This is a genomic window from Micromonospora sp. WMMD1102, from assembly GCF_029626265.1.
Lineage (GTDB): Bacteria > Actinomycetota > Actinomycetes > Mycobacteriales > Micromonosporaceae > Plantactinospora.
The window spans coordinates 3,845,276-3,902,946 of the sequence record NZ_JARUBN010000001.1 but is presented as its reverse complement, the minus strand read 5'-3'; the positions used below and the strand labels follow the sequence as shown (position 1 = coordinate 3,902,946).

The following is a 57,671-nucleotide window of genomic DNA, read 5'->3' as shown; positions in this document are numbered from 1 at the left end:
GTGCCGCCGGGCGAGAGGCGGAGGAACAGGAACGCGATCCGCTCCGGCACGTCGAACAGGTACGGGTGCAACTCGGTGTGCTGGGCGGCGGTCAGGTGCAGGCGCACGTTAGTTCAACTCCCGGAGCCGGCCTGTGAACGAGCGCACGAAGTCGACCAGGCTGGTTCCCTCTCCTGGCCGGGCGCCGGGCGCCCACGGGTTCAGGTTCCAGGAGAACTTGCCCCACTGCCCGCCCCATGGGGTGCTATCGGCCGGGAAGACATAGTTCGTGATCTGCGCGCCGGTGGCCAGTGCCAGGCCGCCGGAGACCCAGAAGGCGTACGGCTCCTGTCCCGGTAGGGCCTCGGGGATCTGGAACGCGATGTCCACGTTCGACCGGTTCCATCCGGCCGGCAGCGCGAAGTCCGGGATTTTGCACCAGTTCGTGCCCTCGGCGTGGACCAGCGCCGGCCAGCAGTGGTGCAGGAGCCGAAGCTCCTGCACCCCCCAGTCGTTCACCGATCACCCCGCTTGAACCCGATCTTCTTGCCAAATCCGTGGCCCGGCTTGACCCCCACGACCTCGCCCTCGGCCAGCGTCCGTTCGGTGTTGTCGCGGAAGTTGATCTCGATGACCGGCTGGTCGGCCGGAAGCCCGCCGAGTTCGCGGATCTGGGCAGGCGTGATTGTGCGCTCGTGCCATACGTAGATCTGGCCCTCGATGTTGATCTCGAAGGTCGGTCGGTCCGTCCGATCGTCGTCGGTGCCGGGCGTGTCGTGCGTCGCGGTGGTAGTCACCTCGACCCCCTCATCTGAACTCGTAGTTTGAAGTGCAAGGTGGTGGCGCCGCCTCGCACGATGTGCTTGTCCTAGCCCCGTTCCGTGACGCTGGTGCGCGGGTGGCGCGCGGCAGCGGCGCCGGTGATGTAGCGGCCGGTGATGGCGCTGCGGTGGTGCGTGCCCGAGCTGGCGTTGCGCCTGCTCTCGGTCACGCTCATGCGCGGGTGCCGCGTGGCGGCGGCCCGGGAAATGAAGCGCCCGGTGATGGCGCTGCGGCCACGTGTCATGACAGACTCCTCTCGCCGACTTCCATGCAACGTGGTTGCACTGGTGAGACGATAGATCCACAGGGGGCCCTGTTGCAAGCACGAGACGAGGTTGCATGAAAGAAACCTTCCGAGAGAGGGAGCCGGCGGGCGGCTCCCCACTGCGGATCGCCGAACTCGCCGCCCTGGTAGACAACCGGCTGGCTCGCGACGGCCTCAAGCTGCGGGAGGCAGCGGCCCAGGCCGGCGTGAGCGCGGCCACGCTGTCACGGGTGCTCAACGGCAAGGTGCCCGACACGGCCACCTTCGCCGCGCTGGTCCGATGGCTGGGCGTTTCGGCCGACCTGTTCATCGACCGCGACAGGGAAGTCAGCGGCGCTGAAGCGATCGAGGCGCATTTGCGGGCAGATCGGACGCTGCCGCCAGCGACCGCCAAGGCCCTCGCCGCACTCGTCCGGGCCGCCTACGCCGACTTCGGCAACTTCACCCCGAACAAGGAGTAACCCTGTGGCGACAGCGACGTCCGCGCTGGTGCGCGGCTTCAAAGCGCGGTCGCAGCGCATCGCCGCCGACCAGCGCGCCCTGTTGTCCCTCGCGCCGCACCAGCCGCTCGACCCCAGAGCATTGGCCGCCCATCACGGCGTAATCATCCGCACTCCGGCAGACCCAGGGCTATTGCGTGTTTGGTCGAGTGGCCGTTGAACTGGGGATTCCCGGGGTGGGCGGACCCTTGCGGGGTTGAGGAAGGCGGGTGAGGCCTGTAGGTGATCATGGAGTTCTCGACGCTCCCGGACACCTTGAGGACCTCACCCGCGATGTCAGCATGCCCGATTCAGGTACTGTCCGCAGTTCGCACCCCCACCGACTCGCCACCGCGCCTTGTCACCGAGGGTGAAGAAGCTGGGCTCCAGCACTCGTTGGCCACCATCGCGGACCCCCGGTCCCCGCGTGGGGCGCGTTACCCGCTCGTCGGGCTACTGACCGTCGCGGTGTGCGCCGTGACCGCCGGCGCATCATCGTTCGCGGCCATCGCGGACTGGCTGCACGACCTCGATGACCTCGCCAGGGCCCGGCTCGGGTTCATCCGCGCCGTCCCGGCCGCGACCACGATCTGGCGGCTGCTGACCAGGTTGGACGCTGACCTGCTGGCCACCGTGCTCGCCGACTGGCTGCGTACCCGCGTCCCGCCTCCGGTCACGCCCCGACCTCGGCGGTACCGGATCGTCATCGCCATCGACGGCAAGACCATGCGCGGCGCCCGCCGCGCCGATGGCAGCCGGGTCCACCTGCTGTCCGCGCTGGACACCAGCACCGGCATCGTGCTCGCTCAGGTCACCGTGGCCGCGAAAAGCAACGAAATCCCCGCGTTCACCCCACTGCTGGACGCGGTCGAACAGGTTCTGGGTAGCCTGGACGGCCTCATCTTCGTGGCCGACGCCCTCCATACACAGACCAGCCACGCGACCGAGGTCGCCGCTCGCGGCGCCGACCTGCTCATCCCGGTCAAAGGTAACCAGCCGACCGTGTTTGCCCAGCTCAAGGCCTTGCCCTGGGCCCAGGTCCCGGTGGGTGACCGACGCCGCGAAACCGGTCACGGCCGGCGGGAGACCCGCACGGTCAAGGCGCTCACCGTAGCCACCCCCGGCGGTCTGCTGTTCCCTCACGCCGAGCAGGCCGTCCGGATCACCCGCACCCGCACCCTCAAGGGCAAGACCACCAGGGAAACCGCCTACTACACCATCTCCCTCCCCGCCGAGCACGCCCAACCCGCGGACCTGCAGTCCTGGGCCCGAAACGAGTGGCTGATCGAGAATCAGGTCCATCATGTCCGCGACGTCACGTTCCGTGAAGACCTCCACCAAGCCAGAACCGGCACCGGCCCCGCAATCATGGCGACGCTACGTAACACCGCGGCCAGTTACCACCGCACCAACGGCGATACCAACATCGCCCGCGCCACCAGACGCGCCGACCGTCGCCCGCACGACCTCATCACTGCAATGACCAGCAGCTACCCCAGAACGCAATGACCCTGCGGCAGACCTGCCCTCGCTCGGCCCTGCCGACCGCGAGGAACTGCTGATCCACAATCCACGGGAGTGGTCGGCCGTCACCGTCACGCTGCCGACCGGCACGCTGGTCGTAACCAACCCCACGCATGACGAAGCCCGCACCAACAACTCGATATGTCACGAGCTGAGTCACCTGATCTTGAAGCATCGGCATGGCCGCATGATCACGTTCGGCGATTGCGTCATGCGGGAATTCGACAACCAACAGGAAGGGGAAGCCGACTGGCTCGCCGGTTCCCTACTCGCGCCCGAGGCCGCGCTCAAACAGGCCAAGTTCGCCCGCATGGACCACGCCCAAACGGCGCGGCACCTGGGCGCCTCGGAAGAACTCGTCCGGTGGCGCTGGAATGCCAGCGGCATCGACCGATACCTGAGCGGCCCGCGCCGCGCGGGCGCGCTGAGGCCCCAGTGACTGCACGGGCGTTGCTGGTCGGCTTCCAGCACCCACCGGGCTGGGTTCGGCACTGATGACCTCTCGCATCACCCGCCCGGGTGCCCCGGCCGGTCCGGCCCGGGGGTTGACGGACGGCGGCGGGCGTGGTCGCTCGGCCAGGCTCCGCGACAGCGGTATGTATCGCAGCAGAAGGACCTTCGCGATGCCGATGTTCTCGGCCGGACGGCGCGGGACAGGGGCAACGCGGACACAGTACCGCGTTGCCGGACCAGTTACGGCGGTCTGGAACGAGGTGCAATGCGGTTGGTCCAGAGGCTCGTATTCGAGCAGCGCCACGCCAATGACCGTGCGGCGTTGTACGAGAGGGGGTCACCCAGCCACGTAAAAGTTGAAGGTGAGGAGATCCGATCTCTTCCATACCGAACGGATGTTCGACAAGATGTGATCTCAGGGGGTGAGTTCGATGGCGGATCGAAGCAGGATCGAGTGGACTGAGGCGACGTGGAATCCGACGACCGGCTGTGACCGCATTTCCCCTGGCTGCGACAACTGCTACGCCCTGGCACTGTCTCGACGGCTCAAGGCCATGGGCTCGGCGAAGTATCAGACCGACGGTGATCCGCGGACCTCTGGGCCTGGGTTCGGCGTGTCACTGCATGAGGACGCGCTGAACGTTCCTCGGCGCTGGCGAGATCCGCGGGTCGTGTTCGTCAACTCCATGTCCGACCTGTTCCACGCCCGAGTACCGGTGAACTATGTGCAGCAAGTCTTCGAGGTCATGCGAGAAACACCGCGACACACCTATCAGGTGCTGACCAAACGCGCCACCAGGCTTGCGAAACTCGCCCCGCTGATCGACTGGCCACCGAACGTGTGGATGGGTGTCAGCGTCGAAAGCGCCGACCATCTGGGCCGCATCGACGAACTGCGACGCGTTCCCGCCGCCGTCCGGTTCGTCTCGGCAGAACCTCTGCTCGGCCCCTTGGCCGACATGAACCTCTCCGAGATCCACTGGCTCATCGCAGGCGGCGAGTCTGGGCCGAACAGCCGACCTGTCCAGCCCGGCTGGGTCCGGGCGGTACGGGACCAGTGCGACGAGGCGGGCACGGCGTTCTTCTTCAAGCAGTGGGGCGGCCGCACACCGAAGTCCGGCGGACGCCAATTGGACGGACGCGAGTACTCATCCATGCCCGACTTGTCCACTGGGGATAAAGGGGCTGACGCGCGACTGCTCCTCACGCGCTAGTCCGCACGATCCTCGGCGGAGGATTCCCCGCGTGCCTTTGCCGTGCGACACTGCTGTGGACGCCGAGTAGCCAGGGGGATCAATGCCCGTCGACGGCGATGTGCCATGGCCGTGCGCGCCTCACACGGAGGCCAAGCACAACATCTACCGTCGTTACCTGGAGCGATGGTTCCCGATTCTCCTGGCCTACGAGAGCTCGTATCCGTCGGTCACCTATGCCGAGGGCTTCGCTGGCCCCGGCATCTACAGTGGAGGTGAACCCGGCTCGCCGGTCATCGCCATGCGGGCATTGACGGTCAAGGTTCCTCCCACCAAAGGCGTCGCCCGGTTCCTGTTCGTTGACGACGACGAGCGCTGCATCAGCATGCTCAAGACGACTCTGCGGGAAGCCTTCCCCGAACGCCCGCGAAGCCACCACGCGATGCCGGTCGACATCGTCCTCGGCACCTGCGCGACCCATCTTGAACCCGCGCTAGACAAGATGGACGCGTGGGGCCAGCCGATCTTCGCCAACCTCGACTCCTGGGGCAACGCCCCCGTGCCCTATCGCCTGCTGCAACGCCTCGCCGCGAACGTCTCCAGCGAAGTCATCGTTACTCTGCAACCACAGCACTTCGTCCGCTTCGTCACCCGGATGGGTCCAGCAGCCGATGAGGTCTTCGGCGGAGATTCGACCTGGCGCTCGGTTACCGAGCTCGCGGCGGAGGCGAAGAGTCGACACATCCTTACCTGCTACCGACAAGCCCTGCATACCGCCGGCTTCGAGTACCTGTTGGACTTCGAGCTGGTGCCCCGGCACGGGCAGCCGCTATACCTCGTCTTCGGCACCGGCCATCCGCTCGGCGTGAAGAAGATGAAGGACTCCCTCTGGGAGGTCGACCGCACCCAAGGCGTCGGCTTCCGCGACCCTCGCGACGAACAAGCCGAGACGCTCTTCGACATCGCCGAACCGCAACTCGGCCCATTGACCCGGCTACTGGTACAGAAACTCCGTGACAACGGGCCGACCAGGATCGAGGATCTCCGCAAGTTCGCGCTCTTCGAAACCGTGTACCGCGAGGAGCACGTCATCAGAGCACTCAAGCCGCTGGCGGACCAGGGCGCCATCACCAACGACCGTCGCGGCAGCCTGCGCCGGTCCTCCATCGTTGCTCTTGCGCCGTAACTAATCAGGTCGGTCGGTTCGGGCCGGTTTGATCTTGGCGGGGTTGTTGGGCAGGATGTCCGGGTGCCGGAGATGCCGTCCATCGTGGAGTTGCTGGAGCGGCTCGTCGCGTTGGAGAAGGCCGTCGCGGAGCGGGATGCCCGGATCGCGGTCCTGGAAGCGGAGAATGCCGAGTTGCGGCGTCGTCTGGGTCAGTCTCCGCGGAACTCGAACATGCCGCCCTCGGCGCAGGGGTTGGACAAGCCCGCGCCGAAGTCGTTGCGGGGCCGGTCCGGGCGCCGCTCGGGTGGCCAGGACGGCCATCCGGGTCGTACGTTGCGGCAGGTCGAGAGCCCGGACGAGACCGTTGTTCATGAGCCGGTCGCGTGTGGCGGGTGCGGCGGCGGGCTGGCCGGCGCGCCGCTGGCCGCGGTGACCCGCCGTCAGGTGTTCGAGATTCCCTCGGTCGTAGCCCGGGTCACCGAGCACCGGCTGAACATTCGCCGGTGCGGGTGTGGTGCGGTGACCTGCGCGGACGGCCCGGCCGGGGTGGACGCGCCGGTGCAGTACGGGCCGAGGCTGGCCGCGATCGTGGTGTATCTGCTGGTCGCGCAGTTCGGGGCGCAGAAACGCGTCGCCCAGGCCGTCGGGGATCTGTTCGGGGTGCCGATCTCGCAGGGCAGCGTCGCGGCGTTGACCGCCCGCGCCGCCCGCCGGCTCGAGGGTGACTTTCTGGCCGCGATCCGCACCGCGCTGACGGCGGCACCGCTGGTGCATTTCGACGAGACCGGGTTCCGGGTCGCAGGCAAACTGCACTGGGTTCACTCCGCATCGACAGGTAAGTACAGCCTGCTCTACGTGCACCCGAAACGCGGCCGGGACGCCATCGACGCCGGCGGGGTCCTGCCCGCTTTCACCGGGATCGCCGTGCACGACGCCTGGGCACCTTATGACTGCTACCCACAGGCCACCCACGCCCTGTGCTGCGCCCATCTGCTGCGGGAACTGGTAGCCGCCGCCGAGCTCGACCCGTCGGCAACCTGGGCCGCGCAAGGCATCGACGCCCTGCTGGCCCTCAAGAAGGCCACGGACGATGCTGTGGCAGCCGGCCACGATCGCATCGATCCCGAGATTCTGGCCGCGGGGGTCGCCTCGTTCCGCCACGCCGCTCTGGTCGGGGTCAAGGACCACACCGGCCAAACCACAGCGATCGGCAAGAAACTGGCCGCGCTGGCCCGCCGGATGACCGAACGCATCGACGACTACCTCCGATTCGCGCACCAGCCAGGACACTGCCCGTTCGACAACAACGCCGCCGAACGGGAAGTCCGCATGGTCAAAATCCGGCAGAAAATCTCCGGCGCGATGCGCACCCTGACCGGCGCGGAGCAGTTCTGCCACCTGCGCTCATATCTCGCCACCGCCGCCAAACACGGCATCAATCTCTACGACGCCCTCGTCCAGCTAACATCGGGCCGACCCTGGATCCCCGCAATCAACTGATGACCTGAGTAGTCACCTTGCGCCTACCTCGGCCCGGTAACGCCAAACGTTGGCCGACAGAAACAATAGAGGACCCCGCGCATCGCAGGATCAGTGATACGATGCCACTTTTCGCACGCCATCGAACCGCATAGCGGGCGACACCCGAGTTGACCGCGATCACAGCTGGTCGAAGTCCGTGACGACAGTGAAGTCTCTCACCGCACAACCGTCGTCTCCTTCATCGACCACAAGATTCATTTTCTGGACAATCCCCGACGGACCACCAAGCCACGTCGCAATATCCTTGACCTTCGGGGGAAGATCCGTGTTCACCGAAAAGAAGAGTCTCGCAATCGAACTCGACGCAGGATGCGGTGCGAGGATCGACAAGATTTCACCTAGACACCCGGCAGCGAGATCAGGTATAGCCGCCAAGTCCTCGATTAGCAGATCACCATTATCCGATGCCGTAGTTCCGAACCGGAAATGACCCATGTTCCCGCTCAAGTAAGAACTCAAAAAATGGCCCAACAACTTCGTCGCTTCGGTGTGCTTGTGCACATTGGGCGCAATCTCATCCTCATCGGTGATCCAGACGAGGTTCTGCCCTTCGTGGCGGACCCCTTCGAGCAGAATGCCAGCCAGATGACCAACTCTGGTAAGCTTGCGGAATGAGCGCTGCGCCCACGGACCCAACCGGCCCACCGCCGTATCCGACTGATACTCCTCATCAAAACGGCCGAGCGCTCTCTTATCGATCGCAAAATTGACCAGTAAGCCCTGTAGAAGATTCGCCGTCCCTAAAAAGGCGCCTAAGTTCCGCATGCGGACCTTGTCATTGAGCGACTTATAGGCCATACGTCGCTTAGCCCCCAGCCCTCCCGCGCGGAGGAGACGACGCTCAGTATCGAACTCGCGTATGCCCAGAACAGTCGTTAACAGGAATGAGAGGACCTCGTAGTGTGCCTCTTTATGGGCCCCTCCGTAGTCACTGAAAAGCAGCAGCGTGTCAGCACCGCGCAACTCACGGAGACAATTTTTGTGGACATAGCCGGATTCGGCGATAGTATCGCTGATGATGTCGGCAAGGCCGAACTCGGGCCGTGAAAGTCTCCGCCACTCTCCGGGCGCCCCCCTGCTCGCCGTCATCGCTAATCCTTCCCGATACGCCCGCATGTTCCGCCTGCCGCCGCGTCTGCGCGCCAGCAGACAACAGAGAATATCGCCATAAGTAGTCAGGGAGCTACAGATGTCGAGGCGCGACGGAGCTGGGCTGCATGCTTCGGTGTCGGCTGGATCGTGCGGCTCGGCACGCGCCGGCCGACGCCGACTTGGTTGCTCCCGTGCCTGGCCTATGGCCTGGTGACGTAGGCGGTCTGGGCTGCGGACGCCGTCTACCTGTCCACCGGCGGGGACCCAGGCCCAGTCCCGCGACCTGGTCGACGAGGCCGAGTTCCTCGCCAGCCTGCTGCACCAGCCCATGCCCACCGAACCCGAAGTACTTGGACTACTGGCCCTCATCCGACTCCACCAGGCCCGAGCCGCCGCCCGCTTCGACCCCGACGGCCGCATCGTCCAGCTCCAGCATCAGGACCGGACCCGCTGGGACCACGAGACGATCGAGGAAGCCAACCGCCTGATCGCCCGCGCCGCCGCCATGCGCCGGCCCGGCCCGTACCAACTCCAAGCCGCGATCATCGCCTGCCGCGCCGAACCCAAACGATGGGAAGACACCGACTGGCCCCAGATCGCCGTCCTCTACGACATGCTGCTCCACTTCTCCCCGTCGCCCGTGACCCGCCTGTGCCGAGCCATTGCCCTGCGCTACGTCACCGCACCGGCCGCAGCGCTATCGGAAGTAGACAAGCTCGGCACCGACCTCTACGACTACCACCTGTTCCACGCCACCCGCGCCGAACTCCGCGAACTCGACCGGCCACGGAAGCGTCCGAGGCCGACCAACGCGCTCTCCCGTACCGCGAACCCCGCCGAACACAGCTGCTCCGGCAACGCCTGACCTGGACCTGACCCGGACATCCGGAGCCAGCCCGGCCCGCTCGAGCTGCGCGGTTGCGCTCCGGACTACGTTTAGAACCACCAACCTGCGCAGCCTTCCACGGCCGAATGAGCAGGCCAGCGCCTCGATAATCGCAGGTCATTGGCGTGTTCAGGGGTGAGCAGGCCACCCGGACGGGTTGCGGTCAGCCTGACGTTCCGTTGGTAGTTCGTCTTGTAATCAGGTAGTCACGCTGGCAAGCTGGGCTGGCATTCCGGCAAATCGGTCCGTCGGGTCGCCTCGTTCCGCAACGGAGGCCCGAGGCCCAGCGGGCCAGGGATGAGGGTGGCGCCGATCTTGCAGGACCATCCGTAAGGATCACAGCGAGTTTTCGACGGGCGGTGACGGGTTGGCACCGAAGTCGGGTGCGTCAGATGGCCCCAACACCCTGCTCAGTGACGCCCGCCGTCGACTTCTGTCCCCGAGCGGCTCAGGCCGACGGATGTCCCGGCAGGAGGTCGCTGAGGCGGTCAACAACTACCTGTGGGACACCTACGGCACGAGAACCAGCATGGACGCCAACCACGTCGGCAAGCTTGAGCGGGGAGAACACCGCTGGCCCAAACCCACGACCCGGGAGGCATTCCGGGCGGTGCTGAAGGCATCGCGGGACGCCGACCTGGGCTTCTACATCACCCGTGGCCAACGCCATTCTGATCCCGTTGCGCACCAGATGCCCCCTAGCGAGGCGCTCACCCCTGGTGATGATCGCGCTCGCGAGTCGCTGACCGGCAGGGAGATCACGGACACTGGCGACATGAACCGCCGCGAGTTGCTACGCCTGCTGAGCCTGACAGGTGCGCTGTTGGCTGCGCCCGTCCCGGGCAGCCAGCTCGACTGGGCGCGCATCGAGTCCTCCAGTGACGGGACCCAGCGACTAGACCCAGCGACCCTCGACGAGTACGAGGCGCTAAACGCCCAGCTGTGGGCGGCCTTCGGCGCGGCTGAGTCCAAGTCAGCAGTATCGCCGCTGGTCAACCGTCAGCTGACGACGCTCACGGCCAACCTACGCCGCTCCCACACGACACCCGTGCACCGTCGGCTCTGCGAGGTCACCGCCGACCTGCTCCAGCTCGCCGGCGAGGTTGCCTTCGACGCGAACGCGTACATCGAGGCCGCGCACTGCTACACCCTGGCAGCGACCGCCGCGCGAGAAGCCGCTGCCTACGACCTCTGGGCGTGCGCGATGATCCGTCACGCCTTCATCAGCGTCTACGAGCGCGACTTCCGGCACGCCGCACCGATGCTGGACGTTGCCGCTGACCTGGCCCAGAACGGGGACAGCGCGCTGTCGACCCGGCAGTGGGCACGAACTGTGCGGGCGCAGGCTCTCGCGGGCCTCGGTGACCTGGGCGGGTGCCGGCGGGCGCTCGACCAGGCCGAAGAGGTCAACTACCTGCACGGCCGAGTGCACAACGGCGGATGGTTGCGCTTCGACGGCTCCCGGCTCGCCGAGGAACGCGGAGCCTGCTACGTCGAGTTGAGGCGCCCAGACCTGGCCGAGCCGGTGCTGTCCGGCGCCCTGTCTCAGAACCTCTCCACGCGACGACGCGGAACCGTTCTGACGGACCTCGCCCTGGTCGGCGTCCAACGTAGCGACGTACACCAAATCGTGCACTATGGCAGCGCCGCCCTCGACACTGCCCGCCAAAGCGGCTCAGGCGTGGTCGGCTCCAAACTTAACCAACTACACCACCACTTGCAGCCGTTCCTCGCCGACACTCACGTGCGGCATCTCAACCGCCAGATCAGCGCCCTGGTAAGGGCCGGGAGCTGACACGACCAGAGGGAGGACCAGCGTGCAGGTCGAAGAACCGGGGCGTGTGTTCCGCGAGGCATGGATCGCGGGAGTCCGCAAGTACTATCCCGGCGAACCGAAGCCGGGCTACGTCACGCCCTGGGAAGATACGCCCGAATGGGAACGGGAAAGTGCCGCCGCAGTGTATGAGCAGGTCCGCCAGTTCATCGAGGCAGCCGACGGCGCAACCGCGAAGCTGACCCGTGAACAAAAAGGACGCTTCGTCGCCCTGTGCTGGATCGCGCAGATATTTAAGCACTTTCCCAACCCGAAGGCTTCCTACGTGGCCGACTGGCCAGACATGCCGGAGTGGCAGCAAGAGACAGACTCGGACATCTTCGAACACATCGAGCAGACGCTCGTCTCGACGCGCTAAGGCACTACGCCGACCAGCATGAACCGTGCCTGCAAGCGGTGCCACTCACGTCGGCCAAGGTCTGCGCGGCGCGCCCTGGAAGCCGGGCGCGCCGACGAGACAGTAGCTCAGTGTGCGTCAAACTCGCCGTCGCGGATGCCGTCAGTGAACGCCGTCCACTCACCTCGGGTGAACCCCAGCACTGGTCCCGTCCGGTCCTTCGAGTCCCGCATGCCCACGGTGCCGTCGAGCGCGAAGGCGACCTCGATGCGGTTGTCGCCACCGCCGGAGCGGCTCGACTTCCGCCAGTTGGTGAACTTCTCGGGGTGCATGGTCATCTCCTGGTGTAGTCGGGCAGTTCCTCCGCCACGCTGGCGAGGAAGTCGAGGCTGTCGGCGGGGCTGAGAGCCGCGGAGCGCAGGCGCTCGTACAGGGAGGCATAGTTGGCGACCTCGTCCGGGTCGGTGAGGACGAGGTCGCTGGTGATGGTGTCGACCGCGACGACCACTGGATCGCTCGGATCGGGGTATCGGTAGCTGAAGTACGACGACCGGGGTACCGCGTTGCCAGCGATTCGCGCGGTCAGCCGCAGTACCCGGATGGTGGTCTTCTGCTTCTCGTGACCGACGTTGATCAGGTGGTCAAGCTGCGCGCGGACGACCTCCGGCGGTGCGGCGTGCCGACGGATCGCGAGCTCATCGATAATCACCTCGTAAGAGGGTCCGCCCGGTCTATCAAGGACCCGTTGCCGGGCAGCTCGGGCTTCCAGTGCTCGCTCCACCGTGAATCTTCGGGGGTAGGCAGCACGATCTGCCACCGCGCGGACCTCGGTGTACGCCGGGATCTGTAACAGGCCCGGCAGCAAGGTGATGTGGTACTCGGCGATGTGCTCCGCACCCGCTTCCAGGTCCGCGTAGAGGGCCTGCCGTGGTCCCATCTCGACGCGGAACTTCTCCCACCAGCCGTTCTCCTGGGACTCGTGAGCGATGGCCATGATCTCTTCCCACCGCTGCTCGTCAACCCGAAAGTGGTCGAGGATTCGCATGATCTCGTCTTGATCTGGTCGGACTCTCGCGTTTTCCAAACGGCTCAGCTTCTGCTTGGCGATCTTTGTCTCTTTGCAAAGCCGCTCAGCGGAGTAGCCGTGTTCCTCCCGTAGCCGCACGAGTTCGGTAGCGAGCCGGCGACGACGCACATATGGACTGATCAACGACACCCCCGGCGAGAGACGCGAATAGCCCCGGCGATCCATCCCGCCTGGACCCCGGCGACGAGAGCGTAACGCCTGTTTTGCCGATCACCGCCAGCGCCGATCTTGCTTTCCGTATAGAAACCCCTGGTCAAGAACACAGCGACCGGTAAGTCTCCCCCTAACTTTCCCCATTGGCCGGTGTTCCCGGGGCTACGCAAGAACCGCGATCGTGGAAGCACCACAAGCGATGTGTATACGGCTTGAAGTGGGGTCACGTGGCGACATTTTCGCGGCGGACCCCCACGTCCGAAGTGCGGGAGGAGCGGCATGGACGCCACGAGCGCTGATCGCCATCCGGCATACCTGGGGCCCCTGCCCGCTGTCACTGCCAAGGAGGGCGTGGCGGCGGGCAGGCCGAACGTCGCGAGTTCTCTTTGGAAAGGCGGCTCGATCCGCCAGCCAACGTGCCGGTAGCTGCGGGGGCTACCTGCCCACCCATCATCCCAATCCCATTGGAGGTTGCCATGAACAGCCTGCTCGCCGTCAGCAACGACCCGTTCGAGCTCGACGTGCAGATCGTCACGGAGGGTCCGGTCGCCGCCGCCCTGCTTGCCGACACGGACGACGGCTGCGACACCGTGAAGGGCAGCGACTGCTGACCGAACACCCCCGCTGGTTCCGGCAGGCGATCCCCCGATGTCTGCCGGAACCGGCACCCCACATCCAGCCATGTCCCCGGAGGAGCGCCTCGTGACGGAAGGAGGAGAGAATTCATGTTTCGCTCGGTCGATGCCGCGACGATCCGCATTGCCGCTCACTCATGGCCCGACGGCCCAGCGCCTTGGCCGGACCGGAGCGACGCCTCCGGTATCGCGGACTGGTTGCACGCGACGTGGCGGAAGGTCGGCCTGGCCGAGGCTGTCTGGGCCGCCAGCCCTGAGTTCGCTGCTCGCGTAGAAGCGGTCCTCGTCACAGGAAGCGCTACTCCGGACCGAGGGTGGCGGATAGCGCTGGCGCTGGCTCGGTACCTGGTCCGTGCGCAGCGGCGTGCGACGCCCTTCGGGTTGTTCTCGGGGGTGGCGACCCTGCGGTTCGACACGGTGGCTGCGGTGGTGCCGGCAGGGCAGCCGGCGATCCGGGTACGACCGGACGCGAGTTGGCTCGCGTCCCTGATTGCGCGCCTCGAAGCTGAGCCCGACGTGCGCCGCCGTCTGCCCGTGCAGGCGAACAACCTGGCGCTCGTGAACGGGCCTCGGATCGTCGTGTCTCGCCGGCCGCACGCTTCTGCAAGTGCGGAGTCGACCTCGTTAAGGAACACCGCAGCGGTACGGCTGGCGGTGTCACTCGCCCGTGCCCCGTTGCCGTGGGCCGAACTGATCGACACGGTCGCTGCTGCGTTTCCAGGCTTCCCACGCTCGTCCGCTGACGCAATGGTTGCCGGCCTGGTGGACCACGGCGTGTTGATCTCCGCTCTCCGACCACCCTCGACGTGCACGGACCCGATCAGGCATGTCCTGGACACCCTCGATGCAGCGTTCGACGGTGATCCTGAGGGACAGCATGCCCTTCGGGCCGAGCTGCGATCGCTGCATGGTCGTCTCGGTGGTACCAGCGCCGGGAGCACGACGTACCTTCGTGGGCTCGCCGACCACATGCGCAACGTGGCAACGGCCACCCAACCGCTCGCGGTGGATCTTCAGCTCGCGGATCAGGTCGCCCTGCCGGAGCAGGTCGCCGCCGAGATCGCCGCATCGGTGGAGGTGCTACGACGGCTGACGCCAGATCCGGCGGGACGGCCAGAGTGGCGTGCGTACCGTGCCCGATTCGTCGACCGCTACGGGATGATGGCGGTGGTGCCGCTCGCTCGGCTGGTAGATCCGCTGCTTGGGTTGGGCTTCCCAGAACACTTCGGCACTGTCGCCGACGCGCCTTCGGCACCACTGTCCGGCCGTGACGAGCGTCTGCTCGCGATGGCTCAGCAGGCGTTGATCGACGGTGTACGTGAGGTGGTTCTCGATGACGCGGCCGTCGAGTGGCTCGCCGGTACTGGCGGAGTCGCCGGGCCTGTCAGCCCTCACGTCGACGTCTCGGCAGAGGTCCGCGCGGTCTCGCTGGAGGCGTTGACACAGGGACGGTTCACTGTCGCGTTGACCGGCATGGGCCGCTCGGCGATGGCGACGAGCGGGCGCTTCCTCGACGGGCTGCCCTACGCCGACCGGGAGTTGATGTGCCGGGAGTTCGCCCGCCTTCCTGTCGCGGTGGCCGGGGCCATGTCGGCGCAACTGAGCTTCCCGCCGCGCAAGCTGCACACCCAGAACGTGCTCAATTCCCGGCAGGTACTCCCGTGGCTGATCAGCCTCGCCGAGCACCGGCCCGTGGCCGAGAACGTGATTGGCCTCGACGACCTCGGTGTGACCGCCGGCCGGGATCGACTGGTGCTGGTGTCGATGTCGCGGCGGCGGGTGGTGGAGCCGACAGTGGCGCATGCCGCCGCCGTACACACGATGCCGCTGCTCGGCCGGTTCCTCCTGGAGTTGCCGCGAGCCACGGATGCCCGGCTGAAACCGTTCGACTGGGGTGCGGCTTCCTGCTTGCCGTTTCGACCCGCGCTGAAGTACGGCCGCGTCCTCCTGGCGGCGGCCCGGTGGCGCGTCGATCCGACGGCCCTGCCCGGTGCGGGCGCAGGCGATGGCGAATGGTTGCCGGCCTGGGAGGCGCTGCGGACGAGGCTGCGGCTGCCGGCATGGGTGCAGGTCGGCAACGGTGACCAGCGACTTCGGCTCCACCTCGATCAGTCCATAGATCGTGCCCTGCTGCGTGCCCACCTGGACGCCAGCGCCGGACCGGTAACCGTAGTGGACGCGGCGAGCCCGGAGGACTTCGGTTGGCTCTCCGGCCGCGCCCACGAGATCGTCGTGCCCGTCGCCTCTACCTCTGCGCCCGCTGCCGCGCCAGCTGCGGTCACCGCGCGAGGCGCATGGCCGCCACCCGCTCCCCCCGAGCCGGTCATACCGGGTACCAGTGGCCTGCTGTCCGCTTCGGTGGCCGTCGACCTTTCGACGGTGGAGCTGGTCTTGGCCCGAGGGCTGCCAGCGCTGTTCGACGACTGGCCCGAGCCGCCGCTGTGGTGGTTCGTCCGCATGCGACGCCCCACCCCGCATCTTCGACTACGACTGCACACCGATGAGTACGGCGACGCGGCGGTGCGGGTCGGGCGGTGGGTCGCCGTGCTCCGACAGCAGCGCCTTGCCGGCGATTGGAGCCTGGACGCCTACCATCCCGAGTCCGGTCGCTACGGCTGCGGCACCGCGCTGGCAGCGGCCAAGAAGTTGTTCGCCGCCGACTCCACCGCAGCCCTGGCCCAGCTGGTAGCGCAGCCCGGGTCTGGGATCGATCGGCGGGCACTGACCGCCCTAAGCATGGTCGACCTGGCCGCCTCGATGCTCGGCAGCCGCACCGACGGATGCGAATGGCTGGTGGCGCGCCCCGAGCAGACCGGGCAGGCACCGATCCAGCGGGACGTGCTGCGTCAAGCGGTCGACCTCGACCCGGGCGAACTTCCCGAGCCCATCCAGCATGCATGGCAGGAACGCTCCAGGGACGCAGCCCGGTACGCCGCCGAACTGTCCGCCGTCGCCGGCCCGCTCACCCCAGCCTCGGTGCTCGCGTCGCTGATGCACCTGCACGTCGTTCGCGCTCTCGGTCCCGACGAAGACGCCGAACAGCTCACCTATCGGTTGGCTCGCCATGTCGCGCTGGCGGCGGTGCGCCGCCGGGTTCGTGCCGTAGGAGCATCCCGATGACCGGAGCACCGCTGAGGACACCGTTGCTACGGGCGGCAGAGGCGATGGCCGCATGTATCACCGACACCCTGACCGAGCCGCCGTCCCCGGATTTTGCAGCGGACGACTACGGGCCACGCAGTACCCGCTGGTACGCCCAGTCGCTGTCCCGGGGTGCCGCCGGGCTGGCACTTCTGCACGGGGTGCGAGCACAGACCGGACACGGCGGGTGGGGACCGGTCCATGCCTGGCTGCGACGCGCGACCGCTGACACGCTGAACAACGGCAGCGGAGCCGGACTCTGGTTCGGCGCACCCGCTGTCACCCACGCGCTGACCATGGCCATGCCGCACTCCCACCCGACAGCCCTGGACGCGCTCGATCATGCCCTCGATGAACTGGTGGAACGCCGTCTAGCCGCTGCCACGGCACGCCTCGCGGCGCGTGCCCGGCCCTCGCTGTCGGAGTTCGACCTCGTACGTGGGCTGACCGGCCTGGGAGCCCACCTGCTGCTCCGCGCCCCGGACGGACCTCTGCTCCGGCGGGTGCTGGCCTACCTGGTGCGGCTCACCGAGCCGGTGCACACCGACGACGCCGCGGGCCGACTCGCGCCGGGGTGGTGGAGCGCAGACCCGGCCGACCGCGAAGGTTCGGAGCAGGGCGGGCATGCCAACGTCGGCATGGCGCACGGCATCGCCGGCCCTTTGGCTCTCCTGGCCCTGGCCATGCGGCAGGACATCCGGGTGCCGGGGCACGCGGAGGCGATCCGCCGGATCTGCACCTGGCTCGACTGCTGGCAGCAGACGAGCCCTGCGGGACCGTGGTGGCCGGAGAAGATCACCGTCGCGGAGTTGCGCGCCGGGAAGCCCTCCATGAGCGGACCGGCGCGGCCTTCCTGGTGCTATGGCACCCCCGGCGTCGCCCGCGCCCAGCAGCTAGCCGGGATCGCTCTCGACGACGACGCCCGGCAAGAGGTGGCAGAAGAGGCCCTGATCCGCTGCCTGGCCGACCACCTCCAACTCAGCCGGATCGTCGATCCGTCGCTGTGTCACGGCTGGGCGGGACTTGCCGCTACGGCCTGGTACGCCGCCGCCGACGCCCGCACCACCAGCCTCCAGAAACAGCTGCCCCAGATCGTGCGCCTGCTGATCCAGCACGCCACCGACACCACCCCGGCGCGATCCGGCTTGATCACAGGCCCCGCCGGAATCGCCCTCACCCTGCACACCGTCGCGACCGGCACCGACGTCCGTTGGGCCACCAGCCTGCTGATCAACTAGACGAGGAGAGCGTCGTGGATCTCGATTCCGAACCCGACACCGAGCCACCGAGCATGGTGCCGGTGAGCCGATGGCGCCAGCTCAACCTGACCTTCTCGGACTGGCAGATCGCTGAGGATTTCGCCGCAACGCGGCTCGCCCCTGAGCTCACCACTGCGGAAGACCACCGGGCGATCATCGCCTTCTGGTTCGTCCGTAAGAGCGAGACGTGGCGGCTGCGGCTCCTGCCCGGCGACGGGCTCGCCCAGGTCTACGCTCTCCTCGCCTCCATCACCGACGACGACCGCATCCGCGGTGTCACCGAGCCCATCTACCGGCCCGAGGCGTACGCCTTCGGCGGGGACCAGGCAATGACGATCGCCCACACCCTCTTCCACGCGGACAGCCGCCACATCCTCGGCCATCTCGCCACCGCCGGCGGCACCCATCGGCGTGAACTCGGCGCCCTGCTCGCCACTCGCCTCATGCGCGCCGCCGGACTGGAGTTCTCCGAGCAGGGCGATGTCTGGCGGCTTCTCGCCTCACGCCGGCGCCAACCGAGCGCCCTCGCGCCGAGTCCACGGCTCATCGCGGCGGTGCAGCGCCTGATCACCGCAGCCGACGACACGGCCGAAAGCCCTCTGGTCATCACCCCGCGTTGGCCGAGAGCCCACGAGCAGGCGGGCGGGAACCTCGGCTTCCTCGACCGGCACGGCGCGCTGACCCGCGACCTACGCGAGGTACTGACCCACCACCTTCTGTTCCTGTTCAACCGGCTCGGCATCTCCGTCGCTGACACGGGGCTGCTCGCGACGGCGGCCGTGAACGTCACCTTCCACCAACCGTTCGACACCCCATCCGGCTACCAACCCGCCGCCAAGATCGGAAGTAGGGTCAACGCAGTGAACACATCCCAAACCGCACCTGGAACGTCGAGTGCCGCGACGCTGCGCGAACAACTCGTCAGCACTCTCGAACAGCGCGGCCACATCCGCTCCGCCCCCGTCGCGCACGCATTCCGTACGGTCCCCCGCGAGCAGTTCCTCCCTGGCGTCGACTTGGAAACCGTGTACACCCGCCGCCAGATCGTCACCAAACGGGACCCCAGCGGTGCCGCGTTGTCGTCAGCGTCGAGCCCCAGCCTCGTTGCGGACATGCTCGAACAACTCGCCCCGCAACCCGGCCACCGCGTCCTGGAGATCGGCGCGGCCACCGGCATCAACGCCGCCCTGCTCGCCGAGCTGACCAGCCCCGGCGGCACGGTCGTCACCATCGAACTCGACCAGGACCTCGCCGACGGCGCCCGCGCCGGCCTCGACCGCGCCGGCTACGACACCGTGAAGGTGATCTGCGGCGACGGTGCCCTCGGCGACCCCGAGCACGCGCCCTACGGCCGGATAATCGTTACCGCCGGAGCCTGGGACATCTCCGCAGGCTGGTGGGAACAACTCGCCGACGGCGGCCGCATCGTCGTGCCCCTGCGGGTGCATGAAAGCGGCCTGACCCGCTGCTTCGCCTTCGACCGCACCGACCCTCACCAACTCGTGAGCACCACGACACCGCTGGTCTGTGGATTCGTCCCCATGCGCGGCAGCACCGAACACACCGACCACCACGTACGCCTCGACACCGACGTCGTCCTCAAACTCGACGCCACCGACCAGCCCGACCGCACAGCCCTCGCCAGCGCCCTGAGCCACCCCCGGCTCGAACGCTGGACCGGCATCCAGGTCAGCGACACCGACCCCATCGGCCACCTCGACCTGTGGCTCCTCGCCCACGCCAACAAGCCGTTCGGCCGCCTCGGCGTCGGCGACACCGCCCGCACCAGCGGACTGGTCACCCCCGCCTACCGATGGGCCGGTGCCGCCATCTACCACGGCGGCACCACCGCCTACCTCGCCTTCCAGGACGCAGGCAACGGCCACCACGAACTCGGCGCGATCGCCCACGGACCGGACGCCACCACGCTCGCCACCGACCTGACCAACCTGCTCGACCAATGGGACGCCGCAGGCCGCCCCAACCAGCCCACCGTCACCGCGCACCGTGCAGGAACCCGGCCCGCCCACCACGGCGACATCTGCCGGGCCGACACCATCCTCACAATCTCCTTCTGACCGCAGACAGGCCGGGGCGGTGCCCTGTCCCGCCCCGGGTGCCCCGAGGACGAGCGCAGCTGAGCCGTCACGTACGACCTGAACGCACCTCGTTGCCCAAATGCGGCCCTTCCGCAGCGGATGAGGACAACATGAATCCGTCTCTTGCCGCCACCATCGCGGCCCGCTTCCCTCTCGTCGCCCGCAAACGACCGCCCGCCAAACCACTGGACGCTCGGGTAGACCGGCTCGTCAGGCTCGCCGAGACCGCAGACCGCGAGAGCGATCCGGACAAGGCGTCCATGGCGTTCAACGGGGCGGCCCTCGTCGCCTCCGACTGCGGAGACCCCAACCTTGCCCGCGCCTGGTGCCGCCGCCACGCCAGCCTCTACCTCAGCCAAGCCCCGCTGAACGGCTACACGGCCCGCTTCGCTCTCGAACCAGTCGTCAACCTCGCTCGCCTGCGCATTCGTGACGGCGACGGCGACGGCGCGTACCGCCTACTCGCCCACCTGAACACGGCCATCGTCGGCGGCACTCCCGCTCTTCTGGACGGCCTGGAAATACATCCTCGACAACTTCCCGCCGATCCCGAAGAGCTGAGCCAGATCACCAGTTGGCTGCGCGGCACGCTGCTCTCCGACGGAACCCGTGCCCTCACCCTCGCCGGACGGTGGGACGACGCCGTGACCAATGTACGCAGATACGACGGGATCGGACCAACCCTCCTCGATGGACGACAGGTCGCGATCGTCGCCCATCTCCTGCAAGACGAAGGGCCGTCAGCAGCGGCTCTCCTCGCAACCACCAAGATCGAAACGCCGTGGGAGCAAGCGGTGCATGGGCTCCTCAAGACCTGGCAGGAGTTGGCCGTGGGGACGGTCGCCGTCGACCACGCTGACCTCATCGATCGAGTGTCAGCCGTACCGAGAGCTCCTGGGCTCGCAGTGTTCCGCGCTCGCCTCGGACTGACGGCCCTGGACCTCTCGGTGGGCTTGCCAATCGATGTCGTAGACAACCTGACCAAACAGCTGGTGGCAGATGCGATCCACGACGAGGACGCCAACGCGGCACGCGACCTCATCAATCACTGGGCTGTCGCGGCCGAGAACCGAGGGACGCTACGCCCCTTGATCAAGGCGAGCGGGTTAGACCAGGGCTACCTGCCAGCTTCGGCGATTGATCCACTTTCCGTAGCACTCGACCTGGCCGGAACCGTAATAGCTAGGCGACGTGATCGAGATCGGGGAGCAGGACTACATGCACGGACGCAGTGATCTGACTCCACGAGTCACCCGCGTCGGTGACCAGATCCGGTGGCACGGCCACGGGTCGTTGAACGGGGAAGGTCTGGCGCTACGGGTAGACGGTACGCCGCTCGGCCCAAGCCTTCGACCGGCACGTTCGGGTGCGCGCCTTTCGCGTCACACCAACGTCGGGGTCGATGGGAGCACGACCTACCTGGCCAGCGTGGCACTGGAAGAGGTCGAACGAGCCCAGGCGGAACTTGAACGCCACCTGACGGTCCGACCGTCCGGAGAGTGTGTGACGTGCGGTGAGGTCGAGCCGTGCTCCGGACGCCAAGAGGCCGGCACCACGATCATCAAGTATGGACTTCTGCCGCGCCGTCGACCGGGCGCTTCGGGGGTACGCCGCGCCGCGTCAACCACCGTGGGTGCTGCCCCGACTTCGTGGTTCGCGTCGGCGACCGACGGCAACGGTCACGAGCTGCCCGGGACGGGATCCGAGGCATAGGCGCGCACGGACATCCCACAGTTCTGTCGCTGGAAGTGCGCCGAGCAGGGGGCGTTCTCGGGGTGAGTCGGCCGAGTTCGGCGGCCACGACGGACGCCGCCAGGCGGGGGACTGCCGGTGGCAGATGTGCGGGTAGGAGGGATATCTCTTATCAGTCGGTTCCGGTCCACCGGCCCGCCTCACCCCCGTTGACGTGCTTGTACGACGTGCTGAAGGGGGCGTTCTCACCCGGCTGTTCGTGGTCGTTGCGTTCCTCGTTGGATCGCTCGTTAGACCTCTCGTTAGAATCCTCACCCCTGAACAGCACGTGTTTCGCGGCCAATCAGCTCGACCGATGCAAGCTCAGCGGGCGCCGAGGATTCGGGCTTGGGATTACCGCTGGTCACCCCTCCTTGCGACGAGCGCCGCTGCGGTGGGGACGGTCGGACAGGGCGAGTAGGCGGCGGGGACGGAGGCCGTACGGCGCGGACGGCGGACGGGGACGGCGGGGTCGCACTGGTTGGTGCGGACGGCCTCGCAGGACGAGGCGCGGAGACGGGGTCGCCGACCGCCCGGGACGGCGGACGGGGTTGGCGGACGGGGTTGGCGGACGGGGCGTGTCGGCGCACCGCACCTCCTGGCGATCTCGTCCACGGCCCGAGGCGGTCAGCCAGGTCGCGTTCAAGCAAAAGGTGATCTTGTTCAAGTGGGTGAAGATTCTGTGCAATCTGTCACTGATCACATCGGCGTTCCACGCCGCTCCCGTGCCGCCTGAAGCCGGCACCTCACGAGCCTGACCTGTGTGTTCAACCCGTTGAGGATCTTGTTCAACCGGGCGTCGGCGGGCGATGCGAGTTGTTCGGCGCGGAGCGCGGTTTCCAATCCGAGGCCCGGATTTGTAATCCCTTAATGTCAGCGCTTGTCGGCGGACGTGGCCCACACGCCCATGCCGAAGCCCAGCTCCACCACCCCCGGCGACCGGCCCCAGCCGGCAACGGCCGGTTCACTCCTTCCCCCTATCCATGCCCCCCGCACCCCCGGTCCGGAAGTACCGGACGGGCACGGACCGTCCGCCCCGGAGGCGGACGACGGCAGACATCGCGGGGTGTCGACCCCGCCCGATCGCGAGTCTCCGGCTTGCAGTGACGGGCAGTCGGCAGAGGGCACGATTGCCCGCGGTGATGCGGCGGAGGTGCGATTCGACGTCACCGTACTCGATGGTGACGCCGGTCGGCGGTTGGCCGTGCTGCAAGCCGAGGTGATCCTCGACGTGCTGACCTGGCTTCACGACTAGCAGCACCACGCCGAGCCCGCCTGACCGGTCGCCCTCCGGCCCACTCGGTGTGCCGTGGCCGGTGTTGCCCTCGGGCGGTCTTGATCCCTTCACTGAGTTGAGCGGTGATCGACGTCCACGGGTCGACCGGCAGTACCGGCGGTCGGCCGCGTGGCCTGACCCGACGCCAACCAACCGCAGGAGGTACGCGCGTCATGTGCGCCACCGTCACCCGCGACGACACCGGGCGCATCGTCGTCTACGCCCCCCACGACACACCGGCCATCGCATCGAACGATGGGGCGGTCACCGTCATCATCTGCCCACCGGGGGCCGCTGACCGCACCACCGGCGCCCTGGCCGAGGCATGAACATCCACCGCACGACAGTGCCTCCGCGTGTGGCGTTCTACGGCCGGACCGCCGAGGCCAGCGACCTCGACACGGCGGCCCTCGTGGTCGGCGGTCAGTACCACCAGTGCGTCTCGGTGCTGCCTGACGGCGCGATCACGGCCGTGTTCTCCGACCTCGGCACCCGGCCCGACTACCGGCGGGCACCCGCCAACCTGCTCCTGAACCACGAGCGGGAGATCAGCCGTGACGGTGGTCTGGATGACCTGCTCACCGAGGCGAACCGGCCAGAACGCCGGTTCGACTTCGTGATCAGCACCGACGTCCACCGCCTGTCCTGCGACACGGCGACGAGCACCGCGCTCCTACGTGCGCTCACGGTCGCCGGCATTGAGTTCCTCCACGCCCCCGAGATCCGCGACGGTGACCGGCTGCCGGTCATGCCCTGGCGACTGCGCAGCGTCGACTACATCAACGTCCTGACCCAACTCATCCGCGACGGAGGCCACCTGTGACGAGCACGCTGCCCGACTGGCTCCGCCCACCCGCCACCGCCACCCCGAAGCGGACGATACGGGTCGCGTTCCTCGGGCGTACCTCGACTGAGGAGCAGCAGGACCCCACCCTGTCGATCCCCCGGCAGTTGACCAACTCCGAACGGGCGCTCCTGCCCAACATGGTCATCGTGGCGTGGTACTGGGACGTGGAATCCTCCCGCAAGGAACTCAGCCAGCGCGGCCGGGGCACCGCGTGGCAGAAGTTCGACATCGCCGTGCAACGAGACGGCGGCCTCGTCGACATGCTGGAAGAGGCCACGTCGCCGGATCGCCGCTTCGATGTCGTCATCTGCGAGTCGATCGACCGCATCGCTCGATGGACCCACCAGGGCACCAAGATCGAGCACGACCTTGAACTCGCCGGGGTGCCTCTGCTGGCTGCCGACGAGCCGGTCATGCAGTCGAACAGCCGCAAGCGCGCCGCTCAGATCCTCCTGCGCCGCACCAAGCAGGGCGTGGCCGAGTGGTACATGATCGAGATGCTGGAGAAGTCGTGGGACGGTTTCGAGGAACACACCACCCAGGGGTGGAACGTCGGCAAGCCGCCGTACGGCTACCTCGCCGAGAAGCACAAACACCCGGTTCCGCCAAACGCGCGGAAGGCAAACACAAGACCAAGCTGAAGATCGACCCCGACCGAGGGCCGGTGGTCGAGCAGATCTACGCCTGGCGCATTGACGAGAAGCTGTCCTACCGGGCCATCGCCGAACGGCTCAACACCGACCTCGACCGCTGCCCGCCCCCACAACCCGTCGACCCCGCCCGTGCCGTCGGACGATGGACCGGCTCGGCGGTCCGCGAGATCCTCGTCAACCCCAAGTACACCGGCCACATGGTCTGGAACAGGCGCTCGACCAAAGACAAACTGCACCCCGGCAAGGTCAACCCCCGCGAGCAGTGGGTCGTCTCCGCCCAACCCACCCACCCGGGCATCGTGCCGATCGAGACGTTCCTCGCCGCGCAGAACGTGGGCCGATCTCGGGAACGGTCACGCGCCGACGCCCGCCAGGGTTCTCCCAACCGGCACCGGCAGACCAAACGGGTTTACGCGCTTCGTTCCTACGTCTGGTGCGCGCCGTGCCAGCGGCGCATGTTCGGCCGCACCGTCACCGGATACACCTACTACTCCTGCCGTGACTGATCAGGTGGTCGCTGTGGCGGTGGGTAGCCAGGGGCGGCCGGCGATGAGTTCGGTGAGGGCGTTCATGATGTTGCGGCCGTGTGCGGTGGTGGTGGCGAGGTAGGAGCGGATCAGCGCGAACTGCTGGGCTCCGTCGAGGGTGCGTAAGCTCCCGGATACTTTCTGTCGGATCTTGACCATGCGGATCTGCTGCTCGGCGGCGTTGTTGTCGAACGGGGACCGCAGGTCGACCGTGAAACGCAGGTAGTCGTCGATGCGGTCACGCATCCGGCGGCCGAGCGCGGTCAGTTTCCGGCCGGTCTTCGACTTCTCGTGCTGGTGGTCCTTGACCGCGATCAGAGCGGCCTGGTGGAACAGGCCGGTCTGCTCGGCCAGCAGGTCTGGGTTGATACCGGACGCCTTGTGGACGCGTGCGGTGTCCGCGGCGGTCTTGAGTCGTAGGATCGCGTCGGCTGCCTGCCCGGGCCATACCGCCCGCGGTGCCAGTTCGGCGGCGGCGGTCAGTTCCCGCAGCAGGTGGGCGCAGCACAGCTGGTGGGCGGCCGGGGTGTAGGTGTCGTATGGGGCCCACGCGTCGTGCACGGCGATCCCGGTGATCGAGGCCATCACCTGGCCGGCGTCGATCCCGGCCCGGCCGCGTTTCGGGTGCACCCAGACGAGGGTGTACTTGCCGGTGGTAGCCACATGCACCCAGTGCAGCTTGCCGGCGACCCGCAGCCCGGACTCGTCGACGTGCACCACGCCCGCGCTGGCCAGCGCGTCGCGGACCTGATCCACGAACTCCGAATCGGTCAGAGCATCCCCGGCGCGGGCGTGAGCGGCGGCGACCGCGCCCGCCGACATCGGCACGCCGAACAAATCACTCATGGCCTGCGCCGTCCGTGCCTGCGCCCCGAACAACGCCTGCTGCAGATACACCGCCGCGGCCTGAGCCCTCGGCCCGTACTGAACCGGGGCGTCCACCCCGTCCGGAGACCGGCCGGCGGTGACGTGCCCGCACCCGCACCGGCGGGACACGATCCGATGCTCGGTCACCCGCACACCAACCTCCGGCAGGTCGAACACCTGCCGCGCGACGACCCCGGCAACCCTGGCACCGGTCAGATCCCCACCACATTCGCCACAGCCAGCAGGTTCGTGCTCCACCCACTCGTGTGGGTCATCCACCTGCCGCAACGTGCGCCCCTGATGGCCCGGCTGACCGCCGGCACGCCGACCCGACCGGGTTCGCAACGACTTCGGCGCCGGCTTGGCCAACCCGTCTGACGACGGCGGCCGCGACGAGTTCGACGAGTCCTGCCCAAGCCGGGCCCGCAGATCCGCGTTCTCGGCCCGCAACACCGCGTTCTCCCGCCGCAACCCGGCGTTGTCCCGCTCAAGCTCAAGAACCCGGGCCTCCAGCCGGGCAAGCCGCTCAAGCAGCTCCACGATGGACGGCGTTCCGGACACCCGACCATGATCCACCCAGACCAGCCCAGGTCAAGCCAACCCGCCGACGAGCACCTGATCAGTCACTCGCCGCGCAGGCCGAGGCGCTGCACGATCGCCGCGGCGGCCGGTGTGCAATAGCCGGCCGGGTCCCAGCGGGCTTTCCGGGTGACGGCGGCAGGGACTTCGATGTCGGTCTGCACGAGCGCGTAGTCGTCGACCGTTTGGCTTGTCCATGCGCCCTGAAGGCCGGCAAGCAGGGCGAGCGGTGTTTTGAACTTCTGCCGTTTGCGGTGGGGTGGGAGTGCCTGGAGATGTTGATAGGCGGCGTTGGCGGCTACGTTGCCGCGCTCGCGGTCGATGCCGGCGATCACGCGGAGGGTGCGAGTCGGGCGCCAAGGTTCGTTGATCACGGCCGTGGGCGTTCCAGTCGCCTGGCCGAGCCATGCCCCGAGCTCGGACGGATTGGCGATCAGGGCGGACATCAGCAGCAGTCGCGCCTGCCGGCTGCGGTGCATGATCTCTGCGATAACCAGCTCGGCGATTACGCCGCGGCCGGTCCGGTCACCGAGAAGGTGCGCTTCGTCAAAGACACATAGCTTGATCTTTAACCTGTGCGACGTGGCCTCGGGTTATTCGAAGTCTTCGTTTTCTTCGTGCAGCCTTTCGGTTTTGTGCTGGTGGCGGCGGTGACGATGTGGACGTCGTGGCGGGTTGCCGGGTGGCGGTTGCGTAGTCCGGGTGGTCGGCCGGGTCCTGGTCGGGACGGTTTCGGCGCGCGGGCGGGGTTGCCGGCTTTGCCGCGCAGGTGCCGAAACCCTCGCCGGACGCGGGCGGGCGTGAGTCGCTCGGGCGACGCTGGGCGTTCCCAGGGCCGGCGCAGGTCGCCGACGGCGCCTCGGGCGAGGCGCAGCTGGGTGTAGGCGGCCAGCACGAGCCAGGTCCAACGGTCGGCGGCGTGCGGATCGCGCAATTTCGGGCTGGTCCAGCCAAGGGTTTGCTTGAGCATGCGGAAGGTGTGCTCGATGTCGAAGCGGCGCAGGAACGCCTGCCAGAGCAGGTCGACCTCGGCGTCAGTGGCGGCCGGTTGGGACCACCAGAGCCAGACCGGTTTCGCGTTGGCACCTGATGGCAGCCGGTCGACGGTCAGCAGGATCACGGTGCCCTCGATGATCGGCAGCGGGCCGTGCTGGGCGGTCCATGCGGTGCGGTGGGTCAGCCTGGGGTGCAGCCGGTGCCAGGCCCGGGCGGTCGCGGTGCCGTAGAGACGGGTGTCGGTGGTCGTGGCGACGTCCGGGTCGCCCCAGCTGGCCGGGTCACCGAAGATGAACTCGCCGCCATGCCTGCGTGGGCGGCCGGTGGTGCCCGGCAGTCGGGGTGGCGTGGGGCGGCGTAGCACCCGGTCGGAACGCATCCGCACCAGAACCTGCACCGGCAGGTCGGCCAGCAGGAACGCCAGCCGGGGTCCGTCGTATCCGGCGTCCGCGACGATCCACACGTCCGGATCACCGGGCTGCCACTGCCCGGCAGTGATCAGCCGTCGCACCACGTCCCGCAACTGGCCGGCGGTGACCGTGGCAGCGTCGTCGCCGGGTGCCAGCCTGCGGGCGTCCAACGGGGCGGTCCACGAGGTGCGCCCCGCCTCCAGGGCGGTGACGAACGAGTACGGCCAGCCCGGCACCCCGATGTGGGTGTCCTTGCCGCGCCCGTAGGTGTGGCACAGCACCCGCTCCGGGCAGGTGTGCGCCTCCGGCCGCAGCCAGCAGGTCACGTCCACCGCCAGAACGATCCGCCCGTCCGCGGCCCGCGGCAGCGGCACCGCCGCCACCGCGGTCCGCAGCCGCTCGATGTCGATCCGGCCGCGGTTCAACGCCGCGTACAGCGAGCCGTGACCGCGGCGGTGCTCACCCACCAGCGACAACTCGACCAGAGACCGCACCGGCGCGCCTGCGCACAACAGCGCGTCGGCCAGCTCGAACAACGCATCCCGGCGAGCGGTCAGACAGGCGTGGAACTCGCGCCGGAACGCCGCCAGCCGTCCGACCTCATCCTTCGTCCCGGCATCGTGCACACTGACCACCAGACAGCCCTTGGTTGCGATCTTCTTCCCTAGACAAGAGGAATGATCGATCAAGGGCTGTCACCATGATCAGCCGGGGTCGATGCCGCCGCCCCACAGGTTAAAGATCAAGATAGGGCCAGTTTCGCAAAGGCCTCCGGGTTCTGGCGCAGCGCTAGGGAGCACTTCTCTGGAGTCATGACGAGCACCTGTCGGTCGTCAATCTGTTCCAGGGATTCACCGCCCAGTTGCGTGTACTCGGCGCCGCCGAGGAACTCGCGTACCGTCGCCCGGCCGAAGACATCGGCGATCTGTCGGCGGATCTGACCGACGAGCGCGTTCGTCGGTGCTAGGTAGAGGACCCAGCCCCGGCAGAGAGCTTGGCTGATCGCCAGTTCGGCGACGGACGACTTGCCTGAGTTGGTGGGTACCGCTACGACGGCGTGGGCCTCGGGACCCGGTAGTGCTGCGTGCGCGTATTCCTGCGCGGCGGGCCAGAGCAGCGGCCGACTCGGGGCACGGTCGCGCTGGTAGGCCGCGAAACGGTCCCCGGTGTCCTGCGGCGGAGGCGGTACCGTCCGCAGTGCCCGGGAGCCGGTCTCGTCGCAGGCGGTGCCCAGCAGGAGCAGCAGGTGGTAAAGGTCTGGGTGGGCGGCTGGCCGTGCGGGTACCTGGTCCCGGTTCTCGAGCCGCTCGGCGAGGGCTCGCAGCGCGCTGCCGGCGTTCGGGTCGGCCCCGGTGCGAAACATGAGCCAGTCGAGATGGTCGGCGACGTGGACGCCGATCCGGCGCCATACTTCGTGCCGGACCAGCAAGCGAGTTGGATATGCCTGCTGGTCGAGCGTTGGGGCAGCGACCTCGGCAGCCGGCGTCAAACGGCAGAGCCCCACGATCCGCTGCACTGCCCAGTTGGCGATCGGCCCTTCCAGGCTGGCGTCGCCGAGATCCTCTGCGACGATGCCGGAGACCGTCAGTGCCGCGTTGGCGTCGTACCCGGCGATCAGGTAGAGCAGGGCGGCCTCGACACGTTCGAAGGTGCGTTCCGGCCCGAACAACCAGAACTGGGAGCCGTTGCTCGTTTCGGTTTGTTCGTCCGGCCCGTCGGCGTCTGCCAAGTCGTGCGCGATGGTCAGGGCCTCTGCAGCGACGAAGGCGCATGCCCGGACCATGAGTTGTTCGGCTTGCAGGGGAAGGATCGCGTGTAGTTCCAGCGCCGTCGCCAGCCGGCGGAGCGTCTTCGACGACGCCGTCGGGGCCTGATCGGTGCCCAGCCGAGGGCCGGTTGTTTCGAGCCAAGCAGTGGAGAGCATCCGGCGAATCTGATCGACCGTCAGGTCGGCGATCGTGGGCAGTGCTGCCAGCAGGGCGTTGATTCCCCGGTTGAACACTAGACGATCACCTCATCGACCGCTGCTCGCATCGCGTCCGCGACGGAGTCGAAGAACGCATGGAAGTTCGGCAACTGCACGACGATGACCCGACGCCGGTCGCGCGGCGTCTTCATCCGGTCGAACTTGGGTCGAGCGGTCGCGAAGTCGTAGTCGTCCTGGTAGACAATGATCGGCAGGTAGGACGCGTTGTCGCTCCAGAGCGAGTCCTTGACCTGCTCCTTGAGACCTGGCTCCAGAACGTAGCGGAACGCAGAAAGCCGAGCGCGCAGGTCTGGGCCGTGGATGCCCTTCTCCACCTCGGCGAACAAGTTCAACGCCTCACCGAGGTTGGCGCCCGCGTTCGACTCGGTCGACTTGCTTTCGCCGATGGACACACCGAGCACGCCGTGCTGCACGTAGGTGCCCACCGAATCCAGGCCCTGCCGGGTCACCGTCTGATGCATCTCGGACAGGGTGCAGATTCGCCCGTCGACGCACGAAGTCTCCCGGCGCGCGCTAAGCGTCAGTAGGGCGTGCCCGACACCTTCGCCGATCCATGCGTTCCGGCGCGTGTCGCGGACCTGCCGCTGCGCGTCCGTCACGAAGACATTGTCGTTGCCGATCAGGGACGTGACGGTTCTGCGGATCTCCTCACGGCGGTCGACACCTCGCGCGAGCAGATCCTCCGACAGCTGCGCGTCGATGCTCACGGCGCCGGCTAGGGTGCCGATGAGGTACCGGCCCATGGCGACGGGAACCTCTACGGCGTCCAGTCCGGCGATGAGGACGACGGTGTGGCTCGACGCTGGGGCTTGTAGAGAGATCTGTGTAACGGATTGAGGGGAATATCCGTTATGGCCGGTAGGAGCCGGTCGGCACAGATAGGACAAGTGTGATGACTATGTCGATGATCAACCCGCGGAGTGAGGGCCTGGCGGTGGACGCCGAGGAGTTGGGGGGGTTGCGGGAACGGATCGCCGCTGACGGGCCGAGGCTGCCCCTGGCCGGCCCGGTACTCGATGAGGAAGCCGCGAAGCGGGCCGCGCGGAAGGCGGTCGCGGATCTGGTCGACGATCAGGCGATGGACGCGGTGTTGGCGCAGGTCAAGGGTGACGGACTGCGGCTGACCGGGCCGGGTGGGTTCCTGTCGGAGTTGGTCAAGGCCGTTCTCGAACGCGGGTTGCGGGCCGAGTTGACCGAGCATCTCGGCTACGGCAAGCATGATCCGGTCGGTAAGGGCTCCGGGAACTCGCGGAACGGGCACACGCCGAAGACGGTGCAGACCGAGGTCGGGCCGGTCGAGGTGCGGGTGCCGAGGGACCGGGCGGGCACGTTCACCCCGGTGCTGTTGCCGAAGAACACCCGCCGTCTGGGTGGCCTCTCGGATGTGGTCATCAGCTTGTACGCGGGTGGGATGACGGTGCGGGACATCTCGCATCATCTGCACCGGGTGTACGGCACCGAGGTCGGTCCGGACACCATCTCCACCATCACCGACGAAGTCCTGGAAGAGGTGAAGGCGTGGCAGACCCGGCCCCTCGATGAGGTGTACCCGATCGTCTACGTCGACGCGCTGATGGTGAAGGTCCGCGACGGCGGCACGGTGCGGAACAAGGCCTGCTACCTCGTGGTCGGCGTGGGTGTGGACGGGGTCAAGCACGTCCTCGGGATCTGGGTCCAGCAGGCCGAGGGGGCCAAATTTTGGATGCAGGTCTGCACCGAACTGCGTAACCGTGGCGTACGGGACGTGCTCATCGCCTGCTGTGACGGGCTGACCGGCCTACCCGAGGCGATCGAGGCCGTGTGGCCGCACACCACCGTGCAAACCTGCGTGGTACACCTGATCAGGGCGGCGATGAAGTTCGTGTCCTACAAGGACAGGCGGGCGATGGTCACCGCGCTCAAGGAGATCTACACCGCGCCGACGGTCGAAGCCGCGGAGACGGCCCTGCTCGGCTTCGCCGACAGCCCGCTCGGCAAGCGGTACCCCGCCGCCGTCGCCGTCTGGGAACGCGCCTGGGACCGCTTCACCCCGTTCCTGGCCTTCCCACCCGAGGTGAGGCGGATCATCTACACCACCAACGCGATCGAGTCGTTCAACTACCAGATCCGCAAGGTGATCAAGAACCGGGGACACTTCCCCACCGACGACGCCGTGGTCAAGCTGATCTGGCTGGCCATCGCCGACATCGAGGACAAACGAGCCCGGCAACGCGCTGCCGAGGCCGGCAAACCCCGCACCCAGGCCCGACAGGCACCGCCCCGTCTCGTCGAAGGGGCCGGCGTCCACGGCTGGAAGCAGGCCCTCAACTCGCTGGACATCTTCTTCCCAGACCGTATCCCCATCGATGTCCGATAGTTAGACAGGATAGGAAGTTACACAGACAATCGGACAGGCTCCGACGCTGTGGTACCTGGGTGGAAGACCACGCACCTCTCGATTTCGTCGAGCGCTGCGGTTAAGAGGTCGATTACGCTGCCCGCGCCAACGCCCAACCCTGCTTCCCTCCCCGCTTCGAGTTCATGTGTACACCCGTCACCCAGGTCGCCGGCCGTCGGCTTGCCGCGCACACCAGGCCCCGTGGTGCTGGCGGCGGCTGGCGTGCACAGCAAGACAACCGCCGAGGGTATCGGCCATCGGCAACCGGGCGACCGATCAGCGGTCTGCTGCGTTCGGCGCGATGGACCCTCGACACGGCGCCCAGGCGCAGCTTGAGCCGGTGCAGAGCTGCCGCAGGCCCTCAGCCGAGTCGGCGTACGGCAGGTCTGAATCTTCGGGTGGCAACCTCCGGCACGACACTATGTGCTATCGCTTGTTTGCTCAGCGTTGATAGGTTGCGCTTGTGAATCACGTTCGGGCGGCGCTCTACCTCGACTTCGACAATGTGTTCAGCGGCCTCTACAAGTTGGACCCGGACGTAGCGGTTCACTTCGCCGACAATCCGGCGGGATGGCTGCACCGGTTGGCGACGACGGCCACGACGGACGGCATGCGGCGCTGGCTGGTCCTGCGCTGCTACCTCAACCCCGCGGGCTGGGTGTACCGCACAGACCAGGGTGGGGAGCAGACGCGGTTGTACTTCTCGAAGTTCCGGCCCTCGTTCGTTCGCGCGGGCTTCGACGTGATCGACTGCCCTCGCTACGGCAGCACGAAGAACGCGGCTGACATCCGGATCGTCGTTGACGCGGTCGACGCGTTGTCCGCCGACACCCGGTACGACGAGTTCGTGATCGCCTCCGGCGACTCCGACATGACTCCGCTACTGCAACGCCTGCGCCGCTCCGACCGGCGAACCATGATCGTGTCACCCGATGCGGCCGACGCCTTCACCGCGATCGCCGACCAGGTTCTCGACAGTCAGCACCTGCTGGCACTGGTGCAGGGCGAGTCGGTCGACCTCGATGACGAAACCGCCAGCGAGGTGGAGACTGGGTTCGACGACCGTGTCCTCGCGGACGAGGGTGACGCCCCTGCCTCTGGCCAGAGCGAGGCGTACGAGGCATTACGGTCACTCGTGACCCAGGAGTACACCACAGCGACCGAGCCGTTGAACATGGCCTCGCTCTCTACTCGGCTGCGGACGCGGCTCGGTCCGTCGGTCAGCGACAGCAACTGGTTCGGCTTCGGTAGCTTCGCCCGCGCCGTGGCGAGCCTGGCGTTGCCGAACCTGCGGATGTCGCAGCACCTGCTCTGGGACACCAGCCGCCACCCGGCTCCGGCGGCCACCACCGCACCGCTACGCGTCACCCTGCCGGATCCAGTCGAGCGCCTGGGAAACCAGCTCGATCTGCCGCGAATACCCCAACCCTGGTGGCCGGAGATCTACCGGACACTCGCCGAGTACGCCCAGTCCCAGCGGTTCAACCTGACCCAGTGCACCAGCTGGGTCCGAGACCGGCTCCACGAGCAAGGGCTGCCGGTTAGCCGCAACGCCGTCGGGTTCGTCGCGCGAGGCACCTCGATCGGCGGCTGCCCATTGCACCGTCAACCGTCACCGACAGCCGACGAGATCGCAGCGGCGTTCGTCGGCAACGTTCTCGGCCGCGCTGACGCAGCGGACATCACGTTCTCCGACGATGAGACCGCGACGGTCCACGCCTGGCTGGGCGCACCACCTGACAACAGCACCGAGCAGGTAATTCGGACGGAGGGCCCTTCGTAACGGGTCCCACCTGGGCAACCGCTAGGAAGACGAGACCGACGCCGCAAAGCGCGTCTTCACCCCGCGCGAGTTGGACACCTTCTTCTCCTACTGCGACGACCAGGTGGCCCGCATCTGCGGCCTCGGTCGAAATGGCTGGCTGTCGGCGTTTCGGGACGCGACGCCGTTCAAGGTCGCGTACGCCTACCCGCCTGTACGCTACCCGAGCAGGACCGCGACCACGATGCTGATGAGTGCGACGAAGAACCCGGCGATGGTCCACAGCGTCTGCCGACGGGTCCATCTTAGGCTCGACCGGGCCACGTTCTCGCTATCCGGCGATTCGGGACTCGCACCGGCATTGCCGCGACCAGCCTGGTTGACCTGGATCTGGTTGTTAGAGCCGCTGACGTGGAGGGCGACAGCCTGGTCGGCAGCCGCCGACAGGGGAGCAGCGCCGTCTGCCTCCTGCTGCGCTTCACCCGCTTCCGTCCGCACCTCCATCACGATCGAGACGGCCGCGGTGCGCACACGGTCGAGCAGGCCTTCGTAGGCCGCAGCGGCGATGCTCCAGTAGATGCGGCTGTACACCGGACGGCCGGCGTTCTGCGCGATGGCGGCACGCAGCCTTGATTCGTCAGGCACGTCGAAGACGATGAGCCCGCGGCTGTGCTGGTGTGCTCTGGCAACGATCGCCACGATCTCGGCGACGCTGTCGCGGACCTCGCTGCGGCCGTCCATCTCGATGAGAATCTTCCGCACCTCGTCAGGGACCAGGTGCAACGCGATCCGCTCATGCTGGCCATGGGCCGGGCTGCGGTGGACGTCGCCGAGCAATGCCGCGCCGACCGTCCGGTATGCCGGCAGGGCGTCATCAGCACGGTAGCCGTTCAACTCGCGCTGAGCCCATTCACGTAGGCGCGCTGAGCGGACTTCCGCTCCGATAGCGAGGCACATGCGTAGGCAATCTGGGAGCGGGGTGTCGCCGAGCAGCGCACGCTCGATATCAGCGAGACGCTGCATAGTGGGATCGGGCACGCGCAACATGATGCCATCGACAGGTTCTGCTCACGGAGGTGGCGATCAGCCAGGTTCTGCCACTCGGTCACTCAGAGTCACCTCTGAGCTCGCGTCTGACCCAGGCGGCCGACTATTCCGGAACCAACGCCACACTTGGACAACTGCCGGTACTCGATATCACCAAACACCCAGACGGTGTTCGACACCTCCGCGAAGCCGCATGGATCACGACACATCGACCGACCGGAAGCGGCGTCGACCGCTACGTCGTAGTCGGTGTCGTCATCGGTAACCGAAGCACGTCGCGGTCGTACTCTCACTAACCATAGAGGGTCGTACGGAGGGCCCGGGGTCAACCGCCTGAACGTCGAACTGGCCCGCAACGGCTACCCGAATTCATGCCCGAGCCTTCTCTACCATGTTCCTGATGACGATGCGCCCATCGGCCGGTTCCGGATTCTGGTCTTCGCCTGAGGCATGGCAGTACCGATCGTCCGTACGCCGCCGGCGTGTCAGGCGAATCGACGTGGACGGAGAGCCGGAGGGTAAAGGTGAGCGGGGCCGCCGAGCGGTCTGGGAGTTCCAGCGGCAGGTGGCCGCACAACAGCGAGCGGCAGGACACCGAGCGATGACCGGGCCAGTCGCGTTGGAACTCCGGTTCGTCTCGACGCGGCCGACGCCGCCCGTGATTCACCGGATGGCGAAATGGGCACTCGACGTCCTTGAACAGCCCGGTCCTACCGCCGTGCTGAGCGCCGATCGACGGCCGCTCGTGTATCGCAACGACCGTCAGGTCAAGCTGCTGCACGTCTCTCTCGATCAGGCTTGGCCAGGAGGCGGGCAGCCGCCCGGGCCCGAGGGCCCCAAGACGATCATCCATGCGCAGCCGCTGCGAGACGCCGTGGAGGACCTGCGTGTGTCCCACGAGTTGTCGAGGGTTAGACAGCCGCACCGCAAGAACCGGGACGTGCCTGGGGAGGACGAGGAAGACGATTACCCGCGCATCGACCCGCGTGAGGAGTGGGACACGGAGGTACCTCGACCGACTGGTGATCCTGCACGCGACCGGTTCAACGCGTCCCTGCTGGCGTGGAGTACCTACCAGAACCTTGAGCTTGCCCAAAAGCGGTTGCTGATCGCGATGGACCGGCTGGTGGATGGCGCGATTTCGTCCGCGCCCTACCAGATCTCGCAGTCGGGCGCTCGCGACGGCAGCGGGGCCCGGCGTTGGCCCGAGCTGGTCGATTTGGTCGAGCAGCACGAAACCCAGCGGTGGCAGGACCTGCTGTCGTTCCCGTTGACGCTGCCGTTACCAGGTCTTCCGGAAAGGTAACTAATCAGGTCGGTCGGTTCGGGCCGGTTTGATCTTGGCGGGGTTGTTGGGCAGGATGTCCGGGTGCCGGAGATGCCGTCCATCGTGGAGTTGCTGGAGCGGCTCGTCGCGTTGGAGAAGGCCGTCGCGGAGCGGGATGCCCGGATCGCGGTCCTGGAAGCGGAGAATGCCGAGTTGCGGCGTCGTCTGGGTCAGTCTCCGCGGAACTCGAACATGCCGCCCTCGGCGCAGGGGTTGGACAAGCCCGCGCCGAAGTCGTTGCGGGGCCGGTCCGGGCGCCGCTCGGGTGGCCAGGACGGCCATCCGGGTCGTACGTTGCGGCAGGTCGAGAGCCCGGACGAGACCGTTGTTCATGAGCCGGTCGCGTGTGGCGGGTGCGGCGGCGGGCTGGCCGGCGCGCCGCTGGCCGCGGTGACCCGCCGTCAGGTGTTCGAGATTCCCTCGGTCGTAGCCCGGGTCACCGAGCACCGGCTGAACATTCGCCGGTGCGGGTGTGGTGCGGTGACCTGCGCGGACGGCCCGGCCGGGGTGGACGCGCCGGTGCAGTACGGGCCGAGGCTGGCCGCGATCGTGGTGTATCTGCTGGTCGCGCAGTTCGGGGCGCAGAAACGCGTCGCCCAGGCCGTCGGGGATCTGTTCGGGGTGCCGATCTCGCAGGGCAGCGTCGCGGCGTTGACCGCCCGCGCCGCCCGCCGGCTCGAGGGTGACTTTCTGGCCGCGATCCGCACCGCGCTGACGGCGGCACCGCTGGTGCATTTCGACGAGACCGGGTTCCGGGTCGCAGGCAAACTGCACTGGGTTCACTCCGCATCGACAGGTAAGTACAGCCTGCTCTACGTGCACCCGAAACGCGGCCGGGACGCCATCGACGCCGGCGGGGTCCTGCCCGCTTTCACCGGGATCGCCGTGCACGACGCCTGGGCACCTTATGACTGCTACCCACAGGCCACCCACGCCCTGTGCTGCGCCCATCTGCTGCGGGAACTGGTAGCCGCCGCCGAGCTCGACCCGTCGGCAACCTGGGCCGCGCAAGGCATCGACGCCCTGCTGGCCCTCAAGAAGGCCACGGACGATGCTGTGGCAGCCGGCCACGATCGCATCGATCCCGAGATTCTGGCCGCGGGGGTCGCCTCGTTCCGCCACGCCGCTCTGGTCGGGGTCAAGGACCACACCGGCCAAACCACAGCGATCGGCAAGAAACTGGCCGCGCTGGCCCGCCGGATGACCGAACGCATCGACGACTACCTCCGATTCGCGCACCAGCCAGGACACTGCCCGTTCGACAACAACGCCGCCGAACGGGAAGTCCGCATGGTCAAAATCCGGCAGAAAATCTCCGGCGCGATGCGCACCCTGACCGGCGCGGAGCAGTTCTGCCACCTGCGCTCATATCTCGCCACCGCCGCCAAACACGGCATCAATCTCTACGACGCCCTCGTCCAGCTAACATCGGGCCGACCCTGGATCCCCGCAATCAACTGATGACCTGAGTAGTCACCCGGAAAGCAGCGCTAATCGGCGGACCTTCCGCGATGCCTTGTACGTCAGTATGGAGGAGTTTCGGGGCAGACGGCCCATGCTGCAAACCCTAGTCGTCCCCATCAAGGTCACCATGTTGGTGGTGCCTCCGCAACAGGGAAAGGACCTCGACAACCTCGCCCTCGACGTGCTCCCGGCGGTCCACGAGGTGCTTCGTCCCCATGTCGAGCCATGGCACCTCACCCCCGGACTCCTTGACGAGGGCGCCCCGGCAGACACGCAGATGAAGCTGAAGCGCGATCAGGCCCTCAAGCGACTGAAGTCGCTCAACGCCCAGAGCGTCACCGCCTACCAGGTGGTCGAGCTGAAACGTTGTCCAGAACACCCGCCGCAGGGGCTTCTGAGGCTCACCCTCGGGCTCGGCGACGGGCACGACCATCGCACCCAAAGCCTGTGGCAACGCACCGACACACGGCTGTGGCGCAGGCTTCACGGGCGCTGACCAACGACCGATGCGGCGAGTACGGGCCCGGTGTCCACCACAGTGACGGATCGCCTCGGCGTCGGGTGTCCGCCCGTACGCAGCTCTGCACTTCAAGCCGTACCCCGACAACTGGCTTGACGAGCCTTTCCAAGTTTGTATCTCGCTTCGAGATGTCGGACCGATTGGCTACTCTGCTGGCGCTGCGGAGGCTATCGATCCGGTGCGGAAGTTCCCATGCAAAGTTACAGCTTTAAGTTGGACGTACGTCTCGGTGACCATTCCCTCGAAGGCTCCACCCTGACCTGCTGGAAGCAGTTTGGCGGGCAGGAGACCTGGTCTCTCGACCTCCCAACAGTGCTTTGGATCTTGGAAAGGGTCGCGGTCGGCGAGGGAGATGCGCGGGAGATCCGAGACGATCTTCTTCAGGCAACGAAGTGGGACAGCGCCTGCTGTAGCCCTTGCGATCTGGCGATGTCCCACTTCCCGGAGGCACGCCGCCGCCATGAGGAGGCTGTCCGGCGGTGGAGGGAAGAGCAGCAGCCGCTGGATCCTGATAGATACCCATACCTCCTGAACAAGGGCAAGATCCACAGGTCGAGTTTGTCGGCGCCCGCCCCGCCCGGCGCCGCCGCGGTTTCCCGAGGACTTGCACACCTTGCGGTGCTGTTCGAAGGACATAGTGGCGACCTGGAAGAAGTCCTCGACTTTCTTGCTGGGCAGGCATCGGGTGGAGCGTGTCAGATCGGCTCGTCGGAGGTGGTCGCGATGATGGCGCGGAACGGCGTCGCGGCGGTGAAGAGCCGACTCTGCGGTGCGTGTAAGCCTCGTCTACCTGACCTTGACCCGGCCACACCCGAAGGTCGACCGGCGTGCTGGGCGTGGGGCATGCCCTCAGACGTCGCTGTGGTGGCGGCCGGAGTTACCCCGGTGAGCGTCGACGCCAACGTACTGCCGCATCAGCGGACTGTCTACGCCGAGTTGGAGCGTTGGCACGAAGGCCGCTGCGCGGTTTGCGGGCAGGGTCATACTGTCGGCAGGTTGGTGAGGGACCATGATCATCCAAGCGGGCTGATTCGCGGCCTTCTCTGCTCATCGTGTAACACCGCCGAGGGCCGGACCGACTCGCTGTTATTCAACAACTACCGTCGCCGACCACCCTCGGTGATCCTGGGGATCGAAGTGCTCTACCTACCTGCCGGCTTCCAGCCGGGAACGCACCATCTCGGTGTCCCAGCCCGGTGAAAGAGGGCGAGACGGAGACCCCGGGCCGTGGAGTACAGGCAGCGCAGCCGTTACGGCGCTGCTGTCCGCAACCCCGACACGTACCGACGCCGCGTGGGTGAGGGCCTTGTCCGCCAAGCCTGTCAAGGAGACACGCTGTGCCGTGGCCGGCGGGGCGTGGGTCGGGTGGGGATGGGCCGACCCGGTGGTCGGCCTGGCCATCGCCGTCGCGATCGCCTTCGTGCTCAAGGACGCCGCCCGCGAGGTCTACCGGCGGTTGATGGACGCGGTGGACCCTGCCATCGTCGACCAGGCCGAGGCCGCGCTCCGCGCCGTGGACGGTGTCCGGGACGTGACCGCAGTGCGGATGCGGTGGATCGGGTCACCGGTTGCACGCTGAGGCCGACCTCGTCGTCGACGCCCGGCTGGTTTGGTCGCGGCCCACGCGATCGCCGCCGACGCGGAGCATCAGCTCAGCCATGCCGTGCCTCGACTGGCCGCCGCGACCATCCACGCCGACCCGGATACCCACCCGGGCGCGGACCACCACCCCGACCTGTCGCACCTGCACCGCCGTACCAACGGTTGACCGGGGGCCAGCCCGCCGTGACGGGACACCGCGAGGCGCTGCCGAGCTGGTTCAGGTCGCAAGTCGGGTCCGCGCTGACCTGGCGCGAGGTGTAGCAGGGTGGGACGTGCGGTCAGGCGCGGGTTGATGCTGAGCCACCGGATGTCTGTTAAGCCTCGATCCGATCGACGGTGTCAAGGGGTTGCCGGGGTCTCGTCCTCAGCGGTGGACGGTCTGTTGCCCTGTGGGCTAGGTGGCGGCACGTGGGTCACGTCGAGTCGGACGATGTGCCGGGACGAGATGACGGTCATCGCCGCTGGAAGCGCTTTGTCGGTGCCGTCCTTCATCCGCATTTTCGGTGCGACGAGGAGTAGGTCTCGATTCTCGGTTTCCTGCGGAATGGGACTGTGGGAGGCGACGTAGCCGGAGATGTAGCTGCCGTCGTCTAGTTGGGCACCCGCGTATGCGCTGTGGCCGTGCGGTACCGACTCGTGCATGGCTTTGTCCCAGGCCGAGGCGCTGCTGAGGGGAGCCCTGGTCGTGCGGTTGACCCACACGAAGCGGTTGCCTCTCCTTTGCAGCCGCCACCCTGACAGTTGTAAATGCGCGGTGGCAACGCCCACCGCCGTGGCCACCGTCAGGAACGCGAGGGACCACCAGGCGATCTGTACGTGGTGTTCCCTCGCGAACCTGGTCGGATCCTGCACCAACCCTCGAACGTCGAGCGTGTGTTCGGGCAGCACCGACCGGATCCCAGCGAACGCGATAGAGGTCACGATCAGGCAGCCGACGCTGACGAACACCACGCGAAGCGTCTCGCGGAACGCTGAGTGCGGCTGTGTGGGAACAACCCGTTCGTGACACAGGACGTACGCGAGCCCGGGGGCAAGGAGCAACACGAATACAACGAGTCCCAAGACGGATGAGGGGACCACTTCGTGTTCCTACTCGCCGGAATCTCCCGCCGACGGTGGCGGTGGAGGTGGTGGCGGCGGGGCTGACGCCGGAGGTGGGATCATCACGGTCGTCGAGGGACGCTGGCTCCGGTTCTCGTCTGTCGATTTGTCCCGCTGGTGCGTCCGGCGCTGCTCTGACATCGGGCCATCCTGTCATGTGCTGGCTCCGTCGCCCACCTTTGTCGATCCGGAGGCCACATCCTCGTGCCGGCTCGCGGACACACAACCACTCCACCAGGGTGGGGGCCGCGCGTTCCGGCCGCCGGGGCGACTCTGGCCGGCGGCCTCCGGCGAGGCAGCGGTAGCGATGAACGCGGAAAGCCGGCTGCCTGCCGGCAATCGACGTGGCGAATCTGCTTACCTGAACGCCCCCTGTCGGCGTACTGGCTGTGGTGCAGAGCCGCCTACGACTGATCTTGCGGGGCAAGCGCTGGGCAGACCAGTGAGGTTCCGCCCCTCCGGTCGGGGTGAGCGGGTCTCAAAAGGGATCGCCAGGGGCCACGTCGCTGGACGTGATCGTTGAGCTCACACCGCATCTGACCGCATGCGGCCTGTCGGTGGCATCCGGCCACGGAGCCTCTGCGGAACACGTTTGGCCGATCACGGCTGCCGCTGCTAGTTCCCGATGGCCGTGCGAGGGACCGAGGAGGTGGTACCCGTGAACGTCTCGACTTGGGTGCTCCCCTGCTGGGTCACGGTCGGTCGGTAGGTCGTCCGGGAGCGCCGTTCATGAGCACTCCCCGAAAGGTACGACCATGCGATTCACTACTGAGCGGCGCCTCGATGACGGCGTCCTCGAGCGCGAGTTCACCCTCGGCGAGATCCCCGCATCCTGTGAACGCCCGCATCCGCATCGGCGCCGGCCCCGCTGATCCTGCTCGGCCACCCTCCGCTCGGGATGCGCAGGATGTATCCCCGTCTGGTGGCGCGGGCCAGGCACGCCACGGCGGATGGCTTCGCCGCGGCCACCATCGAGCTTCCCGGCAGCGGTGACCGGCCCCGTTCCGCCTCCGCCGAGGCAGCCCGCGCTGACCTGCGCCGGACGCTGGAGGCCGGCGAGCCGCTAAGCGACGAGATCATCGACCCTCTTCCTCCCGCTCGTCGACAAGGCGGTCCCGGAATCGCAGACCGCCCTGGACGCCCTCCTGTCGCTGCCCGAGATCGGCGAGCGCCGAGATTCCCTCCGGCGACAACCACGGCAACGCCACGGCTGCTGCGGGTCCCGGCCAGAGCAAATAACGGGCCTGCAGGGGAACGCCTTCCCGCGACGAGCGGCCGGTAGGTCAGGATACAACGGTAATGAACTATCAGGCTCGATTCAGGCTCCTACTGTAGCTCCCTGTCAGGTCGCCTCGGCATCGCTATCGCCCGCGTCCGGATGGGCGGTAACGCCGTCCAAAAGGGCTTCGAGAGCAGCCATCGGTGTTCCGACGGGCGCGGTGGCGAATTTTGCGAGCGTCAAATTGCGCCGAGGGCGAGCGATGACTCGTTCGGTGAAAACACTCTCTTCGAGCCCCGTATATCCGTCACGCTGCACGTGTCTTAAGAAGTTGAGCGTTCCAATTGTACGGAACGCGACATTCGCGATGAGAAAAGTGCCTGCCTGAAACCGAGCATCGATGTCGTGCCCGTGTACGCGACCTTCCGCCCCGTCGTCCGCGTGCACGAGGTCGCCGTAGAGCCAGGCATAGGCCAGCTCCTTGTCCGTGACCAACTCGCCCAATGCTTCCGTAACCAATCCGGCTCTTGACTCGTAGCCGATCGTCCTCCGGTCGCCTGGGTCCAATGGCCACCAGCCCTCGCGGATCTTTTGATGATCTTGCCTGAGTGCGTCCGGCGCGTTCTGAATGAAGAACCCGAGGGCATTCGTCACTTTCGCGTGGTAGACCGGATCACCGTTTAGGAGAAAGGGGCGGCATCGAGCCGCCAGCGAGTCGAGTGCCTCTTCGTCGGGCAGATCCCAACTCATCGCCGCCTTGCCCGACTCAGCCTCGAACGTCACCTGGATCGTTCCCTGGGCCCACGCCATCAGCCTCTGCTTGTCAGCGGCGAGTGAGTGCGCCTCGACACGACGGGCACGGAGGGTGAATCGTTGCAACACCGCCCGGTGTCGTGCAGCGACAACCTCCGACCCATCGGCGGACCGCCGACCACCGGATGATTCGACCACGTTCTACCTCTCAACTCTGTCGGTCGCCACGCCGCAGAATCAACCGCTGTGACCCGATGCCACAACCCTCACGATTATCTCGACGCCGTCCGAAATCCTCGAACGGATTCTGGCCTCAGCGGGGCAGGGTAGCGCGGCGAGTAGAGGCGGCGCTGCCGCCGGGAGGACGCTCCGCGCGAGCACCCCGAGATCCCAAGGCGTCCGACCCGCGTGAGAGCGGGTCAGACGCCTTCGTGTTTGCGTCCCGTCGGGATGGTTGGGCGACAATGTCCTGAGCTCGAAGCCACGGATGGGCCGGAGCGTCGGCGGGTGGGGCAGAGCCCGCCCCACTCTGTGGGCAGAGGCGTCTCCTGCTCGAAACCAGCAGGCGATCGAGCATGGACTACGCCTCGGTTACGGCTCGTTGGCCGAAGCGCAGTTGCGGTACGCCGTACAGGTTGGAGTTCGGCAGCCGGTACATCGTGGGCGAGTTGATCTCGATGATGAGCATTTCGGTGAGGAACTGGACGGTGGCGTCCAGCAGGTGACTGGTGTGGGCCGAAGCGCTGTGTTGTTTCAGGCCGACGGTGATGTGGATGTGAGGTTTGATCGTCTGGGTGTCGTCGTCCCAGGCGATCGTGCCGCCGCCGAGGGCCTCAACGTTGGTCAGGTCGACGTGTGACCAGACCGGCGCGTCGGGGTCGTCGAGCCGTTGGCAGGTGCCGACGATCTTCGCCGTGGACAGGCCAGCGATGAACATCGGAATGTAACCCTGCCTGATGCCGTGGGTGCGGCAGGCGTCGGTGACGGCGGCGTAGAAGTCGTCGCCGTGGTCGAAGACGACGCCGATCATGTGGCCTGGGGTGAGGTCGTGGCTATGCATCCGTCGTGCTCGTCTCCGGTTGATCATCGTTGTTGTGGCTGGCTGTGGGCCACGGCCAGGCGATGGGGTCGGTGAGCCCACCTGCGGTGGTAACTGCTGTGGCGATGTCCTGTGGTTTCGCTCCGGCGGCGAGGAGGGCGCGCAGCAGAACCCGGGCCTTGTAGGGGTGCAGCCAGCCGGCGGGGATGAGACCGCGGGTGAGGAGGTCCTGTTCGGAGCCGGGAAAGCCATAGGTGCGGACGAGGGTTGGCCCGGCAGGGGTACGGGAGGCGAGGACGACCGGGATCCGGCTGGCGAGGGTGGTGAGGGTGTCGACGAGGGGTTCGGGAACGTGGCCGACGCCGAAACCGGCGACGACGAGCCCGTCGACACGGGCACCGGTGGCGCTGAGGAGGGTGGGATCGTCGTCGAGGGTGACAGTGTAGAGGCCGACGCTGGCGTGCTTGCCGGAGCGGCAAGCGGGGATAGTGAGCCGGTACGGCATCCGGGTCAGCATCCGCACCCGACCCTCCAGGACGTAGCCGAGCGGGCCGCTGTCGAGGGAGCGGAAGGTGGCGCCGCTGGTGGAATGGGTCTTGGTGACCCACCGGGCGGCGTGGATCTCGTCGGCGAGGACGACAAGGCAACCCTGTTCGCGGGCGGCTGGGGCGGCGGCGGTGGCGATGGTGGCGAGGAGGTTGGCGGGTCCGTCGGCGCCGGCGAGGGTGGGGTTGCGCATCGCTCCGGTGACGACGATCGGTTCGGGCCGGTGGTGGAGCAGGTCGAGCAGGTAGGCGGTCTCCTCGATGGTGTCGGTGCCCTGGGTGACGACGACTCCGGTCGCGCCCGCGTCGAGTTCGTGTGCCGCTGCGGTAGTGAGTTCGGTGATGTCGGCGAAGGTCAGGGACGCGCCGGGACGGCGGCGGAAGTCTACGACCTCGATCTCGATGCCGGCCTCCGCGAGCCCGGGTACGGCATCGATGAGCTGCCGGGCGGACAGGGTGGGCCGTACCGCGCCGCCGTTGGTGCTGGTCATGGCGATGGTGCCGCCGAGGCCGAACACCACCACCCGGGGGAGGGGTGTTGTCGGGATCGGAGACACGAGAGTCCTTCCGACAAGCGCGGCGGGTGGTGGGTAGGAGCCTATTACGGGAGGGTGCCGACGAAGCGGCACGCCTGGTCGACACCGTCGAGGGAGAGTAGGCGGCTGCGGGGTTCGGCGAGGCCGGCGAAGCCGTACTGGCTGAGGTCGGCGCAGCGGCGTTGCAGCCACTGCCAGTCGAGGTTCAGGTAATCGGCGAGGTTGCGTAGCCGGCTGGCCGGCGTGTCGGCGGCGATGACGGAGTGGGCGCGGAGGTAGCCGAGCGCGTCGTGGTACTCGGCGAGGAGGCTGGGCTGATCGGTGACGTCGACATGCCAGATCCCGTCGGCGCGGATCCAGCTGGCTATGATCGCGTGCCGCTGGTCCAGGACGAGTCCCGGGAGAGTGCCGTACTCCGGTTCGTCCGTGACCGCGGTCTGGATGTCCAGGGACTCCATCAACGCCACGGCGAGTAGCAGCAGGATCCGCTCGGGGGTGGACGAGGTCGCCGCCGCTGGTGGGGGCACATAGAACATTCGGGTCATCGGTTGGAAAGCGTTTCGGAAACGTTCGGCGGTCTGGCGCAGGTAGTGCAGCCTGTGGCGGAACAACAGCCATGTGCTGGCTTCCTCGCCGCGTTGCTCCCGCGTCCAGCAGAGGGGCACATCGGACAGGATGGCGCTGTGGCGGCGGATGTGGTCAGCGCAAAATGTCGAGCCGAGCCATAGCCGTGACACCGGGTCGAGGTCGTCGGCGACGTCGCGGCTGGCTGCGGAGCGGGTCAGGCGCCGGTAGTCGAACGCGGCGGCTTGGGCGGCGTTCAATCTCGTGTCGTCGAGCAGCAGCGACAGGTCAAGGTTCGCGACCGCCCACAGCACTGCTGCGGAGATCGCGTCGAGTTGGTACGCGCGGGGGATCAGTAGCCGACTGTTCCGGGCGGTTCCCACCAGCCGCCGGTAGGCCTGCCGTGAGTCCAGCGCGAAGATGCCTTCACGGTCTGGTGTGTCGACGTGCCCGAGGACAAGCCGTCGCTGAACAGGCCGTCGCCACCGTAGTTCGGCGGTGGCGTTGGTGATGGCCGGCCAGGTCCGCGACCAACGCCGCCGAAACCGTGCTCTTGCCCACAGCCGGCGGACCGACCAGGGCCACGAACCCACGCTCGTACGACCGGTATGCCTCATTGATGGGCGGTGACCCGCCCGTCCAACGGACCATCTCAACCTCGTACGGGACGTTAGACATCGCGGCCTCCCGCCGGACATTGACTGCGCTGAGGAACTCAAGGCAACCCGAACGTGCCCCGTGTCGGATACCGCCGACACGAAAATCCGACATGGCAGGTGGCCGCGACGGCGAGGGGCAGCTGACCCCTTCCACACGGCTTGTCCGCGTGGCGCCTCAATCTGTCGACAATCCTTGACATACGGCGACCAGCCCTAACTGATTCGGCGTCACGAGTTGGTCAGCGCACCGCCGCTGGCCTGGCGCCCGGTGCACGACGTCAACGGAAGGTCGACGAGGCCGTGTCGAAACTCGGTGTCGAGGGTGTTCGACATCGGCGCGAGGGGCGTTGAGTGCAAGCGAGCAACGTGAACTACCAAAACAAACGGCGCCCGGAAAGGAGCCGAGCCGTGCCTCGTCCCGCCCACTATCGTGTGCCGCTCGCCAATGACTATTTCCTTCTCGCCCACCACGACGTGACGGGAAAGCCGCAGCTGTACCGGCGATCGATGGATCTCGGCTTGGCGGCGGCCCTGCTAGCGGAGCTGATGTGGGAGCGGAAGATCTGGCTCCGCGACGGAGGCTTTTCGGTCGTCGACGCAACTCCGCCGAGCGATTCCCTCGCACACACCGTGCTCGACCAGATGGTGCACAGCGAGGAACAGGGAATCCGAGGCTGGCTAGACATCCTCAGCGAAGAGGCATATGAGCAGGTCGCCGGACGGTTGCGGCGTGCGAGAGCTGTCTGGCCGAAACGATCGCGTGGGATTCTGCGGTCGACCACAGTCTGGGTTCCGACGGACATCAACGCCGCGCATTGGCCGATGGCGAGACTCGGTACGAGGCTTCTGCGCGGTGACACCTTGGATCCTCTCGATCATTGCCTGGCCGGTTTGACTCTGGCCACAGGCATGGATGAACTCCTCACCCGATACGCGCCGCCGGCCGCTCATCGGCGTTTGCGGGACCTCGTCGAGAACGCACCAGCGCAGCTTCGGGAACTTCTGACGCACACCGAGGCCGCGGTCGGCGAGTCGGTGCAGTCGTACCGGGTCTGAACCGTCATGCCGATTTCCAACCCTGATTTCCAACCTGAATGGAGGCGTCCTGATGACTCCGCTCGCGCTAACTGCCCGGCGCGATCCCGTCCGCACGACCCTGGCGGTCGACCGGCTTGGCGTACCGGCCGTCGTGTTCTTCGTGATGTCGGCGGCAACCCCGCTCACGGTGGTTGCCGGCGTGGTGACGACGGGTTACGCCGCAACGGGCCTTACCGGAATTCCCGTGGCGTTCATACTCGTCGGCCTACTTCTCGGCCTTTTCAGCGTTGGCTACGTCGCTATGGCACGGCACATGACGAACACCGGCGCGTTCTACGCCTACATCAGCCAGGGCCTCGGTCGGCCGATAGGAGTCGGGGCAGCCTGGGTCGCACTCGTGGCCTACAACGGCTTGCAGGTCGGCCTGTACGGCGCGATCGGCGCAGCAACGAGTCCACTGCTGGACCAGTGGTTCGGTCTCAACTTCCCCTGGTGGATCATCGCGCTATGCGCGTGGGCGCTCACGGCGATCCTCGGGGTGCTCCGGGTCGACCTCAACGGCAAGGTCCTGGCGGTCCTCCTGGTCGCCGAGATCGTCATCATCATGATCTACAACATCGGCAACCTGTCCCACCCCGCCGATGGCCAGGTCACCTTCGACACCCTCAACCCAGGCAATCTCATCGGGCCCGCCCTCGGTGCGCTCGTCATCCTGGCAGGCCTGGGCTTCATCGGCTTCGAGATCGGCGCGACCTTCGGCGAGGAAACGAGAGACCCACGACGGACCGTGCCGATCGCCACCTACCTGTCGGTGGGGCTGATCGGCGTCATCCTGGCCATCTCGGCCTGGGCCATGACGGTCGCGACCGGCCCGGACCGGATCGTGGAGGTGTCCCGCGCAGAGGGCACCGAGGTCATCTTCAACCTGGCAGGCGCCCACTTCGGCCAGGCCATGGTCGACATCGGGCACACCTTGTTCGTCACCTCGATCCTCGCGGCGACGTTCTCCTTCCATCACACGACCGCGCGCTACATGTTCGCCCTCGGCCGCGAGCACGTCCTGCCGGCCGCACTCGGACGCACGGCGCGGCGCAGCGGCGCTCCCCGCAACGCCTCCCTCTGGCAGAGCGCCATCGGCCTCACCGTGATCATCATGTACGCAACAAACGGCTGGGATCCGGTCGTCCAGCTGTTCTACTGGCTCGGCACCGGCGGCGGGCTCGGGGTGCTGTTCCTCATCACCACCACCTCCATCTCCGTCATCGCGTTCTTCGCTCGTGACCGGCACGGCGAGCCGGCCTGGCGGCGGGTCATCGCGCCCACCATCGCCACCCTCGTACTGCTGGGCGCCATCGGGCTCGCCATCGTCAACGTCGCGACGCTCCTCGGCGTGCCCGATGACCACCCGCTCGCCACCGGAATCCCTGCCGTGTACCTGGGCGCCGCGTTCCTCGGGATCGGCTGGGGGATGATCCTCAAGGCCACCCGCCCCGAGGTCTACGCCACGATCGGACTCGGCGCCCGCAGCGCCTCGGGCCGGCTCAGCGCCACCACACCGAGACCCCGGGCAGACGACGACCGGACCGCAGCAGACGTGCTGGCGGCCCACCCATGAGCGACCACCCACGAATCGTCGACGCCACCCGGGACGACCTCGACGGCATCGCCATGTTGATCGCCGCCACGTTCTATCACCTCGCCCCCACGGCCTATCTCGTGCCCAAACCCAGCGACCGCCGAGCGGTACTCGCCGCCCAGTTCAAGATCTGGGTCGGCCACGCGATGGCGGGAGCTGGCAGGGCGCGGGTCCTTGAGGACCGCTCCGCAGTCGCGGTTTGGTTTCACCGCGACCAGCCCATGCCTTTCGTGGAGGACTACGAACGCCGACTGGCTGCCGCGTGCGGTCCGTACACCGAACGGTTCGAAGTACTCGACGCCGTATTCGATGCGCACCACCCCAAGGAGCCACATCACCACCTGGCGTTCCTCTCCGTCGCGCCAGCAGTCCAGTGCACCGGCCGGGGCAGCGCGTTACTGCGTGACCATCACGACCTACTCGACCGGGACGGGCTCGCCGCCTACCTGGAGGCGAGCAGTACCGGCGCCCGCGACCTGTACCTGAGACACGGCTACACCCCACGGCGAGCGTTCCACCTGCCGGGCGGTGCCCCGTTCTGGCCGATGTGGAGGCCGCCTTCCCATCAGAGCTCCAGGTCCGATTCGACTCGTCATGCCCAACCGCACCACCAGGGCGCCGATAAGGCAGACGCCTGACCGCTCGAGTTGATCGATTGACGCCGAAGATCCTGGCCCCAATCGCGGCCCAAGCCCAGATGCGCGCGCAGTTCCGTGAAAGCCAGCCGCACGTCCTATGCCGGAGACCCCGATGGTGCACGCTCCCGCACTGCTGACAATCGCCTCGCTGAACACCCTCGATTACCGACGCACCGGCCAGAGTGAGGAAAAGCTGTACCGACAGATCGAGGAACTCATACATGAGATCGACCCGGACATCATCTGCCTGCAAGAACTGCCAGGAGATCGCGAACCAGGGACTACGGCACCTTGCCGGGGCCACCGGGATGCAATGTCACGTTCTTGGCGCCCGCCAGCAGGGGATTGCTGCGGTTGCACCGGGCGGTCACGACCGCCTCGCCCTCGGAATCATGTGGCGTCCCGGCATCGAACCGGTGCCCGGCACGCTACGCCGTATCGACGGCGGACCGATGTGGCACAACCTCATCTCCGTCGCCCTGGAGCTGGGCGGGCACCAGATCACCGTCGCCACCTACCACGCACCGCCAAAGGCTGGTCGCGGCACGCGGCGGGACGAGGCTCGTCTCATCGCCCACTGGCTCACACCCGCCAGCCACGGACGCGAGATCGTGCTGGCCGGCGACTGGAACAGCATCAGCGCTCGCCAACTCGACGGCGCCTATTACGACCCGGACCCGAACAACACTGTTACGGAAGCCGACCTGATCCGCTGGGGGGACGACCCTCCCGAGATCGTGTACCCCACGGACCGCCAACCAGACCAGATCCTGGCGGAGTCCGGCTACCTCGATCTCGCGGTGCAGACGCGAGCACCATGGTCGCCCACGACTGGCCACCATCCTCATGACCGCAACGGCCCTCGACGGATCGACCGCATACTCCACCGGCTGCCGGACGCGGAAGACGCGCTCGCGTGCTCGGTGATCGGGCACCGCGTCCATAACACGCCGCTCGCGTATGAAGCGTCAGACCACTTTCCAGTCGTGGCCACCGCCCGACTTCCGTAAGCCCTCGAACGTGACCCGGACCTCCCATGGAACGGGTCGAACTCAACCGACCCCCAAACACCCACCCCGTCTGGATATCCCCACGTGACTGCAACGCCGTCGATGGCGACCGATCCGGCCGCCGTCTCCACCCGCCGCAGCGAGCTGGCGGACTCCGCCCGGCTGGCGGCAGACTGCGCCCGCCGCGCCGTCCTACTACTCGACCCTGCGCAGCCCTGCACCGTTCGACTGCGCGACGCAGCTGCCTACCTCAACGGGGCGTACTGCCTATTGACCGACACACCGGAAGATGTTGAACCCTCCCAGCCACGACAATTCGCCGCCCCGATGGCCGGGGCCATTCACCACACCCGCTCGGCTGCAATCCTCGCGTCATGGCTCATCACCGTACCGGCAGATCCAAGCCATAGAACCGATCTCCGATACAACCACGCGCTTCCACTCACCGCGCTAGCCGTCGGCTGCCTCGACAGCGCGCTGCTAGCCCTGACCCGCGCGATGAGAACCAGCAGCGACGGAAGAGTCGCTGTGGCGCCGGCGGCTGACAACGCGACCACACCGCTACTCGAGCCCGTGCCCCAACAACGGCGACAGCGGCTGCGCGCAACAGTCGCCGTTGTCACCGCGGCGATCATCGTGGCCAGCCTGGCTACCGTCGCCCCGGGTCGACGCATCGATCAGCAACCAGTCCGAGGAGTCGGCCGGACTCAGGATCCCGCGGTGTCACCCGGGCCGACATCAACCCCCTCCGGGTCCGGCGTGCAGCTCCTCCAGATGGCGGACCGGATCAGCGCAGCGCCGGGAGACGCGCAGCGAGGTCCGTACGCCTATGTCGAGCTGCGGCAGTGGTCCCGCGACATCCGACGGGCACCCGACAGGAGCGGCAAGTTCCCACCGCTCGTCGTCACGGTGCAGAGCTGGGGTAGGAGCGACGGCGCCGGACGGGAGATGACGTTCCAGGTCGGCGACGGCGGCTGCCGTCGCGGCGAGGAGGCGAGGTGGGAAGCCGGCATGCCCGGCGCCACCGACGAGGATCTCCCCACCGACCCGGTGACGCTGCGTACCCACCTCCTCAAAGCGAAGACACCTGCAGAGCGTGGCCCGCGAGACATCGTCACCTCGGTAGCCGACCTGCACCGTACGCACTACGCCGACCGCCCCGTCCGCGCGGCGATCCTGCGCATCCTCGCCGAGCTCCCCGGGATCACGCTGCAACACGGCGTACGCGACCGGATGGGACGCATCGGCGTCAGCATCGCCCTCGTCGAGCCCGACGCCCAAGGCACGCGGATCCGCTACGTGCTGACCATCGCGCCGGACACCGCCGAACTCCTCGCGTACGAGGTGGTGCAGACCGGCCCGCCGGTCCTTGCGCAACCGGACTACCTGGCGGGCCTGGAGCTGTATCGCCTCTACCTCACCTCCGGCAGATCAACGACCACCACTGCTGCGGTGCCGTCCTGCATCTGACCGCCAAAGACTTCGCCGCAAGACCGCGGCGAGCCCCAGCGCATCCGCGCTGGCGGAACAGGAAAGGGACCCCTTGAAACTGTCCACCAAGAGGTTGAGCGCGACCGTTGCGGCGGTGCTGCTCAGCAGCCTCGTCGCCGCATCGGCTGCGGTCGCCGCGCCAGACGGTCAGTCGACACCGAAGACCGTCGCGCCGTTGATCGTCGGGGGCGGCGACGCCACCCAGGCGTACCCCGGGATCGCGTCGCTGCGGATCACCAAGAACGGCGACCCGCAGTACCACACCTGCACCGCATTCCTGGTGCACCCGTTCGCGGTCGTCGTCAACGCCCACTGCGTCACTCTCGCCGACGCCACACCGAAAGATCCGGGCCTGTACACGGTCCGGATCGGCTCGACAGACCGGCTGGACGGCGGTGTGGTCCGGAAGGTCCGGCAGATCCTCCCGCACCAGCGGTGGGACTGGGGCGCCGGCGGCGACGAGGTCGCCGACGTCGCCGTGCTGCGGCTGACCGCGCCCGTCTGGGGACGAACCTTCCCGGTCAGCCGGTCGACCGGCGCGGGCGGGATCCGGATCCTCGGCTGGGGGGCAACGAAACCCTCGGGCGAAGGACCGCTCCCCTCCACTTTGCAACAACTCAACACCCGGATCCTGCCGGCCGATCAGTGTGCGGCGGGCGGGATCAGCATCGGTGAGCTGTGCGTCGACAGCCCCGGGGGTATCAGCGGTGCCTGCTACGGCGACAGCGGCGGTCCTTCGCTGCGCCATCTGGCGGGCCGGCGGTGGGCGGTGGTCGGTAGCGGCAGCCGGGAGACGGACCTGGTCTGCGGGCGTGCTCCCGCGATCTACACCGACCTGACCCACTACCGGTTGTGGCTCGCCGAGGTCGTCCGGACCTGGACGGTGCCGCCGGCCGCGACCCGGGCCGATGACGCCACGTCATCGGCCGCTGGCCGCGCCTTCGCCTGGACCAGCGTCCGCTAGCCGGCCCGAGCAGCCGGCCCGTCTCGGCGTCACCCCCCGACGACGAGACGAGCCGGTGTCAGCCCCAGCCCTGCAGCCCGACATCACAGAAAGGCAGGCCGTGAGTCCGATACCCGTGGCGCTGTTCAACTTCGAAGGCGGCGGGTTGCAGCCCGACGGCACCTTCGACCTCGCCAACCTCTGCCGAGCGTTCGCGCACGTTGACCGGGTGCCGGCGCTAGTGGCTCTGTGCGAGGCGAAGGAATGGGGCCGCGACGGTAACCGCGGACTCCTCGCCGCCACCGCAGCCCTTGGCCGGCAACTCGACCGCCCGTACGTCGGACATCTGGGATGGCGGGAACGCGGCCCCATCGAACCCGCGCTGCTCTACGACCCGACCGTGCTCGCCCTCACCACCTGGTACAACGACAACGGGTATCCGACCCACGATGACAAACGCGGCCTGGTCGAGTTCCGCGTCCGTGCCACCGGCGTCCGCTTCGGCGTTCTCGTCGAGCACTGGGACCCCCGGTCCGGCGCGACCCGGCTACGGCAGGCCGAACGCATCGACCGGTACGGCCGCTGCCGGCTGCCGATGATCGTGCTGGGCGACCTCAACTCCACTGCATCCGGACCCTCCTACCCCGACCGGAACTGGGAATTGGCGGACTACCGAGCCCGGCACCAGAAGGCCCGCGAACGTGCCGACGGCAGCTGGGTCGACCAGACCGAAGCCGTTGACCATCTCATCGGCGCCTGGTCCGAGGAGCGTGGCGAGCGCGTCGGCGGCTGTGGCTTCCACGCCGCCCCTGACCTGGCCTGGCAGACCGGCACTGCACACCATCAGGCATACCGGCCCACGGTGAACCGAGGAATCGATGAGGGCGGCGGGCAGATCATCGATTTCATCCTGACTAACGTCGCCGGGTCCCTCGTGCCAATGACCTACCAGGTGCATGTGCCAGCAGGCACCAACCCGGCCGACTTCCCATCCGACCACCGCCTCGTCACGGCGAGTTTCGACTTCCATGCGCCCTCGACATGACCTCGACAGTCGACCTGCTGCCCGACCCGGCCGCCACCCACACCGGCGAACTCGCCTCTTGCCGTGTCGGGACCGCCCGGCGACACCTCGACATCCGTACGGGCCGGACGACTCAACGAGCACCTGGCCCACGCCAGGCTGCTGTGACCGAGCACCACGAGGAACTGCAGAGGAGCGCAACCAATGGCCACCAGCAGCCCAGACGCACGCGAGCGGCACCATGATCGGCGGCCGGCCGCCGCGCCGGCGTCCTGCGTCCGGTTTACGCCCACCGAGATCACCGACTTCATGGGGAGGGCGGAGGCAATTCTGACCAGCGGTCGACTCGTGCCAGGCGTGAACAACGACGAGCTGGAAGGACAGTTCGCCCGCCACCTCGGTGCGCCGCACGCGGTTGCCGTGTCCTCTGGGACAGCGGCCCTGGAGATCGGGCTGCGTTGCCTGGGCCTGGCGGACCGACCAGTCCTGGTGCCGGCGAACACCAACTACGCCACCGCCGAGGCCGTGCTGAGAGCCGGTGCTCGGCCCGTCCTGTACGACTCGGGCCTGTACCCGGACCTCCCATCGATCGACAAGGCGTGCCCTGCCGACGCGGCCGCCGTGATCGTCGTTCACATCCGCGGATATCTGACGCCGTCAATGCCGGACATTACTGGGTTCTGTGCGCAGCGCGGGCTCCACCTCGTGGAGGACGCCTCGCACGCGCACGGCGCGACGCTGCGGGGCCGGTCCGCAGGCACTTTCGGGCACGTCGCGGCGTTCTCGACGTCCGCGACGAAGGTGCTGACGACCGGGGAGGGCGGCCTCCTGGTCACCGGCGACCCGACGGTGGCAGGCGACGCTGTCCGGTACCGAGACCAGGGCAAAGCTGACGACGGACTGCGCAGCGTGCTGTTCGGCAGCGCGTGGGCGGATGTCGGAACTCCACGCCGGGCTCGGCGTCGCGCAGCTCGGATCGCTCGGCGCGGCGCTGCACCGGCACAACGAGATCATCGGCCGTTACGTCGCTGGGATCGACCACCCCGGCCTGCGAGTGCCATACGAACTCGAGGTCCGCTACAGCGGACACAAGATGATCGTCCTCGCCGACGACGCGGCTGCCCGTGACCGGCTGCGGACGCATCTGCTCGTCCGGGGAATCGGATCTGCGAAGGGCGTCTACGACGTGCCGCTACACCGGCAACCGACACTCCGCCTCGGCGCCGGTCAGCGGTTTCCGGCTGCGGACCGGTTCGCGGCAACGCACCGGTGCCTACCGCTGTCGAGGTGGCTGACCGACGACCAGGTGGATACCGTCATCGACGCGGTGAAGGGTTGGCCGCACGGTGGGTAGAACAACCGCGCCAGCGGACAGCACCTGATCGCCGCCCACCTCGCCCAGGTGGAGTGGGTTCGGGTCTTCGTCCTGGACACCTGCTACCTGGCCCGGTGCGGCGTCGACACGCTGCAGTGGCGGATACGCCGCGACCGGGTTCCAGCGCGCCGCACGACTATCGGTGGCAGCGACCTCGAAGCCGTCGTCGAACCCGGAGACGGTCACCTGGAGCGGCCGGGCGTCAACGGCGCGGGCCGGGGACGTGCTGACCCGTGTCGAGTCCGAACAGTGGTGGCAATCGAGCGACGCCTTCAGGACCGGGTCGGCCCGGCGATGCCGACGAGCGTTGTGAGCGGGACGTACCGCGCGGAGTGGTCGTAGGGAGCATGGCCACTCGCTAGTACCCCCGCCGAGGACTCCCCTAGGGGAGTGTCGGGTTTTGCTGTTCGCGGACATGACGGCGCCTAGCTGGGCTGTTGGGTGAATGGGGTCGGCCTGGCCCCGGCAGTCCAGCGCTGGGCCCCGGCCGGGCCGGTGGCCGATGCGAGGACCGGGTCTAGGCCGGGTCGGCAGAGCATGATCGGACCGGTGCCACCAGGAAGTCCGATCTGTGCTCGACCGGTAACAGGACGTACGCTGGCGACCTCCGTCACTGGCTTGCTCCGTGGCCACTGACGGGTATCGCTGTCCGCTGCTGAGGTCTATGGGCACCGCCTCTGACGGTCCCGGAGGCCGAACGACCCCTAACCCGAGCATTACCGAAAGAGCTTGTTGGATTACGCAGAGTATGTTGCGTGCCTGTTGAATCGCTCGGTCCCGAATCGTCGCCCATGCGAATCGGCAATGCCGGCGAGCTGGGTGATCGCCGACCCGGTTCTCGCCGCTTCGAGCCGGGGCGCGCTGATGTCCTGTCTGGCCGACGCGGCGGTGAGCGCGTGGGCTAGGCCGATGACGGTGGAACAGATCGGGACGTAGTTGCCGCGAACAGGCCGACGGCCAGGCGGGGGATCAGGTCGCCTGGCCGACCCGGGACTCGGCGGTGTCACGGCCCATCACCACGATGGCCGCCCGCAGGAATGCCGGATGTAGCAGAGGTTGGCTTTGCGCAGGGAATAAGGGTGAGAGCGGTGACCTGCGTAGGACGGTCATCCCGGGGCCGCCGAGCGCGGCGACCGACAGCAGTTCCAGTGTGTCCAACACGGCCATCACGGTATTGCGAACCACTGCAGGATGGGGCTTCTCAGTCCGATGTCTTGCCCACCAAGACCCACTGTTGGGTGGCCAACACGATGTCCGTGGTCGTCCCTGGACCCAACAGCGACCCAACAGTGTGTTGCTGTTGGGTCGCGGCTGTCCTCTGTTAGGTCGCTGTTGGGTCGCATCTGCGGCGGCGACTCGTTGTTGGGTCGCGGCCGTCCTCTGTTGGGTCGCTACGACCAACTGTTGAGTCGTGCCGACGGCAAGAGGGCTGTTCTTCGGTGCGGTGGTCATTCGTTGTTGGACCGCCGCACCTTCCGTTGGTTAGGGCGGCGCGTTGCTGAGTCGCGGCGACTCTCGCTGCCGGAACGCGCCACCGCTGCGGCGGTGCTGGCGACATCACAACGACACGAGCGCCAGGTCGCCCCGTGAATCGCATCCAGCGGCCTCTAGCCGCCATGACGAGACGAGGCCATGCTGGCGGTGATACCAAGGCGTTGCGCCGCCAGGGCGAGGCTGACGCCTTCCAACCGTGTGGTGGCGATGAGATTCGCCTCGTCCGCCTCGAGGCCATCGGCCACGCCCGCCCATGCCAGCACCAGGTCACGGTGGTCCCACGGCTCGGCGGGCGCGATCGGACCAGTCGCGTCGGCGCGGAAGAGTTGAGCATCGGAGTCCGTGTCACGGGCCTTACGGGCCCTGCGGCGAGCGGCTCCACATTGCTGCCCTGGTCTCGCTGTCTGGCCGCTCATTGTCCGCCGTTGGCTAGTCAACGGCGCGGAGGCTTTCGCTGTTGGCAACGAATAATACTGCTGGCCAACAGCCGCGGTGCTGGGCGACGCCGCCTGGCTGTTGGGCGTCTGCGTGATCTGTTGGGTGGGCAGGCAGCGCCCCAACAAACCCCGCAGTGTTGGGCGCTGTTGGGTCAGCGGCGACGTGAACAGGGGGTCTGTGCCGGGCTGGCAGGGCCATTCGTAGATGCGAACACGGCCAGTCAGGCGGGAGCCACCCGCACATGACTG

General features: G+C 67.4%; 51 protein-coding genes and 1 pseudogene (1 of these 52 cut by a window edge). 32 read left to right on the top strand and 20 right to left on the bottom strand.

The genetic code is table 11. From position 1 onward, the window contains the following. The 4 genes from O7626_RS17410 to O7626_RS17395 all read right to left on the bottom strand — a co-directional run. A protein-coding gene (locus tag O7626_RS17410; RefSeq protein WP_278062213.1) for a hypothetical protein crosses the window boundary here: on the bottom strand, positions 1-107 show its 5' portion. It extends 424 nt beyond the left edge of the window; the window shows 107 of its 531 coding nt (coding positions 1-107); its start codon is at positions 105-107; its stop codon lies beyond the left edge, outside the window. A gap of 1 nt (position 108) precedes the next feature. Next, positions 109-498 (bottom strand): E2/UBC family protein, encoded by a 390-nt coding sequence (locus tag O7626_RS17405; RefSeq protein ID WP_278062212.1) that lies wholly within the window; start codon positions 496-498, stop codon positions 109-111. Further along, a complete protein-coding gene (locus tag O7626_RS17400; RefSeq protein WP_278062211.1) occupies positions 495-776 on the bottom strand; it encodes a multiubiquitin domain-containing protein in 282 nt (93 codons plus the stop codon). Before O7626_RS17400 ends, O7626_RS17405 begins: the two co-directional genes overlap by 4 nt. Positions 777-847: 71 nt before the next feature. After that, a complete protein-coding gene (locus tag O7626_RS17395) occupies positions 848-1,045 on the bottom strand; it encodes a hypothetical protein (protein WP_278062210.1) in 198 nt (65 codons plus the stop codon). A 95-nt stretch (positions 1,046-1,140) separates the two neighbouring features. Between O7626_RS17395 and O7626_RS17390 the strand changes: the two genes are divergently transcribed. The 6 genes from O7626_RS17390 (at position 1,141) to O7626_RS17365 (ending at position 7,383) form a co-directional block, all read left to right on the top strand. After that, a complete protein-coding gene (locus O7626_RS17390) occupies positions 1,141-1,527 on the top strand; it encodes a helix-turn-helix domain-containing protein (protein WP_278062209.1) in 387 nt (128 codons plus the stop codon). Between the two features lie 414 nt (positions 1,528-1,941). Beyond that, positions 1,942-3,054: an ISAs1 family transposase gene (locus O7626_RS17385; RefSeq protein ID WP_278060713.1), complete on the top strand. Its 1,113-nt coding sequence runs from the start codon at positions 1,942-1,944 to the stop codon at positions 3,052-3,054. A 13-nt stretch (positions 3,055-3,067) separates the two neighbouring features. Continuing rightward, positions 3,068-3,508: an ImmA/IrrE family metallo-endopeptidase gene (locus O7626_RS17380; RefSeq protein ID WP_347404865.1), complete on the top strand. Its 441-nt coding sequence runs from the start codon at positions 3,068-3,070 to the stop codon at positions 3,506-3,508. Between the two features lie 445 nt (positions 3,509-3,953). Beyond that, on the top strand, positions 3,954-4,736 hold the full coding sequence (locus O7626_RS17375) for a phage Gp37/Gp68 family protein (RefSeq protein WP_278062208.1): 783 nt from the start codon (positions 3,954-3,956) through the stop codon (positions 4,734-4,736). An 82-nt stretch (positions 4,737-4,818) separates the two neighbouring features. Next, positions 4,819-5,901: a three-Cys-motif partner protein TcmP gene (locus tag O7626_RS17370; RefSeq protein WP_278062207.1), complete on the top strand. Its 1,083-nt coding sequence runs from the start codon at positions 4,819-4,821 to the stop codon at positions 5,899-5,901. Positions 5,902-5,973: 72 nt separating this feature from the next. Next, positions 5,974-7,383, top strand: a complete 1,410-nt coding sequence (locus O7626_RS17365) for an IS66 family transposase (protein WP_278061713.1) — start codon at positions 5,974-5,976, stop codon at positions 7,381-7,383. Positions 7,384-7,542: 159 nt separating this feature from the next. Here the strand turns inward: O7626_RS17365 and O7626_RS17360 are convergent, their stop codons facing one another. Next, positions 7,543-8,514 carry a hypothetical protein gene (locus O7626_RS17360; RefSeq protein WP_278062206.1) on the bottom strand — a complete coding sequence of 324 codons (972 nt, stop codon included), beginning with the start codon at positions 8,512-8,514 and terminating at the stop codon, positions 7,543-7,545. A 232-nt stretch (positions 8,515-8,746) separates the two neighbouring features. On the opposite strand from O7626_RS17360, the gene O7626_RS17355 reads away from it, so the two are divergent. The 3 genes from O7626_RS17355 (at position 8,747) to O7626_RS17345 (ending at position 11,595) form a co-directional block, all read left to right on the top strand. After that, positions 8,747-9,382, top strand: coding sequence for a DUF6596 domain-containing protein (locus O7626_RS17355; RefSeq protein WP_347404864.1), 636 nt, complete (start codon positions 8,747-8,749; stop codon positions 9,380-9,382). 481 nt (positions 9,383-9,863) lie between these two features. After that, positions 9,864-11,198 (top strand): transcriptional regulator, encoded by a 1,335-nt coding sequence (locus O7626_RS17350; RefSeq protein ID WP_278062204.1) that lies wholly within the window; start codon positions 9,864-9,866, stop codon positions 11,196-11,198. 22 nt (positions 11,199-11,220) lie between these two features. Further along, complete coding sequence (locus tag O7626_RS17345) at positions 11,221-11,595, top strand: hypothetical protein (RefSeq protein WP_278062203.1); 375 nt, start codon at positions 11,221-11,223, stop codon at positions 11,593-11,595. A 107-nt stretch (positions 11,596-11,702) separates the two neighbouring features. Here the strand turns inward: O7626_RS17345 and O7626_RS17340 are convergent, their stop codons facing one another. Further along, positions 11,703-11,912 (bottom strand): DUF397 domain-containing protein, encoded by a 210-nt coding sequence (locus O7626_RS17340; protein WP_278062202.1) that lies wholly within the window; start codon positions 11,910-11,912, stop codon positions 11,703-11,705. Further along, positions 11,909-12,784, bottom strand: coding sequence for a helix-turn-helix transcriptional regulator (locus tag O7626_RS17335; RefSeq protein ID WP_278066197.1), 876 nt, complete (start codon positions 12,782-12,784; stop codon positions 11,909-11,911). The genes O7626_RS17340 and O7626_RS17335 overlap by 4 nt, the downstream gene beginning before the upstream one ends. Before the next feature lie 506 nt (positions 12,785-13,290). On the opposite strand from O7626_RS17335, the gene O7626_RS17330 reads away from it, so the two are divergent. The 8 genes and pseudogenes from O7626_RS17330 to O7626_RS41545 all read left to right on the top strand — a co-directional run. Continuing rightward, a complete protein-coding gene (locus tag O7626_RS17330; RefSeq protein WP_016815038.1) occupies positions 13,291-13,425 on the top strand; it encodes an FxLD family lanthipeptide in 135 nt (44 codons plus the stop codon). Between the two features lie 114 nt (positions 13,426-13,539). Next, a complete protein-coding gene (locus O7626_RS17325) occupies positions 13,540-16,569 on the top strand; it encodes a lantibiotic dehydratase (protein ID WP_278062201.1) in 3,030 nt (1,009 codons plus the stop codon). Further along, positions 16,566-17,828: a lanthionine synthetase C family protein gene (locus O7626_RS17320; RefSeq protein ID WP_278062200.1), complete on the top strand. Its 1,263-nt coding sequence runs from the start codon at positions 16,566-16,568 to the stop codon at positions 17,826-17,828. Before O7626_RS17325 ends, O7626_RS17320 begins: the two co-directional genes overlap by 4 nt. Before the next feature lie 14 nt (positions 17,829-17,842). Further along, on the top strand, positions 17,843-19,927 hold the full coding sequence (gene fxlM, locus O7626_RS17315) for a methyltransferase, FxLD system (protein WP_278062199.1): 2,085 nt from the start codon (positions 17,843-17,845) through the stop codon (positions 19,925-19,927). A 131-nt stretch (positions 19,928-20,058) separates the two neighbouring features. After that, positions 20,059-21,183, top strand: coding sequence for a hypothetical protein (locus O7626_RS17310; RefSeq protein ID WP_278062198.1), 1,125 nt, complete (start codon positions 20,059-20,061; stop codon positions 21,181-21,183). Between the two features lie 1,945 nt (positions 21,184-23,128). Then, positions 23,129-23,284 (top strand): hypothetical protein, encoded by a 156-nt coding sequence (locus O7626_RS17305; protein ID WP_278062197.1) that lies wholly within the window; start codon positions 23,129-23,131, stop codon positions 23,282-23,284. 17 nt (positions 23,285-23,301) lie between these two features. Then, entirely contained in the window at positions 23,302-23,778 is a 477-nt protein-coding gene (locus tag O7626_RS17300) for a hypothetical protein (RefSeq protein WP_278062196.1), read from the top strand. After that, positions 23,775-25,034 (top strand): annotated as a pseudogene (locus tag O7626_RS41545) (recombinase family protein); the annotation flags it as partial. The gene O7626_RS17300 and the pseudogene O7626_RS41545, both read left to right, overlap by 4 nt. Here the strand turns inward: O7626_RS41545 and O7626_RS17285 are convergent. The 5 genes from O7626_RS17285 to O7626_RS17265 all read right to left on the bottom strand — a co-directional run bounded on the left by O7626_RS17285 (position 24,962) and on the right by O7626_RS17265 (position 30,528). Beyond that, entirely contained in the window at positions 24,962-26,389 is a 1,428-nt protein-coding gene (locus O7626_RS17285; RefSeq protein WP_347404863.1) for an IS66 family transposase, read from the bottom strand. The pseudogene O7626_RS41545 and the gene O7626_RS17285 overlap by 73 nt on opposite strands. An 83-nt stretch (positions 26,390-26,472) precedes the next feature. Then, entirely contained in the window at positions 26,473-26,907 is a 435-nt protein-coding gene (locus O7626_RS17280; RefSeq protein WP_278062192.1) for a hypothetical protein, read from the bottom strand. Between the two features lie 89 nt (positions 26,908-26,996). Next, positions 26,997-28,469: an NF041680 family putative transposase gene (locus O7626_RS17275; protein ID WP_347404847.1), complete on the bottom strand. Its 1,473-nt coding sequence runs from the start codon at positions 28,467-28,469 to the stop codon at positions 26,997-26,999. 107 nt (positions 28,470-28,576) lie between these two features. After that, a complete protein-coding gene (locus O7626_RS17270) occupies positions 28,577-29,836 on the bottom strand; it encodes a DEAD/DEAH box helicase (protein ID WP_278062191.1) in 1,260 nt (419 codons plus the stop codon). Continuing rightward, complete coding sequence (locus tag O7626_RS17265) at positions 29,836-30,528, bottom strand: hypothetical protein (protein WP_278062190.1); 693 nt, start codon at positions 30,526-30,528, stop codon at positions 29,836-29,838. The genes O7626_RS17270 and O7626_RS17265 overlap by 1 nt, the downstream gene beginning before the upstream one ends. 371 nt (positions 30,529-30,899) lie before the next feature. On the opposite strand from O7626_RS17265, the gene O7626_RS17260 reads away from it, so the two are divergent. Both O7626_RS17260 and O7626_RS17255 read left to right on the top strand, forming a co-directional pair. Continuing rightward, a complete protein-coding gene (locus tag O7626_RS17260) occupies positions 30,900-32,177 on the top strand; it encodes an IS256 family transposase (protein WP_278066196.1) in 1,278 nt (425 codons plus the stop codon). Between the two features lie 484 nt (positions 32,178-32,661). Next, positions 32,662-33,981, top strand: a complete 1,320-nt coding sequence (locus O7626_RS17255) for an NYN domain-containing protein (RefSeq protein WP_278062189.1) — start codon at positions 32,662-32,664, stop codon at positions 33,979-33,981. Positions 33,982-34,179: 198 nt separating this feature from the next. Here the strand turns inward: O7626_RS17255 and O7626_RS17250 are convergent, their stop codons facing one another. Continuing rightward, positions 34,180-34,998 carry a hypothetical protein gene (locus O7626_RS17250; protein WP_278062188.1) on the bottom strand — a complete coding sequence of 273 codons (819 nt, stop codon included), beginning with the start codon at positions 34,996-34,998 and terminating at the stop codon, positions 34,180-34,182. Between the two features lie 610 nt (positions 34,999-35,608). Here O7626_RS17250 and O7626_RS17245 point away from each other — a divergent pair. From O7626_RS17245 to O7626_RS17225, 5 genes are all read left to right on the top strand, one after another. After that, positions 35,609-36,313 carry a hypothetical protein gene (locus O7626_RS17245; RefSeq protein ID WP_278062187.1) on the top strand — a complete coding sequence of 235 codons (705 nt, stop codon included), beginning with the start codon at positions 35,609-35,611 and terminating at the stop codon, positions 36,311-36,313. A 72-nt stretch (positions 36,314-36,385) separates the two neighbouring features. Further along, a complete protein-coding gene (locus O7626_RS17240) occupies positions 36,386-37,795 on the top strand; it encodes an IS66 family transposase (RefSeq protein ID WP_278061713.1) in 1,410 nt (469 codons plus the stop codon). Between the two features lie 94 nt (positions 37,796-37,889). Continuing rightward, a complete protein-coding gene (locus tag O7626_RS17235) occupies positions 37,890-38,294 on the top strand; it encodes a hypothetical protein (RefSeq protein ID WP_278062186.1) in 405 nt (134 codons plus the stop codon). Between the two features lie 216 nt (positions 38,295-38,510). Next, complete coding sequence (locus tag O7626_RS17230) at positions 38,511-39,518, top strand: endonuclease domain-containing protein (RefSeq protein ID WP_278062185.1); 1,008 nt, start codon at positions 38,511-38,513, stop codon at positions 39,516-39,518. A gap of 106 nt (positions 39,519-39,624) precedes the next feature. After that, complete coding sequence (locus tag O7626_RS17225; protein ID WP_278062184.1) at positions 39,625-39,897, top strand: hypothetical protein; 273 nt, start codon at positions 39,625-39,627, stop codon at positions 39,895-39,897. Positions 39,898-40,259: 362 nt separating this feature from the next. On the opposite strand, the gene O7626_RS17220 is transcribed toward O7626_RS17225, so the two are convergent. From O7626_RS17220 to O7626_RS17200, 5 genes are all read right to left on the bottom strand, one after another. Then, positions 40,260-41,000 carry a DUF6338 family protein gene (locus tag O7626_RS17220; protein WP_278062183.1) on the bottom strand — a complete coding sequence of 247 codons (741 nt, stop codon included), beginning with the start codon at positions 40,998-41,000 and terminating at the stop codon, positions 40,260-40,262. Positions 41,001-42,363: 1,363 nt separating this feature from the next. Further along, a complete protein-coding gene (locus O7626_RS17215) occupies positions 42,364-43,050 on the bottom strand; it encodes a hypothetical protein (RefSeq protein ID WP_278062182.1) in 687 nt (228 codons plus the stop codon). Positions 43,051-43,573: 523 nt separating this feature from the next. Then, positions 43,574-44,053 (bottom strand): PPC domain-containing DNA-binding protein, encoded by a 480-nt coding sequence (locus O7626_RS17210; protein ID WP_278062181.1) that lies wholly within the window; start codon positions 44,051-44,053, stop codon positions 43,574-43,576. Then, on the bottom strand, positions 44,046-45,125 hold the full coding sequence (locus O7626_RS17205) for an asparaginase (protein ID WP_278066195.1): 1,080 nt from the start codon (positions 45,123-45,125) through the stop codon (positions 44,046-44,048). Before O7626_RS17205 ends, O7626_RS17210 begins: the two co-directional genes overlap by 8 nt. 53 nt (positions 45,126-45,178) lie before the next feature. Then, a complete protein-coding gene (locus tag O7626_RS17200; RefSeq protein WP_278062180.1) occupies positions 45,179-46,060 on the bottom strand; it encodes a hypothetical protein in 882 nt (293 codons plus the stop codon). Positions 46,061-46,744: 684 nt separating this feature from the next. Between O7626_RS17200 and O7626_RS17195 the strand changes: the two genes are divergently transcribed. From O7626_RS17195 to O7626_RS17160, 8 genes are all read left to right on the top strand, one after another. Continuing rightward, positions 46,745-47,392, top strand: a complete 648-nt coding sequence (locus O7626_RS17195; RefSeq protein WP_278062179.1) for a GPP34 family phosphoprotein — start codon at positions 46,745-46,747, stop codon at positions 47,390-47,392. 52 nt (positions 47,393-47,444) lie between these two features. Then, on the top strand, positions 47,445-48,989 hold the full coding sequence (locus O7626_RS17190) for an APC family permease (protein WP_278062178.1): 1,545 nt from the start codon (positions 47,445-47,447) through the stop codon (positions 48,987-48,989). Next, positions 48,986-49,648: a GNAT family N-acetyltransferase gene (locus O7626_RS17185; RefSeq protein ID WP_278062177.1), complete on the top strand. Its 663-nt coding sequence runs from the start codon at positions 48,986-48,988 to the stop codon at positions 49,646-49,648. Before O7626_RS17190 ends, O7626_RS17185 begins: the two co-directional genes overlap by 4 nt. A gap of 221 nt (positions 49,649-49,869) precedes the next feature. Further along, a complete protein-coding gene (locus O7626_RS17180) occupies positions 49,870-50,658 on the top strand; it encodes an endonuclease/exonuclease/phosphatase family protein (RefSeq protein WP_278062176.1) in 789 nt (262 codons plus the stop codon). Between the two features lie 102 nt (positions 50,659-50,760). Further along, positions 50,761-52,128, top strand: coding sequence for a hypothetical protein (locus O7626_RS17175; protein WP_278062175.1), 1,368 nt, complete (start codon positions 50,761-50,763; stop codon positions 52,126-52,128). 94 nt (positions 52,129-52,222) lie between these two features. After that, complete coding sequence (locus tag O7626_RS17170; protein WP_278062174.1) at positions 52,223-53,113, top strand: trypsin-like serine protease; 891 nt, start codon at positions 52,223-52,225, stop codon at positions 53,111-53,113. 115 nt (positions 53,114-53,228) lie between these two features. Continuing rightward, a complete protein-coding gene (locus O7626_RS17165; protein WP_278062173.1) occupies positions 53,229-54,137 on the top strand; it encodes a hypothetical protein in 909 nt (302 codons plus the stop codon). A gap of 841 nt (positions 54,138-54,978) precedes the next feature. Then, positions 54,979-55,470, top strand: a complete 492-nt coding sequence (locus O7626_RS17160) for a DegT/DnrJ/EryC1/StrS family aminotransferase (RefSeq protein WP_347404862.1) — start codon at positions 54,979-54,981, stop codon at positions 55,468-55,470. Between the two features lie 990 nt (positions 55,471-56,460). On the opposite strand, the gene O7626_RS17155 is transcribed toward O7626_RS17160, so the two are convergent. Then, positions 56,461-56,652 (bottom strand): hypothetical protein, encoded by a 192-nt coding sequence (locus O7626_RS17155; protein ID WP_278062172.1) that lies wholly within the window; start codon positions 56,650-56,652, stop codon positions 56,461-56,463. Positions 56,653-57,098: 446 nt separating this feature from the next. Beyond that, positions 57,099-57,248 carry a hypothetical protein gene (locus O7626_RS17150; protein WP_278062171.1) on the bottom strand — a complete coding sequence of 50 codons (150 nt, stop codon included), beginning with the start codon at positions 57,246-57,248 and terminating at the stop codon, positions 57,099-57,101. Between the last annotated feature and the right edge of the window lie 423 nt (positions 57,249-57,671).

Bases quoted from the DNA above. Each gene is read 5' to 3' on its own strand.
- O7626_RS17395 (WP_278062210.1), bottom strand. From the start codon at position 1,045: ATGACACGTGGCCGCAGCGCCATCACCGGGCGCTTCATTTCCCGGGCC.
- O7626_RS17390 (WP_278062209.1), top strand. From the start codon at position 1,141: ATGAAAGAAACCTTCCGAGAGAGGGAGCCGGCGGGCGGCTCCCCACTG.
- O7626_RS17375 (WP_278062208.1), top strand. From the start codon at position 3,954: ATGGCGGATCGAAGCAGGATCGAGTGGACTGAGGCGACGTGGAATCCG.
- O7626_RS17370 (WP_278062207.1), top strand. From the start codon at position 4,819: ATGCCCGTCGACGGCGATGTGCCATGGCCGTGCGCGCCTCACACGGAG.
- O7626_RS17365 (WP_278061713.1), top strand. From the start codon at position 5,974: ATGCCGTCCATCGTGGAGTTGCTGGAGCGGCTCGTCGCGTTGGAGAAG.
- O7626_RS17360 (WP_278062206.1), bottom strand. From the start codon at position 8,514: ATGACGGCGAGCAGGGGGGCGCCCGGAGAGTGGCGGAGACTTTCACGG.
- O7626_RS17350 (WP_278062204.1), top strand. From the start codon at position 9,864: ATGTCCCGGCAGGAGGTCGCTGAGGCGGTCAACAACTACCTGTGGGAC.
- O7626_RS17340 (WP_278062202.1), bottom strand. From the start codon at position 11,912: ATGACCATGCACCCCGAGAAGTTCACCAACTGGCGGAAGTCGAGCCGC.
- O7626_RS17330 (WP_016815038.1), top strand. From the start codon at position 13,291: ATGAACAGCCTGCTCGCCGTCAGCAACGACCCGTTCGAGCTCGACGTG.
- O7626_RS17325 (WP_278062201.1), top strand. From the start codon at position 13,540: ATGTTTCGCTCGGTCGATGCCGCGACGATCCGCATTGCCGCTCACTCA.
- O7626_RS17320 (WP_278062200.1), top strand. From the start codon at position 16,566: ATGACCGGAGCACCGCTGAGGACACCGTTGCTACGGGCGGCAGAGGCG.
- O7626_RS17310 (WP_278062198.1), top strand. From the start codon at position 20,059: ATGAATCCGTCTCTTGCCGCCACCATCGCGGCCCGCTTCCCTCTCGTC.
- O7626_RS17305 (WP_278062197.1), top strand. From the start codon at position 23,129: ATGTGCGCCACCGTCACCCGCGACGACACCGGGCGCATCGTCGTCTAC.
- O7626_RS17280 (WP_278062192.1), bottom strand. From the start codon at position 26,907: ATGCACCGCAGCCGGCAGGCGCGACTGCTGCTGATGTCCGCCCTGATC.
- O7626_RS17260 (WP_278066196.1), top strand. From the start codon at position 30,900: ATGGACGCGGTGTTGGCGCAGGTCAAGGGTGACGGACTGCGGCTGACC.
- O7626_RS17245 (WP_278062187.1), top strand. From the start codon at position 35,609: ATGACCGGGCCAGTCGCGTTGGAACTCCGGTTCGTCTCGACGCGGCCG.
- O7626_RS17240 (WP_278061713.1), top strand. From the start codon at position 36,386: ATGCCGTCCATCGTGGAGTTGCTGGAGCGGCTCGTCGCGTTGGAGAAG.
- O7626_RS17235 (WP_278062186.1), top strand. From the start codon at position 37,890: ATGCTGCAAACCCTAGTCGTCCCCATCAAGGTCACCATGTTGGTGGTG.
- O7626_RS17230 (WP_278062185.1), top strand. From the start codon at position 38,511: ATGCAAAGTTACAGCTTTAAGTTGGACGTACGTCTCGGTGACCATTCC.
- O7626_RS17215 (WP_278062182.1), bottom strand. From the start codon at position 43,050: ATGGCGTGGGCCCAGGGAACGATCCAGGTGACGTTCGAGGCTGAGTCG.
- O7626_RS17210 (WP_278062181.1), bottom strand. From the start codon at position 44,053: ATGCATAGCCACGACCTCACCCCAGGCCACATGATCGGCGTCGTCTTC.
- O7626_RS17190 (WP_278062178.1), top strand. From the start codon at position 47,445: ATGACTCCGCTCGCGCTAACTGCCCGGCGCGATCCCGTCCGCACGACC.
- O7626_RS17185 (WP_278062177.1), top strand. From the start codon at position 48,986: ATGAGCGACCACCCACGAATCGTCGACGCCACCCGGGACGACCTCGAC.
- O7626_RS17180 (WP_278062176.1), top strand. From the start codon at position 49,870: ATGAGATCGACCCGGACATCATCTGCCTGCAAGAACTGCCAGGAGATC.
- O7626_RS17175 (WP_278062175.1), top strand. From the start codon at position 50,761: ATGGCGACCGATCCGGCCGCCGTCTCCACCCGCCGCAGCGAGCTGGCG.